Origin of the sequence: Sphingomonas sp. CCH9-E2 (assembly GCF_001557215.1) — a bacterium.
Taxonomy (GTDB): Bacteria; Pseudomonadota; Alphaproteobacteria; order Sphingomonadales; family Sphingomonadaceae; genus Sphingomonas.
The window spans coordinates 1-41,540 of record NZ_LSJM01000091.1; the positions used below are offsets into that span (position 1 = coordinate 1).

Below are 41,540 nucleotides of genomic sequence, written 5' to 3' on the forward strand. Positions count from 1 at the left end.
GGCGGTGACGCCGTTCCTCAACAATGCCGCGACGGTACTGGTGATGGCGCCGATCGCCGCCACGTTCGCGGGCGATCTGGGGCTGCGGCCGGAGGCATTCCTGATGGCGACGGCAGTCGGCGCGGGCTGCGATTTCCTGACCCCGATCGGGCACCAGTGCAACACGCTGGTGATGGGGCCGGGGGGCTATCGCTTCAGCGACTATGCGCGGCTGGGCGCGCCCCTCTCGCTGATCGTGCTGGTGGTCGGCACGCCGCTGATCCTGTGGGTCTGGCCGGTTGCGTAAGGATGGGGCGCTTCCTACCTGCCCCCTATCGACCACGACAGGAGTAGCCGATGCGAACCCCCGAAGCCGTTGCCGGAATGCTGTGCCCCGTGTGCAAGGTGGGCCTCCATATGAGCGACCGGCAGGGGATCGAGATCGATTACTGCCCGCAGTGCCGGGGCATCTGGCTCGATCGCGGCGAGCTGGACAAGATCATCGAACGTAGCGGCGTCGCCGACGCCCCCGCCGCTCCGCAGGCCCCGCAACCGCCGATGCCGCCCCAGCCGCCGATGCCACCGCAGGGCAGCCCGTGGCCGCAGCCGGGCGGTTATCCGCAGCAGCCGGGCTATGGTGGCGGATACGGCCATCAGGGCCACGACCCGCGCTACTACAAGCACAAGCGCAAGAAGAGCTTTCTGGAAGAGCTGTTCGACTAAACCAACTCCTCCCCCAGCTCGCTGGGGGAGGGCGACCGCCGCCGCAGGCGGTGGTGGAGGGGCGGCTGCGTAGACAGCCGTGAACAGCTCGGCAAATTCCGCCGTCTGACGACGGCGGCCCCTCCGTCAGCGCTGCGCGCTGCCACCTCCCCTGCGGAGCAGGGGAGGAATGTTAAGTCACGCCAGCGCGCCGACCATCGCCTTCACTTCCATGAATTCGGCGAGGCCGTATTTGCCGTGCTCGCGGCCATTGCCGCTCTGCTTGTAGCCGCCAAAGGGCAGGTCGGGGTTGGGCTGGCCGCCATTGATATAGACCATGCCGGCGCGCAGGCGTGGGGCGACGCGCTTGACCGCTTCGGGGCTGCCGAACACCACCGCCGACAGGCCGTAATCGGTGTCGTTGGCGATGCGGACGGCGTCTTCCTCGCTGTCATAGGGAATGATTGTGACGACCGGGCCAAAGATCTCCTCGCGCGCGATCGTCATGTCGTTGCGAACGCCGGAAAACAGCGTCGGCTTGACGAAATAGCCGGTGTCGATGCCGTCGGGGCGGCCCGGGCCACCGGTCTCCAGCGTCGCGCCTTCCTCCAGCCCCTTGCGGATCAGGCCCTGGATCTTCTCCCACTGGGTCTTGTTGACGACCGGACCGATATGGCGGCCTTCTTCGGACGGATTGCCGCAGGTCGTCGCCTTCATCACCTCGGCAGCGGCAGCGGCGGCCTCCTTTTCGAGCGCGGCGGGGACGAGCAGGCGGGCGGGGGCGATGCAGCTCTGGCCCGAGTTGAGCAGGACGCTGAACAACGTGCCCTTCACCGCCGCCGCGACATCCGCGCCCTCCAGCATCAGCGAGGGCGATTTTCCGCCCAGTTCTTGGTGCACGCGCTTGACCGTGTCGGCGGCGTTCTTGGCAACCGCGATGCCGGCGCGGGTCGATCCGGTGAAGCTCACCATGTCGACGTCCTTGTGGCGGCTGAGCGCGGTTCCGACGCCGGGGCCGTCGCCATTGACGAGGTTGAACACGCCCGCGGGCACGCCCGCGGCATCCATCACCTCTGCAAAGATCGCGGCGCAGCTCGGCGCTTCCTCGCTGGGTTTCAGGATCATGGTGCAGCCGGCCGCGAGCGCGGGCGCGACCTTCGACACGATCTGGTTGAGCGGCCAGTTCCACGGCGTGATCATCGCGACGACGCCGATCGGTTCATGGACGACCAGGCTGTTGCCGACCGCCTCCTCGAACTCGAACTCCTTGAGCGCGCGCGCGGCAGACATCAAATGACCGATGCCCGATCCGACCTGCGCGGTCTTGGCGAGGCTGAGCGGGGCGCCCATTTCGGCGCTGATCGCCTGGGCCATGTCGTCCATGCGCGCCTTGTATTCGGCGATGACGCGCTCGATCAGTGCGAGGCGATCCTCGACACTGGTACGGCTGAAGGTCTCGAACGCGGCCTTGGCAGCGGCGACCGCCTTGTCGACATCGGCCTGCGACCCCAAAGTGATTTCGGTGGTGGCAGCTTCGGTAGCAGGATCAATAACTTGATGGACAGTTCCACCCTCGCTTTCGACCCATTGGCCGCCGATATAGTGTTTGAGATAGCTGCGCATCCTGGTCTCCGAAAAATTTGAGGTTCGGGTATGGAGGCTTATGTGGCGAGCGGGGGCACGGGTTGCAACCTGAAACTGGAGATGAGGCAATGGCGCGGCAGGCAGTGATCCGAACGACCGGCGGACCGGAGGTGATCGCGTGGGTCGAGGTCGATCTGCCGCCGCCCGGCCCCGGCGAGGCGCGCGTGCGGCACGAAGCGGTCGGGCTGAACTTCATCGATACCTATCACCGATCGGGCCTGTATCCGGTGCCGCTGCCGAGCGGCCTCGGCAGCGAGGCGGCCGGGGTGGTCGAGGCGGTGGGGGAGGGCGTCACCGCCGTCGCGGTCGGCGATCGCGTGACGACCTATGGCCCCGCGCTCGGCGCCTATGCAAGCGCGCGCAACGTCGCGGCGGATGCGCTGTTGGCGATCCCCGATGGCATCGGCTTCGACGTGGCGGCGGCGGTGACGCTGAAAGGGTGCACCGCCGAATATCTGATCGAACGCTGCGCGCGGGTGCAGCCGGGACAGACGGTGCTGGTTCACGCCGCCGCTGGCGCGACGGGCCAGCTGATCGTCCAGTGGCTCAAGCATATCGGCGCAACCGTGATCGGCACGGTCGGCTCACCCGACAAGGCCGAGCGCGCGCGGGCGATCGGAGCGGATCATGTCATCGAGTACAAGCACGAGGATATCGCCGCGCGGGTGCGCGAGATTACCGGGGGCGAAGGCGTGCCGGTGGTGCTGGACGGGGTCGGCGGATTGACCTGGGAGGCGTCGCTCAAGTCCGCGGCGCGGCGGGGGATGATTGTGAGCTTCGGCAATGCTGGCGGGCCGGTGACGGGGGTTAACCTCGGGACGCTGAGCCAGCATGGTTCGCTGTTCGTGACGCGGCCGACGCTCTATCATTACTATGCGACGCCCGAGGAGCGTACGGCGGGCGTGGCGCGGGTGTTCGATCTGGTCGCGCGCGGGGTGCTGCAGGTCGAGATCGGGCGGCGCTATGCCCTTGAGGACGCAGCGGAAGCGCATCGCGCCATCGCCGCCGGGGAGACGATGGGCGCGACGTTGCTGATCCCGTGAGCGTCAGCCTTCGCCGGGATAGGGTTTGGTCTTGAGCAGCCTGGCGAGGTGTGCGGCGTTGCCAGCGACCATCGCGGCGGTTTCCTTGACCTTCTTCGGCGTCTTGTCGAGGTCCTGAAAGTCGGTCGAGCCCATCGCTTCGCCGACCCAGTAACAGGCGGCGACGGCGGGGATGGTGTAGCCGACATCGTTCAGCGCCTGAAACAGCTGGGCCGAGCTGAAATGCGCGCCGTCCTCGTTACCGACGATCGCGGCAACCGCGACCTTGGAAGTGCTCGGCATCCGGCCCTGGTCGTCGGTTTCGGAGATGAAGGCGTCCATGCGCTCGAGTACGCGCTTGGCGATGCTCGAAATCTGACCCATCCAGATCGGGCCGCCGAAGATCAGGATATCGGCGGCGAGGATCTTTTCACGCAGCGCAGGCCAGGCGTCGCCATCGCCCTCGTCCGACGTCACGCCGGGCTTGATATCGAGCGCGGCGACGCGGACGGTTTCGGTGATGGTGACGTCATGCCTGGCGAAAGCGTCGGCAAGGACCGCGATCATCGCATCGGTGGAGGACCGCTCGGACTCATCGGCCTTGAGCGTGCAGTTTAGAGCTAGAGCGTTCAGCATCCCCGCAGGACGCGCGGGGATGCCGAAGCGTTCCGTCAGTCGCGTTTTTCGCGGCTGAGGCGGGTGATGAACACAGCGCTGCGCAGCGCCTGAAGCGGGATCGAGGTCAGGTCGATCCACTCACCCTCGGCATGCGCGCCGCCGCCCGCGACGCCGAGGCCGGCGAGCGTGTCGACATCCGCCGCGACGAAGGCGCTGTCGGCGGCGCCGCGGCGGGCGGGGTCGATCTCGGCCATTTCGGGGAGCTTCAGGTCGCGGTTGACGGCGTTGAGCTTGGCCAGCAGCGCGCGGTTGCCGTCGGTCGGGGCCATTGGCGGATAGCCCTCCTGAAAGTCGATGGTCGCGGTGGTGCCGGGCAGGTTCCTTGCCACGATCGCGGTCATCGCGGCGCGGGTCTTTGCCTCCTGCTCGGGCGTGAGCGCGCGCAGGTCGCCGCGTGCGATGGCTTCGGCGGCGACGATGTTGGTCTTGCCGCCCGCGCTGACCTGATAATTGTTCTCTGCGAGCGTCGCGGGGGTGCCGGCTGCCATCACGCCGACGTTGAAGGTCAGATTCTGCTCGGGCAGCGTGCGGCGGAATTCGTCGAGGATGCGCGCCAGTTCATAAGCCGCGCCATAGCCGAGCGACGCGCCGAACACGCCGCTGCTGTGCCCGGTCTTGCCGGTGGTGCGCAGCGTCCAGTTGACCGAGCTGCGCCGCGCGACCGTGCCGAGATCCTTGCCATCCTCGCGCGCGAGATTCTCATATTCCAGCGCGACATCGGCCCATTTCCCTGCGGCGATCAGGTCGCGGCGCGCAATCTCCATCGGCGCGCCGGTGCGCTCTTCATCGCCGGTCAGCACGATCTTGATATCGGCGCTCCTGAGCGTCCCCGCCGCCTGCATCGCGCGCATCGCGGCGATGATCACGACGATCCCACCCTTGTCGTCGCCGATGCCCGGGCCGGTGGCGCGGTCGCCGGTGCGGACGAAGGTCTGGAACGGGCTTTCGGGTTCGAACACGGTGTCGAGATGCGCGATCAGCAGGATGCGCTTGCCCTTGCCATTGCCCTTGTGCGTCGCGACCAGATGCCCGGCGCGGCCGGTTTCCTTCATGTCGATCCACTCGACGGCAAAGCCGAGCGGCTCCAGCTCGGCGCGCACCATCTGGCCAACCTTGGTCACGCCATCGATGTTGAGCGAGCCGGAGTTCTGATTGACCAGCTTCTCCAGCAGCGCGACGTGGCGGTCGGTCTCCGCGGTGATGGTCGACGCCATCTTGCTTTCGACGGGGGTCTGCGCCGCAGCGGGGAGCGCGGCGAGCAGGGCGAGCGGGGCGAGGGCGCGGAACATGCCGCCGTTAAAGCCGCTGCAGCACGGCTCGGCAAGGGCATGCGATTGCTTCACTTCGGATGCGATCACATCCAAAAGGAATGGCGAGCGGGGCTCTCCGCGTTAGACCAAGCGCGGGGGGTGCCGATGTTTCGATGGTTTGGGCCGAAGCTGCCGATCGACCGCGACGAGTTCGAATGGCTGCTCGCCGTGTTCGCCTGGCTGATCCAGACGGTCGATCGCGACAAGGCGTATCGCGATGCGGTGCTGATCCTGCCGACGCGCGATTTCTTCCCGCCCAGCGCGGCAGAGGGGCATGATCGCGCGATCGAGCTGTTCGAACAGGTGCGCGCGCATGCCGGCATGGCGGGATGGGATTGCGCGTTGGTGCCGGGCGAGGGGGAGCGGGAGACCTGGATCGCGCCGGGCCATGCGCTGAAGCACGAATACAGCCCGCCGGGCGGGACGTTCGGCCATGATGGCGAGCGGGTGATCATCACGTACAACCCGTCGGCACTGGCACGTCCGGCCGATCTGGTCGCGACCTTCGCGCATGAGCTGTCGCATTACCTGATCCATGCCGATGGCAGCATGCCGCCGGGCGGCGCGGCGCTGGAGGAACATGCCACCGATGTCGCGGCGGTGTTCCTGGGCTTTGGCGTGTTCATGGCCAATGGCGCGAAAAATTTCGCGCAGTTTCACCGCGATGGCGAGCAGGGCTGGGAAATGCGGCGGCAGGGCTATCTCAGCGAAGAGGCGCTGACGGCGGCGCTGGCGATCTTTGTCCGCATGGCGGGGGCCGAGGCGGCGGATGCGGAGGCCGAGTTGAAAGACTATCTGCGCGGCGTGTTTCGCAAGACGCTGGCGGTGATCGATCAGGACTATCCGGCGCTGCGGGAGACACTGGAGACCGCCGATCTTGGCGACTGGAGCAATTGAACCCGCTCCGCCAGCCGCAGCGGAGTTCGAATGTGCGGTATCGAATCGCTGTTGGAGCGCGGAAAATTCCAAAGCGAACATGTCGCGGGACAACGCGCCGCCGGTCGTTACCGGCGTTTCACCTTGTGCCGCGCAATGTCCGGTCAGTGCGCTTTACTGGATGCCCAGTGCCGCCTTGATGTCCGCCCAGGCGACGAACTTGAAGTTCTGGGCCTTGGGCGGGTTGTAGCCGTCCTGCGCGACGAACAGCCCGCCGGGATAGGCCGGGCCGAAATCGCCGGGGATGAAGTCGATCCCGTCGGTTTCCTCGGTCGCGCCGATCGTGCTGCCCGCGGCGATGCGGAAGCGGCCGACATAGGAATCGTCGGACAGGCGATACACGGTATAGGCGTGGTCGCCCTGGCTGCTGACGATGACGTAACCGCCATTGCCGGTGCCTTCGGGGACGAGGGTCACGCCCTCGACATCGATCACCAGCTTTTGCCCATCGGCCGGCGCGATCAGCGTGCCGGCGACCGGACCATCGGCGCGGGCGTCGAAGCGCCACAGCCCGACATTTTCCTCACCGACATAGAGGCGGCCGGTGCGGTCGTCGGCGGCGCAGCCCTCCGATTGCGTTCCGAGCTTCATCGTGCGGACGATCTTGCCGGTCGGAGCCGCGCCGGACAGGTCGAGCGCAACCTGACGGATCGTGCCGTCCTTGATCACGTTGAACGCATGCAGCGTGCCGCCACTGGCCATCAGGCAGACGCCATAGGCTTCTCCTGCGCCGACGGGGACGATGCCGAGCGGGATCAGCTTTGCGGTCGTTGTGTCGAGCCGGAACAGCGCGAGCTTGGCATTCTTGCGGTCGTTGCGGTCGCTCGCCGCGACGATGATGCCAGCTGCCCCCATGTCCTTGAGGTCGACATTGTTCACCTGCCCCGCGTCGATGAAGAAGCGGTCCTTGCCGCTCAGGTCATAGACGTGCAGCCCGGCCTTTTTGTCGGTGCCGACGATCAGGCTCGCCGCCGGGTTCGCCGGGTTGCGCCAGATCGCGGGATCGTCCGCGGCATCGGCATTGGCCGTCGCGACCGCATCGGTCTCACCGCGCGCCTGGACGCTCGCTGCGGGGGTGGTGGGGATGACCGGGACGGGACGCCCGGAGGAAGCGCAACCTGCAGCCAGCAGCGGCAGCAGCGCGAGGGTGAGGTGCCTGATCATAGTCGTTACGCCCGTGCCACGATCGGGATGTGGCGGCTAGAGGGTTCCCCAGCTCCGGCCGATCGATCCTGCCCGGGACGAAGGTGCCGCGCCAGCGATGGGTCCGCTGCCGACCGGGGATCAGGCGGCAGCGGAAACCGATCAGAAGGTGACGCGGATACCGCCGCTGAAGCGGCTGCCAAAGCGCTCCCACTCGATCGTCTGATTGGTGGTCGTTGGCGTCGGCGTGCCGGTCGCGGTGAGCAGATTGCCCGGCTCCGAATAGCGACGGCCCGGATTGTTGAGCAGGTTCGATCCGTCGACATACAGCTCGACATTCTTGTTCAGCGCGTAGCGCGCCGAGATGTCGAGTTCGTCGTCCGCCGCCCAATAGGTGTCGCCGGCATCGCTCAGATCGTCGGCGATGCCGTCGAGCCAGGTGCTGCGCTTCTGGAACTGGACGCGGATCGACAGGCCGTATTTCTCGTAATAGCCGCCGACGTTGAACACCACGTCCGACGTGCCGGGCAGGCGGACCTTGCGGTCCGGCACCGCGCCGATCGCCGGCTTGGTCACTTCGCTGTCGTTGACCGTGACATTGGCCGAGATGCCGAAGCCGCCCATCCATTCCGGCAGGCCGAGCTGCTCGGCCCACGGCTCGAGCTGGAGTTGCGCTGCAGCTTCCGCGCCGAACACGCGGCCGTCGCCGCCATTGGTGATGCCCGTGAACACATAGGCCGAGCGATCGATGCCGCCGCTGTTCAGCGCGTCCGAATTGAAGGTGCGGGTCTGGCGATACAGCACATCCTCGACCCGCTTGTAGAACAGGCCGACCGACAGGTAGCCCTGCGGACGGACATACCATTCGAAATAGGCGTCCACGCCATAAGCGCGCTCCGGCTTCACCGCCGGGTTGCCGCCCGAGATCGTCGCGTTGGTGTCGTTGACGACGACGTTCGGCCGCAGCTGATCATAGTCGGCACGGGCCGCGCCGCTGTTGAACGACAGGCGCACCTTCTTCGAGTCGTCGAGATTGTAGTTCACGTGCAGGCTGGGGAAGACCAGCGTGCTGTCGGCTTCGGCCGTGACCAGGCCGGTCGTCGCGCCGACCGTGGCCACCGCGATGCCGCGATTGGTGACATGCTCGATCCGCGCACCGCCGACGATCGAACCCCAGTCATAGCGCAGCGTGCCCATCGCGAAGCCGGCATAGACCTGCTCGCGCACGTCAAAGTTGTTCGCGGTGACGGGGTTGAAGGTGTAGAGGTTCCGCGCATTGGCGCTGGCCGAGCGCATCTGGCCAGTGTCGAAATAGCGGAAGTCATACCCCATCGGCAGCGCGCCCTGGAACGGCGTGTTGAGCGAGAAGAGGTTGTAGTCGGTGGCAATGCCGATCGCGGTGAATTGCGCCGCGGTATTGAGTACGAGGTTCTTCTCGTCCGCCACCTTGGTCCGCTGGTCGAACTGGAAGCCGAGCTTGAAGGTCGCTTCCGCACCGAGGAAGTCGGCTTCGCGGCTGAGGATCAGGCGACCGGTATAGGCCTTGGTCGTGTCGACCGCGTCGAGGATCGTCAGCCCCGTGAGCGGCTTGGTGAAGCTGTCGATATTCGTCACGCGCGTACCCGCCTGATAGCGGGTCGGGCCGCTGAGCTGCACCGTGTTGTAGAGCAGCAGCGTGCTGGTGTTGGGATCGCGGAAATCGTAGATCACGGTCGGGCGGAGCGTGCGGGTGCTCGGGCTTTCCCAGGTCGCTTCGCCGACGACCGAACGGTCATCCTTCGATTCGGTGTAGTTGCCGAGCCAGTTCAGCTTCCACCCGTCGCCGAACTCGTGCGTGCCTTCGAGCGTGTTGGTGAAGATCGACTGGCGGAACTCGCGCAGCGTCGAACGCTGGCGGATGTCGATGCCGTAGATCGTGCCGAATGCCGGGGTGTTGCCGATGCAGATATCGGCATAGCCGGTGGTCGTCGGCGACGGGTTGAACGCGGTCGAGCAGGCGGCGGTGTTCGCAACCAGATCGCCCTGACGGTCGTCGAGGTCGAAGCGGTAATTGTCGCGCGCCTCGTCGTCGGTGAAGATCGTGTAGACCGAACGGATCGAGATTTCGTTGTTGTCGTCGGGGCGCCAATCGGCGCGGCCCGAAACCGACCAGTTCTTGCGCGTCAGGCGATACAGTTTGTTCTCGGCCTCAGCCGCCCAGAAACGCGTGGTGGCACCGGGACGCTGATCCTGCGACACGCGCTCGTAATCGGTCTCGAAATTGTCCGTGACCATGTCGCGCTGATAGAAGCTGCCCGAGAAGAGCAGGCCGATGTCGCCGATCCCGGTTTCGAACCGGTCGGAGAGGACCGCCGACGCTTCATATTCGCGGCGCTCGCCCAGTGTGGCATAGCCGGTGCCGAGCTTGCCGGCGAGGTGGAAGCCCGAATAGTCGAAGGCCGAGCGGGTGATGACGTTGACATTGCCCGCAACGGTTTCGCCGGGCATGTCGGGGGTCACCGCCTTCGATACGATGATCTTGCTGGCGATCGCCGACGGAATCGAATCGAGGCGCGCATCGCGCCCTTCGGGGCTGACGACGTTGATGCCGTCGAACGACAGCGTGGTCCAATAGTTCGGCGCGCCGCGGATCGACACATAGCGCGCCTGACCCTGATCGCGCTCGACCGCGAGGCCGGGGAGGCGGCCGGCGGCCTGGGCGATATTCTGGTCGGGCAGGCGACCGACGCCGTCGGCGGCGGCGACCGAGACCAGCGAGTCAGAATTCTTCTGGGTTTCGAGCGCGGCGGCTTCGGATTCGGCGATCGGGCGCGAACCGAGGATGACGATTTCATCCTTGTCATCGGCGGTCGGCGTTTCGTCCCGGGCATGGGCCGGAGCGATGAAGGCGAGCGTCAACGGAACCAGGCTGGCGCCGGCAAGCGCGCGGCGAATCGAACGGTGCAGCATGTTATCCCCCGAGATGAGTCGAGGGCGCGCCTAGGTGACGTGCGTGTCAGTTCCGCGCGATTCGGGTGTCAGAACGGTTGCGTAACGATGACTCTTTCGTGACGTTGCGCTGCGGTAACGGTGCGGGAGAGCTGGCGGCCGCGATGCGTTCAGCGCTTGGGTCCCTTGGGCGTAGCGGGCGTCGCAGGCTGAGGGGCAGGTCCTCCGAGGGTGTTGACCACGACCCGCGCGTCAGCCTCCGCGCCGGTGGCAACATATGTCGTCTCAATCCCCATCGTGCGGGTGGACACCGCGCTAGTGACGGAAAGAGCCGACGACACTGCGAAGCTTGCCTGGTCAAGCGCAGATTGAACGCCAGATTGATATGCAGATTGCGCGCCGACATCGGTCGCCGCGCGAAGCTGAGCGCTGAGGACGTCGTTCGGGCCCTGAGTGTTGATCGCGGAAAGCGGGTCAGGGAGCGGCGGCATCGGTGGGAGCGGTGGCTTTGGACCTGGCATCATCGTCTCCAACACGGCCGGGCGGGGATCGCGCGCCGGTTCAGCCTGGATCATGCCCGAAACGATCCCGATCCGAAACGACATTTTAGACGTTGCCGGCCGGATCAAAAAAACGCCCGGGCCTTTCGACCCGGGCGTTGCTGTCCGGCGCCGCCTCCCCCGAAGCGGCGACGAAGATTCGGCTGATCAGGCCGAATAGTACATGTCGTATTCGACCGGCGACGGCGTCATTTCCCAGCGGGCGACGTCGGCGCGCTTCAGTTCGATATAGGCTTCGATCTGATCCTTGCTGAACACGTCGCCCTTGAGCAGGAAGTCCATGTCCGCCTCGAGGCTGTCGAGCGCTTCGCGCAGCGAGCCGCACACGGTCGGGACCTGGCTCAGCTCTTCCGGCGGCAGGTCGTAGAGGTTCTTGTCCATCGGGTCGCCCGGATGGATCTTGTTCTGGATGCCGTCGAGGCCGGCCATCAGCAGCGCGGCGTAGCAGAGATACGGGTTGGCCAGAGCGTCCGGGAAGCGGAACTCGACGCGCTTTGCCTTCGCACCCGCGCCGTACGGGATGCGGCACGAGGCCGAGCGGTTGCGGCTCGAATAAGCGAGCAGCACCGGGGCTTCGTAGCCCGGCACCAGGCGCTTGTAGCTGTTGGTGGTCGGGTTGGTGAAGGCGTTGAGCGCCTTGGCATGCTTGATCACGCCGCCGATGAAGTAGAGGCACATTTCCGACAGGCCGGCATAGCCATTGCCCGCGAAGAGCGGCGTGCCCTTGTCCCAGATCGAGATGTGGGTGTGCATGCCCGAGCCGTTATCTTCCTTGATCGGCTTCGGCATGAAGGTCGCGGTCTTGCCATAGGCATGGGCGACCTGATGCACGACATACTTGTAGATCTGCATGCGGTCGGCGGTCTGCACCAGCGTGCCAAAGGTCAGGCCCAGCTCATGCTGCGCTGCGGCGACTTCATGGTGGTGCTTGTCGCAGGGCAGGCCCATTTCGAGCATGGTCGAAACCATCTCGCCACGGATGTCGACCGCGCTGTCGACCGGCGCGACGGGGAAATAGCCGCCCTTGGCGCGCGGACGGTGGCCGAGGTTGCCGCTCTCATATTCCTTGCCCGAATTGCCGGGCAGTTCGATGTCGTCGATCGCGTAATAGCTGGTCGAATAGCTGTTTTCGAAGCGGACATCGTCGAACATGAAGAATTCGGCTTCCGGGCCGACATAGACGGTGTCGCCGATGCCGAGCGACTGGAGATATGCCTCCGAACGCTTCGCGGTCGAGCGCGGGTCGCGGGCATAGAGCTCACCGGTCGAGGGTTCGACGATGTCGCACACCAGGATCAGCATCGGGGTGGCCGAGAACGGATCGGTCCAGACTGCGTCGAGGTCGGGCTTGAGGATCATGTCCGACTCGTTGATCGCCTTCCACCCCTCGATCGACGAACCGTCGAACATCAGGCCGTCGGTCAGCTCATCCTCGCCCAGCACGGATGCGACCATGGTGAGGTGCTGCCACTTGCCCTTGGGGTCGGTGAAGCGCAGGTCGATCCATTCGATCTCCTGATCCTTGACCATCTTCAGAATGTCGGCGGCGGTATTAGCCATGGAACCAAGCCCTTTCTGTTTTGCCCTGGTCCGCCCCGGTTGAGATCCGGGTGCGGAGAATCATGTTGCGCTGCATTGCAGCTTCGTGAAATTTTTGCAGTGCGTCAATTCGGCGCGCTGCAGCCCGTCAGATCGCGTTCTCGTCACGCTCGCCGGTGCGGATGCGCAGCGCGGTTTCGATGGCGGTGACGAAGATCTTGCCGTCGCCGATGCGGCCGGTCTGTGCGGCATTGGCGATCGCCTCGACCACGCGGTCGGCCAGCGCGTCCTCGACCACCACTTCCAGCTTCACCTTGGGCAGGAAGTCGACGACATATTCCGCGCCGCGATACAGTTCGGTATGTCCCTTCTGCCGGCCAAAGCCCTTGGCTTCGGTCACGGTGATGCCCGACACGCCCACTTCGTGCAGCGCCTCCTTCACCTCATCCAGCTTGAACGGCTTGATGATGGCTTCGATCTTTTTCACGGTTCTTTCCCTTCGTGACGCCGGAGCGAATCCCGACCGGCCCGGTTCCGCGGCCAAGCTGACGGCGGAATGGATCACGATCAAGCGGAACGCCCCTGTCGCGCGACTTGCATGCGGCGTGCCAGTTTGGCGAGCCGCGCAAATGCGAAGGGCGGCGGCGGCGGCGGGTTAACAACTGCCTAACAAATGGGCAGCGCAGCGCTCAGGTTGCGCGATTGCGGTGCAGCCTTGCGCGAGCGGGGAGCGGGTGTAATGTCCGCCTATCACACCGGTCCAAGGATTTCCCGATGCGCGTTCCGCTTCTCGTCGCCGCCCTGCTTGCCGGCGTCTTCGCCATGCCCGCCGCCGCGCAGCAGCAACCCGCCCCGGCGGCACAGCCGGGCGAGGGGGCGGAGGATGCCAAGCTCAAGGCGCTGTTCCACGCCAGCGACGAGGCATCGCTGAAGCGCCAGCCGCTGATGGCGCTGTTCCGTGGCGACATGCGTTATGCCGACCAGCTGGGCGAATATTACACCGATGCCTTCATCGCGGCGGAGAAGGCGGCGAATGCGGCGGACTTGGCGGCGCTGCGGAAGATCGACCGCGCGAAGCTGACCAAGGTCAACCAAATCGCGTATGACGTGTTCGAGGCGGATCAGTTGCGCGCGCAAAAGGGGTTCGACGACAGGCTGCTGGCGGTGACGAAGTATCTGCCGATCGACCATTTCACCGGCTTTCAGGCATTCTACCCCAGCTTTGCGTCGGGCGAGGGCGCGGCACCGTTCAAGACGGTGGCGGATTACGAGAACAATCTGAAGCGCAACGCGCAATATGCCGCGACCTATGACCGCGTGATCGGCCTGTTTCGCGAGGGGATGAAGCGCGGGATCGTCCAGCCCAAGCTGGTCGTCACCAACATGGTCGGCCAGTTCGACAATCTGATCGGGCAGGGGGTGGAAGGGTCGGTTTTCTACGCGCCCGTCACCAAATTCCCCGACGGGATTTCGGCGGCGGATCAGGCGCGGCTGAAGGCCGCCTATGCCGCGCAGGTCCGCGACGTGATCCTGCCCGCGCACAAGAAGATCCGCGATTTCCTGGCCAATGACTATCTGCCCGCCGCGCGCGACAGCGTGGGCACCTCGGCACTGCCGGGCGGGGCGGCGGTCTATGCCTATGCGATCGAGAGCAACACGACGCTGCCGCTGACCGCCGATTATGTCCATGAGTTGGGGCTGTCGGAGGTCAAGCGCATCCTGTCCGAAATGGAGACGCAAAAGGCCAAGGTCGGGTTCACGGGTACGCTGCAGGATTTCTTCACCCACCTACGCACCGACAAACGCTTCCAGCCCGAAAGCGCCGAAGCACTGCGCCTGGGGTTCGAGGCGATCGGCAAGCGCGTGGATGCGCGGATTGGCGAGCAATTCTCGCTGATCCCGAAAAGCCCGCTCGAGATTCGGCCCGTCCCCGCCTATCGTGAAAAGACCGATGCGGCGGGCAGCTATTCGCAGGGCACGCCGGACGGGTCGCGGCCGGGGGTGTTCTACTTCAACACCTATGACCTGCCGACGCGCTACACCTGGGGCATGGAGACGTTGTACCTGCACGAAGGCGCGCCGGGGCATCATTTCCAGATCAGCCTGGCACAGGAAAATGCGGCGCTGCCCGCCTTCATGCGCTTTGGTGGCAACACTGCCTATGTCGAGGGCTGGGCGCTCTATGCCGAGACGCTGCACGACGAGCTGGGGGTCGCGGTCGAGCCGTATCAGCGCATGGGCGGCCTGAACGACGAGATGCTGCGCGCGATGCGGCTGGTGGTCGATAGCGGGCTGCACGCCAAGGGGTGGAGCCGCGATCAAGCGATCGATTACATGGTGACCAACTCGCCGATGTCGCGGACCGACGCGATTGCCGAGGTCGAGCGCTATATCGCGATGCCGGGCCAGGCACTGGCGTACAAGATCGGTCAGCTGACGATCCTGAAGGCAAAGGCCAAGGCCAAGGCGGCACTGGGCGCGAAGTTCGATCCGCGCGGCTTCCACGCCGCAGTGCTGGATACGGGCGCGCTGCCGATGCCGGTGCTGGAGAAGAAGATCGACGATTGGGTGGCGGGGGTGAAGTAGGGGGTGTTCCCCACATTATTGTCACCCCGGCCTCCATGCCGGGGTCCACTCTGCCTCGCTTCCTGCGATCGAGCCTCTTGCTTGGCGCTCAGCATCCCGGTGGACCCCGGCACAAGGCCGGGGTGACCACTTTAGCTAGCGGCTCGCTTTCCACGCCGCCTCGACCATCAGCCGCGCGGCTTCGGTGCGCTTGCGGGCGAGGGCGAGGTCGCTGAGATTGGCGCGTGCGGCGTCGCCGGTGAAGCGGGCCGAGGTCCGCGCGGCGAGCGCGATGCGGGCGGGGGCAAGCGCGGCACCGGCGCGGCCGGACTGGAGCAGCGCGCGGGCGAAGGGTTCGGCGACGTCCAGAAGCTGCGGGCTGTCCGCGCCGTAGATGCGCGAAGCCGCCGCGATGCGTTCGGCGAACAGGCGGGCGCCTTCCTCCTTGCCCTGCAGCGTCAGGTTCGCGGCGAGCGCGCGCAACGCTTCGGTGCGGTATTCGCCTTCCCACGGGATCATGTCGTTGCCCTCGATCTTTGCCAGCAACAGGCGGCGGATCGGTTCGGCCTGCCCGGCGCGGCCCTGACGTTCCAGCAGATGGGCAAGGCGGGCGCGGGCGAAGACATTCGGGTCGTCGAACATCGCGGCAATGTTCATCTTGTCGTCGCTGTCGCCCAGCGCCAGCGCCTCGCGCGCATGCGCCTCCGCCTCGGCGAGCGCGCCCGAGGCTTCGAGCGCGTCGGTGCGGGTGAGCAGGTAGAACATGCGCCGCCATTCGTTGACGTCCTTGGCCTTGCGGACGCGGGCGATGCCGTCGGCGGTAAAGGCGAGCGCGTCCGCGACCAGCCCGCGCGCGAGCAGGGTGCGGGTGATGCCGGCAAAGGCCTCTCGCGAGTCATTCTCGTCGAAGCTGTCATAGCGCAGCGAGAGCGCCCAGATGCGGCGGTAGAGCAGCTCCGCCTCGGCCATGCGGTTCTGCGCCTCCACCGCGCCGGCAAGTTCGATGACATAGATCAGCGCACCATTCGATTCCGGCCCCCAGCGTTTCTCGGCCAGGGCGAGCAGGTCGATCAGGATCGGCTCGGCCTTGGCCGGGTCGCCGGTTTCGACATAGAGGTTGGCGAGCACCGATCCGGCATTTTGCAGCGCAAGATCGTCGATCTTCATCGTCCGGCGATAGAGCGGCCAGACGCGCTCATAGATCGCGATCGTGGCGGCATTGCCGCTGCCAGTCTGGCCCGCGACTTCGATCAGCCGGTCGGCGGCGCGGCGGGAGAGTGGCGCACCGGGGGTGTCGCCCACCGCCTGCTGCACCGCGCGGATGCCGGCCTCGACCTCTCCCATCGCGAACATCAGCGCGAGTTCGGCGTCGGCGGGCGGCGTGCCGGGCGCGCGCGCCTTGGCATAGGCGGCGCTGGCACCGGCAAAGTCTCCGGCGGTGCGCAGGATCTGGCCCTGCACGCGGTAGAGGTCGCGCACGGCATCGGGGGCACGTGCGGCGGGGCGGTCGAACGCGGCGATGGCGAAGGCGACGAGGCGGGCGGCGCGGGGCTTGTCCTGCCCACCCCAATTCTGGACGCTGACCGCGCGTTGCGCCATGTCCTTGGCGAAGGCGCGTTCATATGCCGGGTCGGCGGCGGCGAGGAACGGGGCGAGGAAGGCGCGGGCGCGCGTCTCGTCACCAGCGAGGACGAGGCCGTAGGCCATGAAGAACAGGTCGTCGATATCGTCCGGTGCGACCGGGCCGGTTTCGCTGGTGCGCTCCGCCGCGCCCTTCATGCGATAGGCCGAGGTCAGCCAGGCCCAGCGGGCGAAGGTCGCGAAGTCGCGTGCCTTCATCGCGGCGCTGCGCGCTTCGAGCCAGCGCGAATAGACGTCGAACTGGGTCTGGTCCTGCAGTTTCGCGACATCGTCGGCAGGGCCGGCGAGGGCGAGCGCTTCGCGGATCAGCGGGGCGGCGTCGGCGCGGCGCCCGGCGATGAGGTGTTCGGTCGCCTGGATCAGCAGCGTGTCGGCGCGGGCCTGCGCCTGGGGCGGGATCGCGGGGAGTTGCGCCGGAGGCGCGGCGGGCGCGCCCTGCGCGAGCGCGGGCAGGGCGAGCAGCAGGCCGAGGGCCAGGACGGTGATACGCATGCGATCCTCCCGTGCGGCGTTGTGGCAGCGGGGCGCGGGGGCGGCAACGGTCGAAATCGGGCAAGTGTCGGAAAAGGCGTCAGATCAATGGGGTTCAGATCGCGATCCCCGCCGCCCAGCCGCTCGACCAAGCCCATTGGAAGTTATAGCCGCCGAGCCAGCCGGTGACGTCGACCGCTTCGCCGATCGCGTAGAGGCCGGGGACGTTGCGGGCTTCCATGGTTTGCGAGGAGAGATCGGCGGTGCTGATGCCGCCGATCGTCACTTCGGCCTTGGCATAGCCTTCGGTGCCGTTGGGGTGGAAGGTCCAGGCGACGAGGGTGCGCTCGGCTTCGGCGAGGCGCTTGTCGGCGATGTTGTGGAGTTCGCCGTCGAGCGCGAGTTGATCGGCGAGCGTGTCGGCGAGGCGATTGGGCAGAGCGTCGCCGAGCAGCTTGCGCAACGTGGTGCGCGGGGCGGTGCGCTTCGCCTCGGTCAGCCAGCCGGGCGCGCGGTCGGGGAGGAAGTCGATTTCGACCGGCTGACCGTGGCGCCAATATGAGCTGATCTGGAGGATCGCCGGGCCGGACAGGCCGCGATGGGTGAACAGCGCGGCTTCGCGGAACGTCGTCTTTCCGGCGCGTGCGGCAACCGGCGCGGCGACGCCGGAGAGTTCGCGGAACAGCACCTCGTCGCCGCCGAGCGTGAGCGGGACCAGCGCGGGGCGGGGCTCGACCACCTTGAGGCCGAATTTGCGGGCGAGGTCATAGGCGAAGCCGGTCGCGCCCATTTTGGGGATCGACGGGCCGCCGGTGGCGATGATGAGGGCGGGCGCGGTGGCGGTGCGGTCGCCCCATGTCACCGTGTAGCCGCCGTCGGCGTGGCTCACGTCGCGGATCGCGTGGCCGAGCGCGATTTCGACTGCGCCCCGGTCGCATTCGTCCAAAAGCATCGCGACGATCTGCTTCGCGCTGCCGTCGCAGAACAGCTGACCGAGTGTCTTTTCGTGCCAGGCGATGCCGTGCCGGTCGACCATTTCGATAAAGTCATGCTGTGTGTAGCGGCGCAGCGCGGACTTGGCAAAATGCGGGTTGGCAGAGAGGTAGCGCTCGGGCGCGATGCCGAGATTGGTGAAGTTGCAGCGCCCGCCGCCGGAGATCAGGATCTTCTTCCCGACCTGTTCGGCATGGTCGATCAGCAGCACGCCGCGGCCGCGCTGACCGGCGGTGAGCGCGCACATCAGGCCAGCGGCGCCTGCGCCGAGGATGATGGCGTCGTAGGAGGTGGGGGTGGACAGGGCGGCGCTTTCCAACATTTGTCACCCCGGCCCTGTGCCGGGGTCCACCGGGCAGCAGGCGCGAAGCGAGAGGCTCAAGCGCCGGATGTGCGGCACAGTGGACCCCGGCACAAGGCCGGGGTGACAATGAGGGTGATTACCGCAGCTTCGCGATGGTCAGGCCGTCCTGCTTGGCGCGGTCCTTGACCGATTCCTCGCTGCGGGTCAGCGCCTTGGCGATGGCTTTGAGCGCCATGCCCTTCTTGGCCAGCGTGTGCAGCTTCTGGATCTCGTCCTGCCGCCACGGCTGGCGGTGGCGTTCGAACTTGCCTTCGGCCATTAGGCGCCAACTCTCACAGATACGGCGGGTTGTGGCGGCCGGTGGGCGACTGGGTGAAGATCTCGCAGCCGGTCTCGGTAATGCCGATCGAATGTTCGAACTGGGCCGAGAGCGAGCGGTCGCGCGTCACCGCCGTCCAGCCATCGTCGAGCAGCTTCACGTCCGGGCGGCCGATGTTGATCATCGGTTCGATCGTGAAGAACATGCCGGGCTTGAGCTCAGGCCCGGTGCCGGGGCGGCCGACATGGACGACTTCGGGCGCATCGTGGAACACGCGGCCCAGGCCGTGGCCGCAAAAATCGCGGACGACGCCGTAGCGGTGCTTTTCCGCATGGCGCTGAATCGCATGGCCGATATCGCCCATCGTGTTGCCGGGCTTGGCCATTTCGATGCCGATCATCAGGCATTCATAGGTGACGTCGACCAGACGCTTCGCCTTCAACGGCACGTCGCCGACGAGGTACATGCGGCTGGTATCGCCGTGCCAGCCGTCGAGCAGCGGCGTCACATCGATATTGACGATGTCGCCGTCCTTCAGCGTCTTGTTGCCCGGAATGCCGTGGCAGACGACATGGTTGATGCTGATGCAGCAGCTGTGCGTGTAGCCGCGATAGCCGAGCGTCGCGGGGACCGCGCCGCCGTCGAGCGTCATGCGGCGGACGATATCGTCCAGCTCCGCCGTGGTCACGCCGGGCACGACATGCGGCACCAGCGCGTCGAGGATCTCGGCGGCGAGGCGGCCAGCGGCGCGCATCCCGGCGAAGCCATCCGGGCCATAGAGCTTGATCGCCCCGTCGCGGGCGAAATTGGTGTCGGCGGTTACGGTCACATACTCGGTCATCGCGACCATATAGGGCCTAAAGGGCAGCTTTGCGAGCGCGGAGACGCACGCTATGGCAACCCCATGAGCGAGCGCATCTGGACCGCCGGGCTGGTCATCATCGGGGACGAGATCCTGTCGGGTCGCACCCAGGACAAGAATGTCGCGCAGATCGCGATCTGGCTGAACGTGCAGGGCATCCGCCTGTCCGAAGTGCGGGTGGTGCCAGACGTGGAGCAGCGGATCATCGAGGCGGTGAACGCGATCCGCACCGGATATGACTATTGCTTCACCACCGGCGGGATCGGGCCGACGCATGACGACATCACCGTCGATGCGATCGCGGCGGCGCTGGGCGTGCCGGTGGTGGTGCATCCCGAGGCGCGCGCGGTGCTGGAGCGCTATTACGAGACGCGCGGCGGGCTGACCGAGGCGCGGCTGCGCATGGCGCGGGTGCCGGAGGGGGCGGACCTGATCCCCAATCGCATGTCGGGCGCACCGGGTATCCGGGTCGGCAATATCTTCATCATGGCCGGGGTGCCGCACATCACGGCGGGCATGCTCGACGCGCTGACCGGCACGCTGGAGGGCGGCAAGCCGGTGGTCAGCGGGACGATCGGATGCTGGGTCGCCGAGAGCGAGGTCGCCGACATCCTGCGCGCGACCGAAAAGGCGCATGAAGGTGTGGCGATCGGCAGCTACCCGTTCTTCCGCGAGGGGCGGGTGGGGGCGAATTTCGTCGTTCGCGCGACCGATGATGCGGCGGTCGCGGCATGCCTGGCCGACCTCACCGCCCAGCTGGAGGCGAGCGGGCGCGGGGTGGTGCAGGGCGGGATCTGATCCAGCCGCGATATTCGACCAACGCCCCTTGCCCTCACACGCTGTACTGATAGGGTAATACAGTGAGTGAGTCAGAGGGGATCGCCATGACAGTGAAACGATGGATGACCGCGCTTGCGCTGGCCGGGGCGGCATTGCCGCTCGGGCTCGCCGCGACGCCCGCCGCGGCGCAGACCGCGCCGGCCAAGCTGCAGGTCGATATGCAGTATTTCACGCTGCCCAACGGGTTGCGCGTGGTGCTGGCCAAGGACACGCTGAGCCCGACGGTGACGGTCGGTGTCTATTACGGCATCGGATTTCGCATCGAACCGCGCGAGCGCACCGGCTTTGCGCATCTGTTCGAGCATCTGCTGTTCCAGGGATCGAAGAACGCACCCAAGGGCGTGCATATCAGCACGATCAGCAATGCCGGCGGCATCCTGAACGGATCGACCCGCTACGACTTCACCAACTATTTCGAGGTGGTGCCGTCCAACGCGCTGGAGCGGATGCTGTGGCTGGAGGCGGATCGCATGTCCGCGCCGGTGATCAACGACGAGGTGCTGAAGAACCAGCAGGGCGTCGTCGGGAACGAAGTCAAGGTCAACGTCCTCAACCAGCCCTACAGCACCTGGCCGTGGATCGACCTGCCGATGCTGGCCAATACCAACTGGTACAACAGCCACAATTTCTACGGCGAGCTGAAGGAGATCGAGGCGGCGACGGTCGAGGATGCCAAGCAGTTCTTCGACAGCTTCTACAAGCCGTCCAACGCCGTGCTCGTGGTGGCGGGCGACATCGACTATGCCGCGACCAAGGCGATGGTCGAGAAATATTATGGCTGGATGCCCAAGGCGCCGCCGGTCAAGCTGCCCGACATCAGCGAGCCGCGCCAGACGGCGGAGAAGTTCCGCGCGCGCACCGACAGGCTCGCCCCCAAGCCCGGCTGGGCAGCAGGCTATCATGTCCCCGCACGCGGCACGCCCGAATGGTTCGCCATGGGGCTGATCGACCAGATGCTGGTCAAGGGCAATGACAGCCGCCTGTACCGCAAGCTGGTCGCCGAGACGGGAATCGCGGGCGAGGTGAGCGGGGGGATCAACTTCCCGCTGGGCAACATGTTCAACTATCAGGGACCGATGCTGTGGAGCTTCAACTTCACGCATGACGCCAATCGCAGCCGCGACGAGATCAAGGCGGCGGTGGATGCGGTGATCGAGGAGCTGCGGACGAAGAAGGTGACGCCGGAGGAGCTGGCGCGGGCGCGGACCAAGATGCGCTCCTCGCTCTATTCGACGATCGACGGGACCGGACGGATCGGCCTCATTGACCTGCTCGCCGTCTATGCGCTGTTCGACAATGACCCGAACAAGGTCAACACGCTGGAAGACGGGTTCGCCAAGGTGACGCCCGAGCTGATCCAGAAGACGGCGCAGGAATATCTGCGCCCCACCAACCGCTCGATCTATGTCATCGATCCCGGTGCGGCCCAGCCGGCCGCGCCCGCCGCTCAGCAAGGAGGCAAGTGAGATGCGCCGCATGATCGCCAGCCTGACGGCTGCCGCCCTGCTCGCCGCGCCGATGGGCGTCGCCGCGCAGGAGCTTCCCTCGACCCCGCCGCCGATCCCCGCGCCCAAGCCGTTCAAGGTGCCGGCGAGCGAGACCTATGTCCTGGCCAACGGGATGAAGGTGACGCTGATCCCCTATGGCGTCGTGCCCAAGGCGGTGGTGTCGCTGCAGACCTATACCGGGTCGATCAATGAAGGGCCGGACACCTGGCTCGCCGGACTGACGCTCGACATGATGCGTGAGGGCGCGGGCGGCATGACCGCCGCGCAGATCGCGCAGAAGGCCGCCGAGATGGGTGGCGGGATCGGGACCGGGGCGGGTGCGACCTCCTCCAGCGTGTCGATCAACGTCCTGTCGGAGCGGATTGCCGATGCCATCGGACTAGTCGCTGATGTCGCGCAGCGGCCGAGCTTTCCGGAGACCGAGTTGGCGCGGGTCAAGGCCAACTGGAACCGCCGCCTCGCGATTGCGCTGACCCAGCCGGGGACGCTGGCCAATGCGGCGGTGACGCGCGCCTATTACGGCACCGACCATCCCTATGGCCGGGTGCTGCCGACCCCGGCGCAGTTCAACGCCTATGACGCGGCCAAGCTCAAGGCGTGGCATGCGGCCAATTTCGGGGCGAAGCGGTCGCACCTCTACATCGCCGGGCGCTTCGACGCGGCGGCGGTGAAGGCGGCGGTCGAGAAGGCGTTCGGCGGCTGGGCCGCGGGGCCGGAGCGGGCGCTGATCCCGGTCAATCCGAAGCAGGGTCCGCAGGTGCTGCTGATCGACCGTCCGGGTGCGCCGCAATCGACGATCAACCTGGTCTTCCCCGCGCCCGACGCCGGGACGCCGGGCGATATCCCGACGCGGGTAATGAATGCGCTGCTGGGCGGATCGTTCAGCTCGCGCATCACGCGCAATATCCGTGAGAATAAGGGCTATACCTATTCGCCGGGTTCGGGTGTGTCGTTGCTGCCGACCAACGCGCTGTGGACCTTCAACGCCGATGTCACGACCACCGCGACCGGCCCCTCGCTGACCGAAGTGTTCAAGGAAATCCGCGAGCTGCAAACGACCCCGCCGGGAGACGAGGAAGCGAACGGGATGCGCCAATATATGGCCGGACTGTTCGCGATCCAGAATTCGACCCCGGGTGCGCTGGTCAACACGCTGGCGACGCGCGACGCGCTCGGCCTGCCGCGCGACTGGCTCGACAAGTATGTTCCGTCGACGCTTGCGGTCGCCAATGCGCAGATCAGCGAGGCGGCGAAGCGCTTCCCGCTCGACAAGCTGACATTGGTCGTCGTCGGTGACCTCAAGGTCGTCACGCCGCAGCTCCAGGCATTGCCGGAACTAAAGGGTATCGAATTCAAGACGGTAACCGTTCCCTGAACAATCGTTCAGCTTGAATGCCAACTAAACACGGGGACGGCGCAAGTCGTCCCCGTTTGTTTTGGAGTAATGCCGAATCATCGACTGGCCGATGGCTGCAAACAACTCGCCGCAATTTTGAGCTGTGGTTGCGACGAATCGCGGGTTCCACTTGTTGACCCCCCGTTATGACCCACACAGCACATCATGCGCGACCCGCGCTTCGCCGAGCAGTGGCGCTGCTTTTCGCCGCCGCCGCTCTCCCCGCAACCGCGCTGGCACAGGAGACGGTGACCCCGCCGACGGTGCTGGTCCCAACCACACCGGCTCCGGCTCCGCAGCCGGTGACCCCGCCGCCGGTTCAGGCCCCGGTCGCGCAGACGCCGCCCTCGGGTGAATCGCGCACGACCATCGCCCCCGGCGTGGCCGAACAGGCGCAGCAGGAGGCGCGCGAGCGTGCCGCTGCCCGCCAGGCCGAGGCGCGCCCGGCGCGTCCGACCCGCGCGGTCGAGACGCCACAGCGTTCGGCTCCGGTGGCTGCTCCGGTTGCCGCTGACCCGGCCCCGGTGGCCGAGCCGGCACCGACCCCAGCCGAGCCCGTTGCCCAGACGCCTCCGCCCGTCACCGAGGCTGTCGCGGACCCGGTCGCAGCGCCGGCAGAGACGAATGGCGAGGGCAGCGGCACCGTCTGGCTGATCCTGGCCGCGCTGGGCGGTGTCGCGGCGCTGATCGCCGGTGCGATGTTGTTGCGCCGTCGCCGTGAGGATGAACCCTATATCGCGGAGGAAGTCGCCGTCGCGGCACCGGTCGAGCCGGTTGATGCACGCCGCATGCCCGATCCTGTGGTCGAACGGCCCGTTGCCGATCCGGTCGCTGCTGCGCCCGCCTTCGTCGCGCCACGCCATGAGCCGGAGCTCGACGCGCGGATCGCGCCGGTCGCAAGGGCCAAGCCGGCGACGCCCAAGCGTGACGCGGATAAGCCCGCGCTCGAGAATGCGACTCTGTCCGACGCCGATCCGGCGGATGTTGCGGCTGTGCTTGGCGGTGCCTCGCCGTCGGGCACGCGTCCGCAGCTTGAGCTGGCGATGCGTCCGATCCGGGCAGGCATGGGCCGTCGCGGTGCGAGTGTCGGTTTCGAGTTGACGGTTGCCAATGCCGGTGGCGCGCCCGCGGAGGACGTGCGGATCGGCGCGTTCATCCTGGGCGAGCATAGCGCGCAGCAGAGCGAGATCGAGCGCATGCTCACCAACCCGCCCAGCGACTCGAGCTTGTCGGCCGAGACGATCGCGCCGGGTGACGGTGCCACGCTGGAGGCGATGCTGACCATGCCCCGCGACAAGGTCGATGCGATCATCGGCGACGATGATGGCTTCACGCCGGTGCTGGTCGCCGATGCCCGCTATCGGCTGCCCGACGGGCGTGAGGGGCGCACCGCCGCTGCGTTCCGCATCGGGCGCAGCAATGGTGGGACGCAGCTGGAGCCGATCGCGATCCAGGATGATCCGTCGATGTATGCCGATGTCGAGGCCGAACTGGTCGGCGTTCCGGCCAAGGTGTGACGTCTTTCTCCAACTCCCGCCCCGGTTTGCGCCGGGGCGGGTCGCTTTTCGGGCGGGCTTGCGCATTTTTTGGTGCGCCGGTCCGCCTTCTCCATGCTAGGCGCGGCGCGTGACTGCGACGCCCCTTCGCGCGACGACCGCGCTGACCACAATTCTGCTGTTCGCGACCCCGGCTGTCGCGCAAACCGGCCAGCAGCCGACGGTGATCACGCCGCCGATCGGCAATTTCGACATCAACCCCAACCCGACGCCGCGCGCGACGCCGACGCCGACCCCTGCACCGCAGCCGACGGTGACGGCGGTTCCAATTCCGCCACGTGCGACGCCGACGCCTGCACCAACGCAGCGCGTCACCCCGCAGCCCACGACGCGCCCCGGTGCGCAGCCCGCCGCGCAGCCGACACCTCAGCCGAGCCCCACGCGCTTCGGCCCGTCCGATTTCACACCGGTAGCGACGCCGGAGGCGGGGCCGATGCCGGGCGCTGCAGCCCCGACGGCGGCGCCCAAGGCTGCGACGGATGGGGAGATTCCAATTTGGGTGTGGCTCGCGCTCGGTGGTGCAGGTGGATTGCTGGTTGGACTGGTGGCGACACTGGTCATGCTGCGCCGTCGGCGCAGTCGTGAAGCGGCAGCCGAGGTCGATACCCCCGAAACGCTCGTGATCGCCTCACCACCGACGCCGGGGCCGCCCGCGCGCACGGGCACGGTGACCACGACCGTGCCGTTGCGCCCTGCGCCCGAGCCAGCAGCACCCGCCGCGCAATCCGCTCCGGTCACTCCGGTGCCGCCGCCGCCCGGACCGCTCGTCACCGAAATCCGCCCGCTGCGTGCCACGATCCGCGACGGTGTGGTGAGCGTCGACTTCGAACTCTATATCCAGAATCGCGGACCGGAGACGGCGGACAATGTCCGCGCGGTGCTGGGCCTGTTCGCCGCCAATCCCGATCAGGACGCCCAGATCGCGGCCTTCCACGGCGCGGCCCGTATGGCGCCGGGATCGGAGCCGTTCAGCATCGCGCCCGGCGGCATCCACATGCTCAAGGGGCAGGTGACGCAGTCGGGCGACCAGATGCGCGTGGTCAATGTCCAGGGCAAGCCGATGTTCGTGCCGATCGTGCCGGTCGCGCTCAAATGGTATGCGGGCCTGTCGATCCGCACGCTCCGCGACAGCTTCATGATCGGGACGGTTCCGGCACCGGGCAGCGACCGGCTGGGGCCGCTTTGGGTCGAGCGCGCGGCGGAGGGCTTCGGGCGGCTCGCGGCGAAGCGCTACGTGCCGAAGGACGCGGCTGGAGCCTAACGCAGGACCAGCACGAGCAGGACGAGGATCGCCGCGCCGGCGATCAGCAGCACCGCCATCATCCGGCTGAGATTGCTAAGGCCTCGCCACGGAAGCGCTTCGTCGAGCAGCGGGCTGTCCGGCGTGATCGTTGCCGGATCGACGCCGGTCTCGTGGGTCAAGGCGGTGGTGAACCGATCCCAGGTGTCGGGGGCATCCGCAACGTGGGCGGGGAGGGCGCTCCGGAGCGAGCGGAACACGTCGCCCGCCGTCTGCCAGGTCGGCGCGAATCTCTGGTTGCTCACACCTCGGATCTTGCGACCTGGAACGGCGGGACACGCATTCTTGCTCTAGCGCCCGTTCAGGCTTCGCCCAGTTCGGTAAATGCGGCTCACTGATCGATATCGAGAAGAGCTGGCTTCACCCACGGGGCCGTTGATCGAACGGCGCGCGGGAGATCGCGACGACCATGGCCCAAATGTCGTTTACATTTACGGCGGATCGCTGCGTGGCCGAGTGCTGCTGCCTTACGGGGACGCCGACAACTGTTTGCGGTGTGCCAATGTCCAGCTCGACGCGCCGGACTCGGCGATGCGAAGGGGCAATTTCACTGTTCCTAACGTTCACTCGGCGTTCAAAAGCAATTTTTCATATAAGCTTCGGCCCTTCCAGAGGGGCGGCATTCAAAACGAGAACGCGATGCGCAAGATCATATGGACCGGCCTGGCCGCGTTGACGATCGCGGTTCCGACGTCGGCGATGGCCCAACATCACGATGGCGGATATCGTGGCGGTTACGGTGACGAGGTCTTGGGCGACCGCGGCCATGGATATCGGGAGCCGGAGCCCTATTACCGCCATTCGGAGCCTTACGCCTATTCCTATCCGGCGTATCCGGCACACCAATACGAGCGGCCTTACCGCTATGACCGTCACCCCTATAACCGCCACGACCGGCCGCGCCACCATCGCGAACGACATCATCGTGCGCGCCAGCATCATTGATCGGGAGGGGTGATGCCTTCGGGGAATGCGTGACGGTCGGCGAGGCAAGCGACGATTGCCGCGATTACGCTAAGCGCTTCTCGCGGATCGCGGACACAGATCGTATCGAGACCCAGCAGCTTTGCGGGATAGTCGTTTCCACCCGGAAAGATGGCGTCGCCCACGAACAGCATCGCATCGAGCGGAATGCCGCTTTCGCAGCTCAGGCGTTCGAGGCCATAGGCCTTGTCCACGCCCTCCCGAGTCACGTCGATCGACGTCGTCCCCCCCATTTTGATCGAAAAGCCCGGTAGGCGCTGAATCAACTCGGCCTGGATCGCCTTGCGCTTGGCAAAGTCGGGATCCCATTGCTCCTTGGCGTCCAGTGGCGCTTGCTGCCCCAGCGCCGAGAAGGTTATCTGGCTCCCACGATCCTCGATCCGCTCGCCCCAACTCCGCTCCGCCTGAAACCCTGTCGCCTCCAGTGCCGCATCGAAAGCATCGAGAATTGTCTTCTTTTCTTCTTTGCCGAAAAGCTCGGCGTAAGCCCGCCGCCATGTCCCGTCATACCGATAGAGCTTGGTTCCGGTGGTCGGCAGCAGCCACAACCTGCCACGATACGCTCTTGCAGGGAGCCGGCTTGCAACCTGCTTGTCGAATTGCGGCCAGTCCCCGCCTGAGATAATCGCGACCTCGGCGACGGCCAGCAGGTCGGCGAGCGCTTGTCCCATTCGTTCGTCCAGCGGCTGCTTGCTGTCGGCAAGTGTGCCGTCAAGATCGAAGGCAATCAGAGCCTTCATGCCAATCGCCCCAAGATGGCGGTTGGGGAATCGAGCCTGCCGCGCGCGGCTATTGGGCGACCGCCTTCTTGCATCGGAGCAACCGCCTCCAGTATTCGGCACTGACCGCCTGTACCGCCGTCGCAAAGAGCGTCCAGCGCGGCGCTCTCTCGGCGGAGGGCGGCAAGATCGGCAAGCTTATGATCGATTTCCCCCAGATGTGTCGATGCAATTGTGTCGGTAGTTGCACAATCACGAGTTCCTCGTCCGCCAAAGACAACGGCGTCCGGACCTGATGTATACAAGAACCCCGAGTCTCGACTTTGGCTCCCGTTCGCCGTCCGCGTTCGCGGGCTGCAAGTACGGAGCGAACGGCGTCGCGATGTCATTGGTACGAATTAGACCGGGTGGCGAGCGCTGCCAACAGCCCGGTCGCGTTCTGTCGCGGCGCGCGACGATGCAATCAGCAATCTCCCCGTCGTTTTCGCTCCGCCGACAGCGGCTAGGCCCGAGCGCCGGGAACTATGACGACGCTTGGGCCGAGCGGCTGGCTCCAGTTCAGGCGATCGCAGGCGAACCTGGCCACTCAAGAAAAGTATCATACGAGAATCCGCACCTCGGTAGGTACATTTCTCCATCTAAACACGTGAATAGCCAGCCAATACTTCATTGTCCATATTTTACGTTTTTGGGTCTTCCTCTTAGAAGCCGCCGGATAAATGCAATTGAATGAAGATAAACATCGACGCAAGTTGGGCCCATAGGATGTAACAACATAACATCGAGGCGAGCCGTCGATGCCCGCCACGCGAATTCACTCTGGTTTGGAATTTACCTCTTCCTTTTCAACTTGAGAGAGGCTAGATGGTCAACCGATGAAAGGGTGGCTCTCCATAGTTCTCAGCCTGTTGCTCGCCTTCGGCGTGACGGCGGGAGCTATGGCCCATGCCGCTGAGCCGGGGTCGGGCACGCGTGTATTGGCGTCCATGGACGCTTGCGGGAGCTACTCGAAGAAGAGCGACAAGAGCCAATCCGATCCCTCAAAGATGTCGGTGAAATTTCATGGCTGTCACGGCCATCATGTGGGAATTCCGGTTGCGTCCGCGCCCGAGATCGAGCGCATAGCTCCCGTCCGAGTCGTGCTGCTGCGGAATCGTGCAGGTCTCGCTCCCCCGACCCGTTCCGACACTTTCCGACCTCCGATTGCCTGACAGCTGAAGCTTCGCCTGGCTGTGCCCAGGCGCGCGCCTTCGGTTTGTCAGGAGTTCTTCATACATGCATCCTATGTTTGCGCCCGCCATGGCTGCGGCGCTCGTGGCTATATCGGTCACGCCCGCTTCGGCTCAGGCGGACAATCGGCCTATCGCCGGTCCCATGGCACAATCGGTGCCGCCCGAGGTCCGAACCGGCCCCTTACCCCCGGTCCTGACACTCCCTCAGGCGCTTGAGGAAGCCGAAGCCCGCTCTCCAGCTCTCGTGGCGGCCCGCGCCGATGTCGAAGCGGCGCGCGGGCGCCTGCGCCAGGCACGGTTTAGGTACAATCCCATCCTTAACGTCGAAGTCGAGAATTTCGCCGGCACGGGCCCCTATTCGGGTTTCAACGGCACCGAAACGACGGCCTCGGTCAATCAGAGGCTCGACATCGGCGGCAGGCGCAAGGCGCGGATGACGCTTGCCGAAGCCCAACTTGCCGCACAGGAATACCGCTTCGCGATCGCTCGTGCCGAGCTCGGCCAGCAGGTCCGCTCTCTCTTCGCATTCGGCATAGCCGTGCGCGACAACCTGGCGCTTGCGCGGGAAAATGAAGAGCGCGCGCGCGAGTTGTCTCGCATCGCGCGCGAACTTGTGGAATCGGGGAAGGAGCCCCCTCTGCGGGGGCTGCGCGCCGACGCGGCCCTTGCACAGGCGACGGCGGCGCTCCGCGCGGCCGAAGCCGATGAAGTGAATGCCCGCCGCTCGCTCGCAGCGCTCTTTGGCGTGGACACCCCGCCGGCTGAGCTTAGCGGTAGCGACCTGCTGGCGCCGCCCAGGAATGTCGATGCGATGGCGACGCTCGACGTGCGTCTTGCCGAAGCCGAACGGGTCATTGCTGATGCGCAACTGCGCCAAGCCCGCGCGGAGGGTCGTCTTGACCCGTCCATTGGTGTGGGGGTGCGCCAATTGCGCGAAACAGGTGACCGGGCACTGATTGCCAGCCTTTCGGTGCCGCTGCCGGTCTTTGATCGGAACCAAGGCAACATCGCAGCCGCGCGGTCCGAAATTCAATCGGCTGAAGCGCGGCGCAACAGTGTTCTCGCCAACACCCAGGCGGAAATCGCCAACGCGCGTGCGGCCTTGGCCGCCGCCGAGGCACGCGTCACGGCCCTTGAAGGCAGCGGCATCGGCCAGGCGCGCGAGGCGCTGCGTCTTGCGCAGCTATCATACCGGGCCGGCAAATCCTCGCTGATCGAACTGCTCGATGCTCAGCAGGCCTATGCCTCGACACAGGCCGAACTCATCGCGGCGCGACGCGCGCGGGCGGAAGCTCAAGCCACGCTGGCGCGCCAGGCAGCGGCGGCGAGCGAAGTGGACTTGGAACAATGAACCAGCTTCTCTCAAGGAACGGCGACCACCTGCCGCTTGGACCGGCTGTTTTTCATGCACGCCTGCGGGCTCAGGACGCTTACGTCGAACCTGACCAGACACGCGCCCTGCCCGCCGTGCCGGATCCGACAGGCGGCACCACTCCGCTTTTCTTAGCCTCTGCCTCGCGGCTCGCCGGGACGCGCGCCCTCCCGCAGCCAGCCCACTCGATATTCGGAGATGTTGAATGATCACACAAGATAAACGCCTCCTCGGCGGGGTGGCTGGTGCCGTTCTGCTCGCCGCAGTCGGTGGCTTCTCAGTCGCGCGCTGCACCGCGGATCCTGCTGCGGAAGCGCCAAGTGCTGGAAAGGCCGAAGAGACGACGGAAACCCCCACCGATAGCCTCGCGATGACTGCAGAGGCGATCCGCAAAGCTGCCATCGGTGTAGAAGCGGTGCAGCCGGGCGGCCTTGGCTCCGAAATCCTTGCGCAGGGCACAGTTGCCGCGACGCCGGCCGGTGAAGCGATCGTGACTGCCCGTGCCGGCGGCGCGGTCACGCAAGTGCTCAAACGGCTGGGCGATCCTGTACGCGCGGGAGAGACGCTGGCCATAGTGCAGAGTCGAGATGCCGCCCAGATCGCCGCGGACCGGACGGCGGCCGACGCGCGCTCGGTTCTGGCCCAGCGCACGCTCGCGCGGGAGCGCCATCTCTATGAGCAGAAGGTAACCGCCCGCGCCGACTATGAGCAGGCGCAGGCAGAGGCCGCGGCCGCTGCGGCCGAAGCCCGAAGAGCTCAGGTTGCGGCCGGTGCTGCGAACGTCACGCGCGATGGCAGCGGCGCGATAGTGGCCAGCCCGATCTCCGGGCGGGTGACGGCGGAAAGCGTCAGCCTTGGCGCTTTCGTGCAACCGGAGACCGAGTTGTTTCGCATCGCCGACCCCTCGAAAGTGCAAATCGAAGCTGCCGTCGGGCCAATTGACGCCCAGCGGCTTGCTCCCGGCGACCGGGCCATCATCGAGCTACCCGACGGCCGAACGATAGACGCTCGTGTGCGTGCCGTTACGCCTGGTCTTGGCGGTGAGACGCGTTCCGCCACGGCTGTGCTTGATGTTACGGGAAGTCTGCAGCCTGGGCTTGCCGTGCGCGTTCGCCTCCTGCCGAGCCGCGGTGAAGTGTCGGATGCGATCGTCATCTCGGAGGACGCGCTGCAATCCCTTGAAGGACGAGATGTTGTCTTCGTGCGGACCAATCAGGGCTTCCGCGCGCAAAAGGTGACGATCGGACGACGCAGTGCCGGCCGCGTCGAGGTCCTCTCAGGCCTGAAGCCAGGCCAGATGATCGCAACTCAAAATGCATTCCTGCTCAAGGCCGAGCTCGGCAAGGGCGCGGGCGAGGAGGAATAAACCGTGATTGCAAGTCTCATTGCGCTCGCCGTCCGCGCACGCTGGGCGGTCCTGTTCATCTTCCTCGCGGTCGCCGGCCTCGGCATTTGGCAGCTGACCAAGCTGCCGATTGACGCGGTGCCGGACATCACCAGCAACCAGGTGCAGATCAACACCGTCGATCCTCGTCTGTCGCCGGTCGAAATCGAGAAGCTCGTCACCTACCCGGTCGAAATTTCCCTCGCCGGCATTCCGGGGCTTGAAACGACGCGGTCCCTCTCGCGCAATGGGTTCAGCCAGGTTACCGCCATATTCTCGGAATCCACCGATCTTTATTTTGCGCGCCAGCAGGTTGGCGAACGGCTGAGGCAGGCGACCGAGAACCTGCCTGACGGCGTCCAACCGCAGATCGGGCCGGTGACAACCGGTCTCGGCGAGATCGTCATGTATACTGTCGGCTATACCAATCCGGACGGCAAGGGCGCGAAGAAGATTGCCGGACAGCCCGGCTGGCAACCCGACGGAAGTTATCTCACTTCTGAGGGGGACCGGTTGACCGACGAGGTTCAGAAGGCCGGCTATCTGCGAACCGTGCAGGACTGGATCATCAGCCCGCAATTGAAGGCGGTGCCGGGCGTGGCGGGTGTCGACTCGATCGGTGGCTACGCGAAAAACTTCGTCGTCGAACCCGATCCGACCAAGCTGACCAATTTCGGAATTTCCTACAGCGAGCTCGGCGAGGCGCTGGAAAAAGCCAACCTCGCTGTTGGCGCCAATTTTTATAACCGTGGCGGCGAAGCCTACCTCGTCCGCGTCGATGCCCGCGCGCGTTCCGTCGACGAGATTCGGAACGCCGTTGCGGCAACGCGCGGCGGCGTTGCGATCACTGTCGGCCAGATCGCCAACGTCAGGATTGGCGGTGATCTGCGCACGGGCGCGGGCAGCATGAACGGCGAGGAGGCGGTGATTGGTACCGTCCTCATGCTCATCAACGAGAACAGCCGTATCGTGGCCCAGGATGTTTCCGCCAAGCTCGATCAGGTTTCGAAAACGCTGCCGCCGGGCATTGAAGTCAAGATCGTTCTCGACCGGGCCAAGCTGGTCAATGCGACGGTGGGGACGGTTGAACGCAACCTCACTGAGGGTGCGCTGCTGGTCGCGGCGTCGCTGTTTCTGCTGCTCGGCAACTGGCGCGCGGCCATCATCGCCACCCTCGTCATCCCCTTTTCATTCCTCATGATGGCGATGGGGATGAACGCGTTTCGCGTGCCGGGCAATCTGATGAGCCTTGGCGCATTGGACTTTGGTCTGATCGTCGATGGCGCCGTGATCATCATCGAGAACTGCCTGGCGCGACTGGCGCATCGTCAGGAACACGAAGGACGGCTGCTGACGCTTCGGGAGCGGCTCGAAGAAACGATGCGTGCTTCGCAGGAGATGATCAAACCGACCGTGTTCGGCCAGGTGATCATCCTCCTCTCCTTCGCACCGCTTCTGATGTTCACGGGTGTCGAGGGCAAGACCTTCTCGCCCATGGCGATCACCATCATGCTGGCGCTTGTCTCCGCGTTCATCCTCTCGATCACGCTGGTGCCCGCACTGGTGGCGCTGCTCATTCGCGGACGTGTTGCCGAGAAGGAGGTGTGGCTGATCCGCAAGAGCAAGGATCGTTATCTGCCGCTGCTCGACAAGGCGCTCGCTCGGCCGTGGCCGTTCATTCTAGGCGGTCTCGCCTTCTTTTTGGCGGCAATACCGGCGTTTGGCCTTCTCGGCTCAGAGTTCATTCCCCAACTCGATGAAAAGAACCTGGCGCTCGCCTCGACGCGCGTGCCCTCGGTGAGCCTCGAACAATCCCTGGCGATGCAGCGCAAGGTCGAGGAAGCGGTCAAAAAGCTTCCGGAAGTGGAGCTCATGTTTTCCAAGACCGGTACCGCCGAGGTCGCCACCGACCCGATGCCGCCGAACGTTTCCGATGCCTTCGTGATCCTGAAGCCGCAGGACCAATGGCCGGCAGGCGTCGCGACCAAAGCCGATGTGATTGAGCGCGTCGAAAAGGCCGCTCGCGGCCAGCTTGGCCAGCTCTACGAGGTCAGCCAGCCCATCGAGCTGCGCTTCAACGAGCTGATCTCAGGCGTACGCGGCGACGTTGCGATCAAGCTCTACGGCGACGATCTCGACAAGATGTCGCAGACCGCCAACGAGATGGTGCGGGTGCTGCAAGCGATCCCCGGAGCGAGCAGCGTGAAGGCGGACCAGGTCGGCGGTGCGCCGGTGCTCGACGTGAAACTCGATCGCGCGATGATCGCGCGTTACGGGCTGACCGTACAGGAAGTCGCCGACACGGTCGCTGCGGCACTGGGCGGGCGAGAATCGGGACTGCTCTACGAAGGCGATCGGCGCTTCGACATCACGGTACGCGTGCCGGATGCAACCCGCGTCAACCTTGACGACATCCGCTCGCTGCCGGTCCTCTTGCCCGAAGAACCGGGCGCAATGCGCCGACAGGTCCCGCTCGCACAAGTGGCCCAGATACGGTTCACCGAAGGACTTAACGAGATAAGACGCGAGAACGGCAAGCGCCGCGTTGTTGTCCAGTTGAACCTGGAAGGGCGCGATGCAGGCTCGTTCGTCCAGGAAGCGCAGGCGAAGATCGCGCAGGTGAAGCTGCCGGCTGGCTACTATCTCGAATGGGGCGGACAGTTCGAGAATTTGCAAGCGGCCACCGCCCGATTGTCGATTGTGGTTCCGCTGGCTTTTGTCGCCATCTTCGTCCTGCTTTTCATGGCCCTTGGATCGGCAGGCCGCGCGACAGCGGTCTTCCTGACCGTACCGCTGGGACTCGCCGGGGGGATTTTCACCCTCATCTTAACCGGGATCAACTTCTCCGTCTCGGCAGCGGTTGGGCTTATCGTGCTGGCCGGTGTTTCGGTTCTGAACGGCCTCGTTGTGATGACGGCCATTCGTGAACGCCAGGAACATGGGCTACCTCTGATTGAGGCAATCCGGGAAGGCATGGCCGAGAAAATGCGCGCGGTCATCATGACCGGCTTCGTCCCGGCAATCGGCTTCATACCAATGGCGATCGCCACGGGGACCGGCGCTGAAGTCCAGAAGCCGCTGGCGACCACAGTGATTGGCGGCCTGATCGCGGCGACGATCCTGACCCTCCTCGTTTTGCCGGCGATCGCAAAGGTGGTGCTCGGTGCAACCGAAGGCAAGCGCCGCAAGCGCGAAGAACAAGTCGAGCCGAACGCACCCGAGCCGGCGTGAAGGAGAAGATCATGACTGAAGCAATCAAGCTGTTGCGAATCTACACTGACGAAGGCGCCTATCTGGGTGATCGCAGGGTATTTGAAGTTATTGCATCCCGGGCAAGGGATGCGGGCCTGGCTGGCGTCACGGTTCTGGAGGCGCGGTTGGGGTTCGGCCGCTCGGCGCACATGCACCGGCGCCATGTTTTCGAAAACGACCGGGCGCTCCTTATCGAGATCGTCGATGACGACGCCAAGTTGAGAAGCTTTGCCGTGGCACTCGACGATATTCCCGACATCGGACTGATGACACTGGAACCTGTGGAAATTCTTGGCGGGAAGGCCAAGCAGGGACTGCCGGGTACAAATCCATGACCCGCATCGGATCCCCACGTGAATCGCGCGATCCTTCAAGCATCGCGCACGGCAGGCGGCACTACCTTCGCGTGTCCGATGTGGCCACCAGCGCAACACGGGCGGCTTCCGGCTCTCGTGGGATGACGAGCTATGTTTACGGTAGCGAACTCGATATCATTGTCTGCGCCTCTGGCGCGGGTGTGGCGGGTACTAGTCGACGTCGATCGCTATCGCGACTGGCATCCGACTGTCGGGCTCGAGAGCGACCCCGCCGATCCGAAAAAACTCCTCTGTACCTACTGGCGACCGGGCTGGACCGACCCTGTTATTTCGGCCGACGGAAGGATCGTTTGCCTCGAACGGCCCTGCCACTTCGCCTGGCGCGTGGGCATCAAAGGGCTGCTCCAGATCGAGGAAGGGTTTCATTTGAAGAAGTCGCCCGAAGGCACCCGGCTTACGCATCGACTATGCTGTTCGGGCATCGGCTCGTGGCCAGGGATTGTCACAAGTCCATTCTTGCGACGTCAGCTCGTCAGGACTGGCGACTCGCTCGAGCGCCATCTTCGACGGGGTACGGTGATATCGCGCTACGCGCAGCGAAATGCCCGTCCTCGATGAGCTTTCCGCCGTCCGTCCATGCGGAGGATTCGTTCAGCGAAGGCCGACCCCGCCATCTTTGGTTCCGCCAGCGTCGGCGTCTTGAGGTGCGGGCGTTCGTCGCGCCCGCACCTCACCATCGGCGAAGACCAGCCTCCGTAGCTGCGCGCTCACTCATGCGCGGGTTGATGGGAAGAGGACAGCAGCAATGAAAGACCAAGTGCGCCTCGATATTCCGCTTCTGCTGCCGGAAATCAAAGATGAGGCTGACCGCTGCATAGGCAGGCTGACAATTGAATTGCAAGGCCGCACGGGCGTCCAGGAAGCGCACGTCGTGGCGAGCCACGACGATACGCCGGCACAACTCTGCATTCACTATGATCCGACCATCCTGTCGCTCGAGCGGGTACGGGAAATCGCCAATGGCGCTGGCGCTGCGCTCACCGAAAAATATCAGCATATCCAATGGTCGGTTGATGGACTGACCCACGCCCGCAAGGCCCGCACGGTCGCCGATCGGCTTCGCAAAATGCCGGGGATCGTCGAAGCCGAGGCGAGCGCAGTTGGCGCCATCAGTGTCGAATTCAGCCGATCCGAACTGACGGAGGCGGAAATTCGCAAGGCGCTGGCCCAGATGAGTGTCCGCCCACGGCCGGAAATCGGTGCAGCTTCGGCGACGGCCGCGACGAAAGCTCACGATCATGCCGAGCACGACCACGCCGAAGGGGAACATGAGCATACCCATGGTGGAATCTTCGGTGCCAATACCGAGTTGATCTTCGCGCTGATTTGCGGCGGAGCGCTCGCGACCGGATTTGCGATCGAGAAGCTGACGACGGCTCCTGCGTGGATTCCGCTCGCCTGCTTTCTAGCCGCCTATGTCTTCGGCGGCTGGTTCACTCTCCGCGAAGCGATCGAGAATCTACGGCTAAAGCGTTTCGAAATCGACACGCTGATGCTCGTGGCGGCAGCGGGCGCGGGTGCCTTGGGCGCCTGGGCCGAAGGCGCTCTTCTTCTGTTCCTGTTCAGCCTCGGGCATGCGCTCGAACATTACGCCATGGGCCGGGCCAAACGCGCGATCGAGGCCTTGGCTGAATTGGCGCCGCGCACTGCCATGGTTCGGCGAGGCGACGGCGGTCTGAGCGAAGTTCCCGTCGAGGAACTCGTCATTGGCGACACCGTAGTCGTAAAGCCCAATGAACGGCTGGCAGCAGACGGGTTCGTCGTGGTCGGGCGATCGAGCGTCAACCAAGCCCCCGTGACAGGCGAAAGCGTCCCCGTCGATAAGGAGCCGGTGCCGGACCGAGCCCAGGCGGCAGCCCAGCCTGACAAGGTTTCCGCTCAGCATCGCGTATTCGCCGGCACCATCAACGGTCCGGGAGCGATCGAAATCGCCGTCACTCGCCTTGCCGCCGATACGACGCTGGCCAAGGTGGTCAAAATGGTGAGCGAAGCGGAGACGCAAAAATCGCCAACCCAGCGATTCACCGACCGTTTTGAGCGGGTGTTCGTGCCCTCCGTCCTAGCTCTAGTGGTCGGGTTGCTGTTCGCCTGGGTCGTCATCGACGAACCGTTCCGCGACAGCTTTTATAGGGCGATGGCCGTGCTCGTAGCGGCTAGCCCCTGCGCGCTCGCCATCGCCACGCCGAGCGCCGTTTTGTCGGGCGTGGCGCGCGCGGCGCGCGGGGGCGTACTGATCAAGGGCGGCGGGCCGCTTGAGGCACTCGGGTCTCTGAATGCCTTGGCGTTCGACAAGACCGGGACGCTCACCGCGGGTCGGCCGCGCATCACCGACATCGTGCCGGCGACGGGTGTCGATGACGACGAACTCATGGCGATTGCCGTAGCCGTCGAGCGGCTCAGCGATCATCCGCTCGCTGAAGCCATTGCGCGGGATGGTGAGCAATTTCTCGACGAGCAACCGATCCCCGCAGCAACGGATATGGCCAGTCTGACGGGCCGCGGCGTAAAGGCCCGGGTCAACGGCGAGACGGTGCTCATCGGCAAGGCCGAAATGTTCGGTCGGGATGGCTTCGCGCCTCTCTCGGATGAGACGGCGCAAACAATCGAGCGCCTGCGCGAACAGGGTCGTACGACAATGGTCGTGCGCCTCGGTGATCGCGACCTGGGCGCCATAGGGCTCATGGATACGCCGCGCGCTGCCGCAAAGGACGCAATCGCTCGCCTCAGGGCGCTGGGCATCCAGCGCATGATCATGATGTCGGGCGACAATCAGCGTGTAGCCACTGCGGTCGCTGCGGAAGTCGGCATCGAGGAAGCCTGGGGCGACTTGATGCCCGAGGACAAGGTCGAGGCAATCAAAAAGCTCCGCGCCCAAACGCCGGTCGCGATGGTCGGGGATGGCGTCAATGATGCACCTGCCATCGCGAATGCGACGGTGGGCATCGCCATGGGGGCCGCTGGTTCGGACGTCGCGCTCGAGACCGCCGATGTCGCGCTGATGGCCGACGATCTCGCGCATCTGCCGTTCGCGGTCGGCCTCAGCCGCAGCACCCGCTGGATCATCCGGCAAAATCTGGTCGTCAGCCTGGGCGTCGTCGCCTTGCTCGTGCCGGCGACGATCATGGGCCTCGGGATAGGACCGGCGGTCATGGCCCATGAAGGCTCGACGCTGCTTGTCGTTTTTAATGCGCTTCGGTTGCTGGCCTATCGCGACAACGGGGGTTCTCAGTGAGCAACGGATTCTCGAAATGGTTTATTGCGGCGCTGCCACTGGTCGCTAGCAGCGCCGCCCACGGCGAAACCCTGCGGCAAGCACTGATCCATGCCTATCGCACCAACCCCAGCTTGACGGCGGCAAGAGCTGGGCTGCGTGCCACCGACGAAGGCGTGCCCATCGCCAAGGCGGCCGGGCGTCCGACACTGAGCGCCACCGCAGATTATCAGGAATTCGTTGTGCGATCCGCCAACAGCTTCTCCGCCCCTTTGCGGTCTGCAAATGCCAACGCGAATTTGACATTTCCTCTCTACCAAGGCGGCCGCGTGAAGAACTCGATCCGCGCCGCCGACGCGCGCGTGGAGGCCGGGCGGGCGAACTTGCGTTTCACCGAAGCCGATGTCTTCACGGCCATTGTCTCGGTCTACATGGACGTCATGCGCGACGATGCGGTCGTCGAACTCAACCGCCGCAATGTCGCTGTCCTCGAGACGAACCTCCAGGCTTCACAAGACCGCTTCGAAGTGGGGGATCTGACCCGCACCGATGTTGCCCAATCCGAAGCGCGTCTCGCAGTGGCGCGAGGCCAGCTGGAGACGGCACTGGCACAGCTGGATACCAGCCTTGAGAATTATCTCCGCTTCGTCGGCCTGCCCGCGCGCGACCTCGAGCAGCCGCCGGCCTTGCCGGGGTTGCCCGGAACGCCTGCCCAGGCCGTCGCGATCGCGGTCGAGAACAATCCCCAGCTTCTCGCCGCAAAGGCAGACGCAAGGGCCGCGCGCTACGATGTCCGCGTGGCGGGCGCATCGCGCCTGCCCAGGCTCTCGGCGGTTGGAAGCGGCGGCTACAACAATTATCTGGGCTCGCTCACCAGCACACTGCCTGGGCGCGTCTTTCAACAGGCGCAAACGACGGCAACCATCGGGCTTTCGGCAACCATCCCCCTTTATCAAGGGGGCCTGCCCGCGGCCCAAGTGCGGCGCGCTACCGCCCTTGAAAGCCAGGCGCTCGAGCAGACCATATTCATCGAGCGCCGTGTCGTCGCGGAAGCCCGTGCCGCCTATTCGCGCTATCAGGCGACGCAGGCCGTGATCCAGTCATCCAGGGCCGCGATCGCGGCGAATGAGCTCGCACTGGAGGGCGTCCGTGCCGAGAACACAGTCGGTACCCGCAATGTTCTCGACGTGCTCAATGCGGAGCAGGAGCTTCTCAATAGCCGCGTGCAACTCGTGACCGCCGAGCGCGATGCCTATGTCGCAGGTTTCACCCTGCTCGCGGCAATGGGTCGGGCGGAAGCGCGCGATCTCAATCTTTTCGGAGGGACGCTGTTCGAACCGGGCTTCAGCCGCAAGACGACGCCTGGCCCGCCAGCGCTCGACATTGATCCCGACAGCGGCATCGAATTTGTTCCGGCGGCGCCCGGTCATTCTGTCGATGACGGTGTGCCGCCCACGGCCGTGCGTCCAGCACCACTGGAACTGCGCGCTCCCGATAGCGCGGACAGACCATGAAGACCTTTGCCTCATGCACGTTAGCTCGGCCTCAAGAGCGATTGAGGGAATGCACAGGTTCCGACCTCGGAACTGAGGGCCAGGGTCTAAGGCTTATTGATCGAACCTTTCGCCGCACGAACGGACCAATGCTGCGCCGCGATGCCATGCTCGACTCCTCCGGCATGCCCTTGCAGACGCCGAGCTGCCGACAGAGCGGTGATCCAATGACGGAGCAAAGCGCCGATCCGCAAAAGGAGACCGTCCATGTCCGACAAGCTGGATAATCCGGTGACCGGCAAGCCCAATATTGCGGCACCGCCGGCGCATGATCACGGCAAAGATGCGAACAGCCGGATGCTGGTGTTCGCCCTCATTCTCACCAGCACTTTCCTCGTCGTGGAAGTAATCGGTTCATTTGTCTTCAACAGCCTCGCCCTTCTTTCGGACGCCGGCCACATGCTGACCGACGTCGCAGCGCTGGCCATCGCTCTCATGGCGATCCGGATCGGAGCGCGTCCGGCCGATGATCAACGGACCTTCGGCTACAGACGCTTCGAGATCTTGGCGGCCGCATTCAACGCGCTCATGCTCTTTGCCGTCGCGATTTATGTTTTGGTGGAAGCAATCAACCGCTTCCGCGATCCCGAACCCGTGCAGTCGGGGGGCATGCTCGCCGTCGCGATAGCCGGTCTGATCATCAATCTGGTGTCGATGCGCTTGTTGCAGTCCGGCAAGGAGCGGAGCCTCAATCTCAAAGGCGCATATCTCGAAGTCTGGGCTGACATGCTCGGCTCGATCGGGGTCATCGCCGGGGCGATAGCCATTCGCTTCACCGGTATGACCTGGATCGATCCGGTCGTCGCGGTCGGCATCGGCCTTTGGGTGCTCCCGCGGACCTGGATTTTGCTGCGCGATACGGCGAACGTCCTGCTGGAGGGCGTGCCGCGTGGCATGTCCCTGGATGAGGTGCGCAGGGCGATCGGCGCGGTCCCGGGCGTGCAAAGTGCCCATGATCTTCACGTCTGGTCGATCACAAGCGGCAATGTCAGCTGCTCTGTTCACGTCGTGGTCGATGACATCGCGCAAGCGGAGGCGACACGGAACCGCGTGGCACAGATGCTCGCGCAGGCCTTTCAAATCGAGCACGCGACCATCCAGACCGAAAGTAAAGAGTGCGCGGAGGTGCGTTCCACGCACACCTGACCGCCAATGTATTTCGCCCAAGTTGAAGGCTCAGATCTTCAGACAACCGAGAGGAGACAATTGGTCTGCCCCCACCGAGTGGACCGATTGGTTTGTTAGTGCATTAAGCTCATC

Annotated in this window: 32 protein-coding genes; 19 read left to right on the forward strand and 13 right to left on the reverse strand. The window is 65.3% G+C overall.

Translation table 11 applies throughout. The features are described 5' to 3' along the window. Both AX681_RS04840 and AX681_RS04845 read left to right on the forward strand, forming a co-directional pair. Positions 1-286 (forward strand): SLC13 family permease (locus AX681_RS04840; protein WP_197424236.1); only part of this gene is annotated, 286 nt, incomplete at its 5' end. 50 nt (positions 287-336) lie between these two features. Further along, on the forward strand, positions 337-702 hold the full coding sequence (locus tag AX681_RS04845; RefSeq protein ID WP_082737920.1) for a TFIIB-type zinc ribbon-containing protein: 366 nt from the start codon (positions 337-339) through the stop codon (positions 700-702). 177 nt (positions 703-879) lie between these two features. Here the strand turns inward: AX681_RS04845 and AX681_RS04850 are convergent, their stop codons facing one another. Next, entirely contained in the window at positions 880-2,304 is a 1,425-nt protein-coding gene (locus tag AX681_RS04850; protein ID WP_066662441.1) for an aldehyde dehydrogenase family protein, read from the reverse strand. An 89-nt stretch (positions 2,305-2,393) separates the two neighbouring features. On the opposite strand from AX681_RS04850, the gene AX681_RS04855 reads away from it, so the two are divergent. Next, the gene (locus tag AX681_RS04855; protein WP_066681901.1) at positions 2,394-3,368 is read left to right on the forward strand and encodes a quinone oxidoreductase family protein; all 975 of its coding nucleotides are present in this window, start codon (positions 2,394-2,396) and stop codon (positions 3,366-3,368) included. A 3-nt stretch (positions 3,369-3,371) separates the two neighbouring features. Here AX681_RS04855 and AX681_RS04860 read toward each other — a convergent pair whose 3' ends face one another. Both AX681_RS04860 and AX681_RS04865 read right to left on the reverse strand, forming a co-directional pair. Then, entirely contained in the window at positions 3,372-3,983 is a 612-nt protein-coding gene (locus tag AX681_RS04860; RefSeq protein WP_066662435.1) for a flavodoxin family protein, read from the reverse strand. Positions 3,984-4,018: 35 nt separating this feature from the next. Next, the gene (locus AX681_RS04865; RefSeq protein WP_066662444.1) at positions 4,019-5,314 is read right to left on the reverse strand and encodes a M20/M25/M40 family metallo-hydrolase; all 1,296 of its coding nucleotides are present in this window, start codon (positions 5,312-5,314) and stop codon (positions 4,019-4,021) included. 126 nt (positions 5,315-5,440) lie between these two features. Here AX681_RS04865 and AX681_RS04870 point away from each other — a divergent pair, with 126 nt between their 5' ends. Beyond that, positions 5,441-6,232, forward strand: a complete 792-nt coding sequence (locus tag AX681_RS04870; protein ID WP_066662425.1) for a hypothetical protein — start codon at positions 5,441-5,443, stop codon at positions 6,230-6,232. Between the two features lie 153 nt (positions 6,233-6,385). Here the strand turns inward: AX681_RS04870 and AX681_RS04875 are convergent, their stop codons facing one another. The 4 genes from AX681_RS04875 to AX681_RS04895 all read right to left on the reverse strand — a co-directional run bounded on the left by AX681_RS04875 (position 6,386) and on the right by AX681_RS04895 (position 12,928). Then, entirely contained in the window at positions 6,386-7,435 is a 1,050-nt protein-coding gene (locus AX681_RS04875) for a phytase (RefSeq protein WP_066681903.1), read from the reverse strand. Between the two features lie 141 nt (positions 7,436-7,576). Further along, complete coding sequence (locus AX681_RS04880) at positions 7,577-10,363, reverse strand: TonB-dependent receptor (RefSeq protein ID WP_066656174.1); 2,787 nt, start codon at positions 10,361-10,363, stop codon at positions 7,577-7,579. A gap of 686 nt (positions 10,364-11,049) precedes the next feature. Then, on the reverse strand, positions 11,050-12,462 hold the full coding sequence (glnA, locus tag AX681_RS04890) for a type I glutamate--ammonia ligase (RefSeq protein WP_066681904.1): 1,413 nt from the start codon (positions 12,460-12,462) through the stop codon (positions 11,050-11,052). Positions 12,463-12,589: 127 nt separating this feature from the next. Continuing rightward, positions 12,590-12,928, reverse strand: coding sequence for a P-II family nitrogen regulator (locus AX681_RS04895; protein ID WP_066662348.1), 339 nt, complete (start codon positions 12,926-12,928; stop codon positions 12,590-12,592). Positions 12,929-13,215: 287 nt separating this feature from the next. Here AX681_RS04895 and AX681_RS04900 point away from each other — a divergent pair, with 287 nt between their 5' ends. Next, positions 13,216-15,027 carry a DUF885 domain-containing protein gene (locus AX681_RS04900; protein WP_066662346.1) on the forward strand — a complete coding sequence of 604 codons (1,812 nt, stop codon included), beginning with the start codon at positions 13,216-13,218 and terminating at the stop codon, positions 15,025-15,027. Positions 15,028-15,162: 135 nt separating this feature from the next. On the opposite strand, the gene AX681_RS04905 is transcribed toward AX681_RS04900, so the two are convergent. From AX681_RS04905 to map, 4 genes are all read right to left on the reverse strand, one after another. Next, a complete protein-coding gene (locus AX681_RS04905; RefSeq protein ID WP_066681905.1) occupies positions 15,163-17,139 on the reverse strand; it encodes a hypothetical protein in 1,977 nt (658 codons plus the stop codon). A 94-nt stretch (positions 17,140-17,233) separates the two neighbouring features. Next, positions 17,234-18,433, reverse strand: coding sequence for an NAD(P)/FAD-dependent oxidoreductase (locus AX681_RS04910; protein WP_066660519.1), 1,200 nt, complete (start codon positions 18,431-18,433; stop codon positions 17,234-17,236). 118 nt (positions 18,434-18,551) lie between these two features. After that, on the reverse strand, positions 18,552-18,734 hold the full coding sequence (locus tag AX681_RS04915; protein ID WP_066660511.1) for a hypothetical protein: 183 nt from the start codon (positions 18,732-18,734) through the stop codon (positions 18,552-18,554). A gap of 13 nt (positions 18,735-18,747) precedes the next feature. Beyond that, complete coding sequence (gene map, locus AX681_RS04920) at positions 18,748-19,575, reverse strand: type I methionyl aminopeptidase (RefSeq protein ID WP_066660522.1); 828 nt, start codon at positions 19,573-19,575, stop codon at positions 18,748-18,750. 63 nt (positions 19,576-19,638) lie between these two features. On the opposite strand from map, the gene AX681_RS04925 reads away from it, so the two are divergent. The 5 genes from AX681_RS04925 (at position 19,639) to AX681_RS21805 (ending at position 26,157) form a co-directional block, all read left to right on the forward strand. Next, positions 19,639-20,394 carry a competence/damage-inducible protein A gene (locus AX681_RS04925; protein WP_066660508.1) on the forward strand — a complete coding sequence of 252 codons (756 nt, stop codon included), beginning with the start codon at positions 19,639-19,641 and terminating at the stop codon, positions 20,392-20,394. 86 nt (positions 20,395-20,480) lie between these two features. Continuing rightward, on the forward strand, positions 20,481-21,902 hold the full coding sequence (locus AX681_RS04930; protein ID WP_066660497.1) for a M16 family metallopeptidase: 1,422 nt from the start codon (positions 20,481-20,483) through the stop codon (positions 21,900-21,902). A 1-nt stretch (position 21,903) separates the two neighbouring features. Next, positions 21,904-23,319, forward strand: a complete 1,416-nt coding sequence (locus AX681_RS04935) for a M16 family metallopeptidase (RefSeq protein WP_197424237.1) — start codon at positions 21,904-21,906, stop codon at positions 23,317-23,319. Between the two features lie 212 nt (positions 23,320-23,531). Next, positions 23,532-24,857 carry a hypothetical protein gene (locus AX681_RS04940; RefSeq protein ID WP_066661896.1) on the forward strand — a complete coding sequence of 442 codons (1,326 nt, stop codon included), beginning with the start codon at positions 23,532-23,534 and terminating at the stop codon, positions 24,855-24,857. Between the two features lie 109 nt (positions 24,858-24,966). Then, the gene (locus tag AX681_RS21805; protein WP_066681908.1) at positions 24,967-26,157 is read left to right on the forward strand and encodes a hypothetical protein; all 1,191 of its coding nucleotides are present in this window, start codon (positions 24,967-24,969) and stop codon (positions 26,155-26,157) included. Here the strand turns inward: AX681_RS21805 and AX681_RS04950 are convergent. Continuing rightward, the gene (locus AX681_RS04950; protein ID WP_066681910.1) at positions 26,154-26,441 is read right to left on the reverse strand and encodes a hypothetical protein; all 288 of its coding nucleotides are present in this window, start codon (positions 26,439-26,441) and stop codon (positions 26,154-26,156) included. The genes AX681_RS21805 and AX681_RS04950 overlap by 4 nt on opposite strands. Before the next feature lie 79 nt (positions 26,442-26,520). On the opposite strand from AX681_RS04950, the gene AX681_RS21810 reads away from it, so the two are divergent. Next, entirely contained in the window at positions 26,521-27,141 is a 621-nt protein-coding gene (locus AX681_RS21810; protein WP_138012895.1) for a hypothetical protein, read from the forward strand. Here AX681_RS21810 and AX681_RS04960 read toward each other — a convergent pair. Then, positions 27,135-27,920 carry an HAD-IIB family hydrolase gene (locus AX681_RS04960; RefSeq protein WP_066664338.1) on the reverse strand — a complete coding sequence of 262 codons (786 nt, stop codon included), beginning with the start codon at positions 27,918-27,920 and terminating at the stop codon, positions 27,135-27,137. The two genes, AX681_RS21810 and AX681_RS04960, sit on opposite strands and share 7 nt — an antisense overlap. Positions 27,921-29,198: 1,278 nt before the next feature. Between AX681_RS04960 and AX681_RS04965 the strand changes: the two genes are divergently transcribed. From AX681_RS04965 to AX681_RS05000, 8 genes are all read left to right on the forward strand, one after another. After that, the gene (locus AX681_RS04965) at positions 29,199-30,482 is read left to right on the forward strand and encodes a TolC family protein (protein ID WP_231733840.1); all 1,284 of its coding nucleotides are present in this window, start codon (positions 29,199-29,201) and stop codon (positions 30,480-30,482) included. A gap of 226 nt (positions 30,483-30,708) precedes the next feature. Continuing rightward, complete coding sequence (locus tag AX681_RS04970) at positions 30,709-31,869, forward strand: efflux RND transporter periplasmic adaptor subunit (RefSeq protein WP_066664331.1); 1,161 nt, start codon at positions 30,709-30,711, stop codon at positions 31,867-31,869. 3 nt (positions 31,870-31,872) lie between these two features. Beyond that, entirely contained in the window at positions 31,873-35,118 is a 3,246-nt protein-coding gene (locus AX681_RS04975) for an efflux RND transporter permease subunit (protein ID WP_066664328.1), read from the forward strand. Between the two features lie 11 nt (positions 35,119-35,129). Beyond that, positions 35,130-35,474, forward strand: a complete 345-nt coding sequence (locus AX681_RS04980; protein ID WP_066664362.1) for a DUF190 domain-containing protein — start codon at positions 35,130-35,132, stop codon at positions 35,472-35,474. Positions 35,475-35,606: 132 nt separating this feature from the next. Next, positions 35,607-36,074, forward strand: coding sequence for an SRPBCC family protein (locus AX681_RS21300; RefSeq protein ID WP_072599026.1), 468 nt, complete (start codon positions 35,607-35,609; stop codon positions 36,072-36,074). Positions 36,075-36,261: 187 nt separating this feature from the next. Continuing rightward, positions 36,262-38,748, forward strand: coding sequence for a heavy metal translocating P-type ATPase (locus tag AX681_RS04990; protein WP_066664323.1), 2,487 nt, complete (start codon positions 36,262-36,264; stop codon positions 38,746-38,748). Continuing rightward, positions 38,745-40,241 carry a TolC family outer membrane protein gene (locus tag AX681_RS04995; RefSeq protein WP_066664320.1) on the forward strand — a complete coding sequence of 499 codons (1,497 nt, stop codon included), beginning with the start codon at positions 38,745-38,747 and terminating at the stop codon, positions 40,239-40,241. Before AX681_RS04990 ends, AX681_RS04995 begins: the two co-directional genes overlap by 4 nt. Before the next feature lie 246 nt (positions 40,242-40,487). Next, positions 40,488-41,426, forward strand: coding sequence for a cation diffusion facilitator family transporter (locus AX681_RS05000; protein ID WP_066664317.1), 939 nt, complete (start codon positions 40,488-40,490; stop codon positions 41,424-41,426). Positions 41,427-41,540 lie beyond the last annotated feature (114 nt).

What these genes read in the sequence shown, in the direction of transcription:
- map (WP_066660522.1), bottom strand. Translation starts at nt 19,575, where the DNA reads ATGACCGAGTATGTGACCGTAACCGCCGACACCAATTTCGCCCGCGAC.
- AX681_RS04925 (WP_066660508.1), top strand. Translation starts at nt 19,639, where the DNA reads ATGAGCGAGCGCATCTGGACCGCCGGGCTGGTCATCATCGGGGACGAG.
- AX681_RS04970 (WP_066664331.1), top strand. Translation starts at nt 30,709, where the DNA reads ATGATCACACAAGATAAACGCCTCCTCGGCGGGGTGGCTGGTGCCGTT.
- AX681_RS04915 (WP_066660511.1), bottom strand. Translation starts at nt 18,734, where the DNA reads ATGGCCGAAGGCAAGTTCGAACGCCACCGCCAGCCGTGGCGGCAGGAC.
- AX681_RS04875 (WP_066681903.1), bottom strand. Translation starts at nt 7,435, where the DNA reads ATGATCAGGCACCTCACCCTCGCGCTGCTGCCGCTGCTGGCTGCAGGT.
- AX681_RS04965 (WP_231733840.1), top strand. Translation starts at nt 29,199, where the DNA reads ATGGCTGCGGCGCTCGTGGCTATATCGGTCACGCCCGCTTCGGCTCAG.
- AX681_RS04860 (WP_066662435.1), bottom strand. Translation starts at nt 3,983, where the DNA reads ATGCTGAACGCTCTAGCTCTAAACTGCACGCTCAAGGCCGATGAGTCC.
- AX681_RS04850 (WP_066662441.1), bottom strand. Translation starts at nt 2,304, where the DNA reads ATGCGCAGCTATCTCAAACACTATATCGGCGGCCAATGGGTCGAAAGC.
- AX681_RS04910 (WP_066660519.1), bottom strand. Translation starts at nt 18,433, where the DNA reads ATGTTGGAAAGCGCCGCCCTGTCCACCCCCACCTCCTACGACGCCATC.
- AX681_RS21300 (WP_072599026.1), top strand. Translation starts at nt 35,607, where the DNA reads ATGTTTACGGTAGCGAACTCGATATCATTGTCTGCGCCTCTGGCGCGG.
- AX681_RS04935 (WP_197424237.1), top strand. Translation starts at nt 21,904, where the DNA reads ATGCGCCGCATGATCGCCAGCCTGACGGCTGCCGCCCTGCTCGCCGCG.
- AX681_RS04870 (WP_066662425.1), top strand. Translation starts at nt 5,441, where the DNA reads ATGTTTCGATGGTTTGGGCCGAAGCTGCCGATCGACCGCGACGAGTTC.
- AX681_RS04980 (WP_066664362.1), top strand. Translation starts at nt 35,130, where the DNA reads ATGACTGAAGCAATCAAGCTGTTGCGAATCTACACTGACGAAGGCGCC.
- glnA (WP_066681904.1), bottom strand. Translation starts at nt 12,462, where the DNA reads ATGGCTAATACCGCCGCCGACATTCTGAAGATGGTCAAGGATCAGGAG.
- AX681_RS04865 (WP_066662444.1), bottom strand. Translation starts at nt 5,314, where the DNA reads ATGTTCCGCGCCCTCGCCCCGCTCGCCCTGCTCGCCGCGCTCCCCGCT.
- AX681_RS21810 (WP_138012895.1), top strand. Translation starts at nt 26,521, where the DNA reads ATGCGGCTCACTGATCGATATCGAGAAGAGCTGGCTTCACCCACGGGG.
- AX681_RS05000 (WP_066664317.1), top strand. Translation starts at nt 40,488, where the DNA reads ATGTCCGACAAGCTGGATAATCCGGTGACCGGCAAGCCCAATATTGCG.
- AX681_RS04855 (WP_066681901.1), top strand. Translation starts at nt 2,394, where the DNA reads ATGGCGCGGCAGGCAGTGATCCGAACGACCGGCGGACCGGAGGTGATC.
- AX681_RS04845 (WP_082737920.1), top strand. Translation starts at nt 337, where the DNA reads ATGCGAACCCCCGAAGCCGTTGCCGGAATGCTGTGCCCCGTGTGCAAG.
- AX681_RS04990 (WP_066664323.1), top strand. Translation starts at nt 36,262, where the DNA reads ATGAAAGACCAAGTGCGCCTCGATATTCCGCTTCTGCTGCCGGAAATC.
- AX681_RS04905 (WP_066681905.1), bottom strand. Translation starts at nt 17,139, where the DNA reads ATGCGTATCACCGTCCTGGCCCTCGGCCTGCTGCTCGCCCTGCCCGCG.
- AX681_RS04960 (WP_066664338.1), bottom strand. Translation starts at nt 27,920, where the DNA reads ATGAAGGCTCTGATTGCCTTCGATCTTGACGGCACACTTGCCGACAGC.
- AX681_RS04880 (WP_066656174.1), bottom strand. Translation starts at nt 10,363, where the DNA reads ATGCTGCACCGTTCGATTCGCCGCGCGCTTGCCGGCGCCAGCCTGGTT.
- AX681_RS04900 (WP_066662346.1), top strand. Translation starts at nt 13,216, where the DNA reads ATGCGCGTTCCGCTTCTCGTCGCCGCCCTGCTTGCCGGCGTCTTCGCC.
- AX681_RS04930 (WP_066660497.1), top strand. Translation starts at nt 20,481, where the DNA reads ATGACAGTGAAACGATGGATGACCGCGCTTGCGCTGGCCGGGGCGGCA.